This is a genomic window from Acinetobacter kyonggiensis (assembly GCF_900107285.1).
In the GTDB taxonomy this organism is placed as follows: domain Bacteria; phylum Pseudomonadota; class Gammaproteobacteria; order Pseudomonadales; family Moraxellaceae; genus Acinetobacter; species Acinetobacter kyonggiensis.
Window position 1 is genome coordinate 57,672 of sequence record NZ_FNPK01000008.1, and the last position, 57,671, is coordinate 115,342.

At 38.9% G+C, this 57,671-nt stretch carries 53 protein-coding genes (2 of these 53 cut by a window edge); 41 read left to right on the forward strand and 12 right to left on the reverse strand.

Annotated elements, in window-relative coordinates; genetic code table 11:
• From BLV99_RS08275 to BLV99_RS08395, 24 genes are all read left to right on the forward strand, one after another.
• Window positions 1-671: the 3' portion of a pilus assembly protein PilM gene (locus BLV99_RS08275; RefSeq protein WP_092689541.1), read on the forward strand. Its footprint begins 391 nt before the window's first position; the window shows 671 of its 1,062 coding nt (coding positions 392-1,062); the start codon falls outside the window, past its left edge; its stop codon occupies window positions 669-671.
• On the forward strand, window positions 671-1,312 hold the full coding sequence (locus BLV99_RS08280; RefSeq protein WP_092689544.1) for a PilN domain-containing protein: 642 nt from the start codon (window positions 671-673) through the stop codon (window positions 1,310-1,312). The genes BLV99_RS08275 and BLV99_RS08280 overlap by 1 nt, the downstream gene beginning before the upstream one ends.
• Window positions 1,309-2,064 carry a type IV pilus inner membrane component PilO gene (locus BLV99_RS08285; protein ID WP_092689546.1) on the forward strand — a complete coding sequence of 252 codons (756 nt, stop codon included), beginning with the start codon at window positions 1,309-1,311 and terminating at the stop codon, window positions 2,062-2,064. Before BLV99_RS08280 ends, BLV99_RS08285 begins: the two co-directional genes overlap by 4 nt.
• A complete protein-coding gene (locus BLV99_RS08290) occupies window positions 2,064-2,591 on the forward strand; it encodes a pilus assembly protein PilP (protein ID WP_092689549.1) in 528 nt (175 codons plus the stop codon). Before BLV99_RS08285 ends, BLV99_RS08290 begins: the two co-directional genes overlap by 1 nt.
• 61 nt (window positions 2,592-2,652) lie before the next feature.
• Window positions 2,653-4,770: a type IV pilus secretin PilQ gene (locus BLV99_RS08295; RefSeq protein ID WP_171259172.1), complete on the forward strand. Its 2,118-nt coding sequence runs from the start codon at window positions 2,653-2,655 to the stop codon at window positions 4,768-4,770.
• A gap of 36 nt (window positions 4,771-4,806) precedes the next feature.
• A complete protein-coding gene (gene aroK, locus BLV99_RS08300; protein WP_074944980.1) occupies window positions 4,807-5,355 on the forward strand; it encodes a shikimate kinase AroK in 549 nt (182 codons plus the stop codon).
• Window positions 5,356-5,372: 17 nt separating this feature from the next.
• Window positions 5,373-6,458 carry a 3-dehydroquinate synthase gene (gene aroB / locus BLV99_RS08305; RefSeq protein ID WP_092689555.1) on the forward strand — a complete coding sequence of 362 codons (1,086 nt, stop codon included), beginning with the start codon at window positions 5,373-5,375 and terminating at the stop codon, window positions 6,456-6,458.
• Between the two features lie 3 nt (window positions 6,459-6,461).
• Window positions 6,462-7,307, forward strand: coding sequence for a hypothetical protein (locus BLV99_RS08310; RefSeq protein WP_092689558.1), 846 nt, complete (start codon window positions 6,462-6,464; stop codon window positions 7,305-7,307).
• Window positions 7,308-7,470: 163 nt separating this feature from the next.
• Window positions 7,471-8,613 carry an RNA-guided endonuclease TnpB family protein gene (locus BLV99_RS08315; protein WP_092689560.1) on the forward strand — a complete coding sequence of 381 codons (1,143 nt, stop codon included), beginning with the start codon at window positions 7,471-7,473 and terminating at the stop codon, window positions 8,611-8,613.
• 583 nt (window positions 8,614-9,196) lie between these two features.
• Window positions 9,197-13,672 (forward strand): glutamate synthase large subunit, encoded by a 4,476-nt coding sequence (gltB, locus tag BLV99_RS08325; protein WP_092689565.1) that lies wholly within the window; start codon window positions 9,197-9,199, stop codon window positions 13,670-13,672.
• Window positions 13,673-13,745: 73 nt separating this feature from the next.
• Window positions 13,746-15,167 carry an FAD-dependent oxidoreductase gene (locus tag BLV99_RS08330; protein WP_086164713.1) on the forward strand — a complete coding sequence of 474 codons (1,422 nt, stop codon included), beginning with the start codon at window positions 13,746-13,748 and terminating at the stop codon, window positions 15,165-15,167.
• 224 nt (window positions 15,168-15,391) lie between these two features.
• Window positions 15,392-16,276, forward strand: a complete 885-nt coding sequence (locus BLV99_RS08335) for a metal-dependent hydrolase (RefSeq protein WP_092689568.1) — start codon at window positions 15,392-15,394, stop codon at window positions 16,274-16,276.
• Window positions 16,277-16,420: 144 nt separating this feature from the next.
• Window positions 16,421-17,011, forward strand: a complete 591-nt coding sequence (locus tag BLV99_RS08340; RefSeq protein WP_092689571.1) for a LemA family protein — start codon at window positions 16,421-16,423, stop codon at window positions 17,009-17,011.
• Between the two features lie 27 nt (window positions 17,012-17,038).
• A complete protein-coding gene (locus tag BLV99_RS08345) occupies window positions 17,039-18,112 on the forward strand; it encodes a TPM domain-containing protein (protein WP_171259169.1) in 1,074 nt (357 codons plus the stop codon).
• Entirely contained in the window at window positions 18,106-18,666 is a 561-nt protein-coding gene (locus tag BLV99_RS08350) for a TPM domain-containing protein (RefSeq protein ID WP_092689574.1), read from the forward strand. The genes BLV99_RS08345 and BLV99_RS08350 overlap by 7 nt, the downstream gene beginning before the upstream one ends.
• Before the next feature lie 205 nt (window positions 18,667-18,871).
• On the forward strand, window positions 18,872-19,294 hold the full coding sequence (locus tag BLV99_RS08355; RefSeq protein ID WP_092689576.1) for a pilin: 423 nt from the start codon (window positions 18,872-18,874) through the stop codon (window positions 19,292-19,294).
• 66 nt (window positions 19,295-19,360) lie between these two features.
• Window positions 19,361-21,274, forward strand: coding sequence for a tetratricopeptide repeat protein (locus BLV99_RS08360; RefSeq protein WP_092689578.1), 1,914 nt, complete (start codon window positions 19,361-19,363; stop codon window positions 21,272-21,274).
• A 5-nt stretch (window positions 21,275-21,279) separates the two neighbouring features.
• Complete coding sequence (locus BLV99_RS08365) at window positions 21,280-22,134, forward strand: glycosyltransferase family 2 protein (RefSeq protein WP_092689581.1); 855 nt, start codon at window positions 21,280-21,282, stop codon at window positions 22,132-22,134.
• Window positions 22,135-22,142: 8 nt separating this feature from the next.
• Complete coding sequence (locus tag BLV99_RS08370; RefSeq protein ID WP_092689583.1) at window positions 22,143-23,876, forward strand: ABC transporter ATP-binding protein; 1,734 nt, start codon at window positions 22,143-22,145, stop codon at window positions 23,874-23,876.
• A complete protein-coding gene (locus tag BLV99_RS08375; protein WP_092689585.1) occupies window positions 23,876-24,667 on the forward strand; it encodes a hypothetical protein in 792 nt (263 codons plus the stop codon). Before BLV99_RS08370 ends, BLV99_RS08375 begins: the two co-directional genes overlap by 1 nt.
• On the forward strand, window positions 24,660-25,523 hold the full coding sequence (locus tag BLV99_RS08380; RefSeq protein ID WP_092689588.1) for a hypothetical protein: 864 nt from the start codon (window positions 24,660-24,662) through the stop codon (window positions 25,521-25,523). Before BLV99_RS08375 ends, BLV99_RS08380 begins: the two co-directional genes overlap by 8 nt.
• On the forward strand, window positions 25,513-26,424 hold the full coding sequence (locus BLV99_RS08385; protein WP_092689591.1) for a glycosyltransferase family 2 protein: 912 nt from the start codon (window positions 25,513-25,515) through the stop codon (window positions 26,422-26,424). The genes BLV99_RS08380 and BLV99_RS08385 overlap by 11 nt, the downstream gene beginning before the upstream one ends.
• Window positions 26,425-26,428: 4 nt before the next feature.
• A complete protein-coding gene (glf, locus tag BLV99_RS08390) occupies window positions 26,429-27,523 on the forward strand; it encodes a UDP-galactopyranose mutase (RefSeq protein ID WP_092689728.1) in 1,095 nt (364 codons plus the stop codon).
• Window positions 27,524-27,556: 33 nt separating this feature from the next.
• The gene (locus tag BLV99_RS08395) at window positions 27,557-28,645 is read left to right on the forward strand and encodes a glycosyltransferase family 4 protein (RefSeq protein WP_244516295.1); all 1,089 of its coding nucleotides are present in this window, start codon (window positions 27,557-27,559) and stop codon (window positions 28,643-28,645) included.
• Here BLV99_RS08395 and BLV99_RS08400 read toward each other — a convergent pair.
• Window positions 28,642-29,856, reverse strand: coding sequence for a glycosyltransferase family 4 protein (locus BLV99_RS08400; protein ID WP_092689597.1), 1,215 nt, complete (start codon window positions 29,854-29,856; stop codon window positions 28,642-28,644). The two genes, BLV99_RS08395 and BLV99_RS08400, sit on opposite strands and share 4 nt — an antisense overlap.
• A 269-nt stretch (window positions 29,857-30,125) precedes the next feature.
• Here BLV99_RS08400 and BLV99_RS08405 point away from each other — a divergent pair, with 269 nt between their 5' ends.
• Together BLV99_RS08405 and BLV99_RS08410 are read left to right on the forward strand one after the other, a co-directional pair.
• Window positions 30,126-30,575, forward strand: coding sequence for a pilin (locus BLV99_RS08405; protein ID WP_092689600.1), 450 nt, complete (start codon window positions 30,126-30,128; stop codon window positions 30,573-30,575).
• 88 nt (window positions 30,576-30,663) lie between these two features.
• Window positions 30,664-32,301: an O-antigen ligase family protein gene (locus BLV99_RS08410; protein WP_092689602.1), complete on the forward strand. Its 1,638-nt coding sequence runs from the start codon at window positions 30,664-30,666 to the stop codon at window positions 32,299-32,301.
• 47 nt (window positions 32,302-32,348) lie between these two features.
• On the opposite strand, the gene bfr is transcribed toward BLV99_RS08410, so the two are convergent.
• The 6 genes from bfr to gmk all read right to left on the reverse strand — a co-directional run bounded on the left by bfr (window position 32,349) and on the right by gmk (window position 37,173).
• Window positions 32,349-32,813 (reverse strand): heteropolymeric bacterioferritin subunit Bfr, encoded by a 465-nt coding sequence (gene bfr / locus BLV99_RS08415; RefSeq protein ID WP_086184301.1) that lies wholly within the window; start codon window positions 32,811-32,813, stop codon window positions 32,349-32,351.
• Between the two features lie 240 nt (window positions 32,814-33,053).
• Complete coding sequence (locus tag BLV99_RS08420) at window positions 33,054-33,248, reverse strand: bacterioferritin-associated ferredoxin (protein ID WP_004650582.1); 195 nt, start codon at window positions 33,246-33,248, stop codon at window positions 33,054-33,056.
• A 165-nt stretch (window positions 33,249-33,413) separates the two neighbouring features.
• Window positions 33,414-33,797: a RidA family protein gene (locus tag BLV99_RS08425; RefSeq protein ID WP_004650581.1), complete on the reverse strand. Its 384-nt coding sequence runs from the start codon at window positions 33,795-33,797 to the stop codon at window positions 33,414-33,416.
• Window positions 33,798-33,864: 67 nt separating this feature from the next.
• Complete coding sequence (locus tag BLV99_RS08430; protein ID WP_092689605.1) at window positions 33,865-35,970, reverse strand: RelA/SpoT family protein; 2,106 nt, start codon at window positions 35,968-35,970, stop codon at window positions 33,865-33,867.
• Between the two features lie 221 nt (window positions 35,971-36,191).
• The gene (gene rpoZ, locus BLV99_RS08435) at window positions 36,192-36,473 is read right to left on the reverse strand and encodes a DNA-directed RNA polymerase subunit omega (RefSeq protein WP_004650579.1); all 282 of its coding nucleotides are present in this window, start codon (window positions 36,471-36,473) and stop codon (window positions 36,192-36,194) included.
• Window positions 36,474-36,549: 76 nt separating this feature from the next.
• Window positions 36,550-37,173, reverse strand: coding sequence for a guanylate kinase (gene gmk / locus BLV99_RS08440; protein WP_086164704.1), 624 nt, complete (start codon window positions 37,171-37,173; stop codon window positions 36,550-36,552).
• Between the two features lie 134 nt (window positions 37,174-37,307).
• Here gmk and ispH point away from each other — a divergent pair, with 134 nt between their 5' ends.
• From ispH to rplS, 12 genes are all read left to right on the forward strand, one after another.
• The gene (ispH, locus tag BLV99_RS08445; RefSeq protein WP_092689608.1) at window positions 37,308-38,258 is read left to right on the forward strand and encodes a 4-hydroxy-3-methylbut-2-enyl diphosphate reductase; all 951 of its coding nucleotides are present in this window, start codon (window positions 37,308-37,310) and stop codon (window positions 38,256-38,258) included.
• Between the two features lie 162 nt (window positions 38,259-38,420).
• Window positions 38,421-38,918 (forward strand): GspH/FimT family pseudopilin, encoded by a 498-nt coding sequence (locus BLV99_RS08450; RefSeq protein WP_092689611.1) that lies wholly within the window; start codon window positions 38,421-38,423, stop codon window positions 38,916-38,918.
• Complete coding sequence (pilV, locus tag BLV99_RS08455) at window positions 38,918-39,427, forward strand: type IV pilus modification protein PilV (RefSeq protein WP_171259170.1); 510 nt, start codon at window positions 38,918-38,920, stop codon at window positions 39,425-39,427. The genes BLV99_RS08450 and pilV overlap by 1 nt, the downstream gene beginning before the upstream one ends.
• Entirely contained in the window at window positions 39,427-40,416 is a 990-nt protein-coding gene (locus BLV99_RS08460) for a PilW family protein (protein ID WP_092689617.1), read from the forward strand. The genes pilV and BLV99_RS08460 overlap by 1 nt, the downstream gene beginning before the upstream one ends.
• Window positions 40,413-41,222 (forward strand): PilX N-terminal domain-containing pilus assembly protein, encoded by an 810-nt coding sequence (locus tag BLV99_RS08465; RefSeq protein WP_092689620.1) that lies wholly within the window; start codon window positions 40,413-40,415, stop codon window positions 41,220-41,222. Before BLV99_RS08460 ends, BLV99_RS08465 begins: the two co-directional genes overlap by 4 nt.
• 52 nt (window positions 41,223-41,274) lie before the next feature.
• Window positions 41,275-45,483, forward strand: a complete 4,209-nt coding sequence (locus BLV99_RS08470; RefSeq protein ID WP_244516296.1) for a pilus assembly protein — start codon at window positions 41,275-41,277, stop codon at window positions 45,481-45,483.
• Between the two features lie 11 nt (window positions 45,484-45,494).
• Window positions 45,495-45,998: a type IV pilin protein gene (locus tag BLV99_RS08475; protein ID WP_092689625.1), complete on the forward strand. Its 504-nt coding sequence runs from the start codon at window positions 45,495-45,497 to the stop codon at window positions 45,996-45,998.
• 2 nt (window positions 45,999-46,000) lie between these two features.
• Window positions 46,001-46,462, forward strand: a complete 462-nt coding sequence (locus BLV99_RS08480) for a type IV pilin protein (RefSeq protein WP_092689627.1) — start codon at window positions 46,001-46,003, stop codon at window positions 46,460-46,462.
• A 138-nt stretch (window positions 46,463-46,600) separates the two neighbouring features.
• Window positions 46,601-46,858 carry a 30S ribosomal protein S16 gene (gene rpsP / locus BLV99_RS08485; RefSeq protein ID WP_004650567.1) on the forward strand — a complete coding sequence of 86 codons (258 nt, stop codon included), beginning with the start codon at window positions 46,601-46,603 and terminating at the stop codon, window positions 46,856-46,858.
• Between the two features lie 26 nt (window positions 46,859-46,884).
• Window positions 46,885-47,433, forward strand: a complete 549-nt coding sequence (rimM, locus tag BLV99_RS08490; RefSeq protein WP_086184292.1) for a ribosome maturation factor RimM — start codon at window positions 46,885-46,887, stop codon at window positions 47,431-47,433.
• A gap of 42 nt (window positions 47,434-47,475) precedes the next feature.
• Window positions 47,476-48,216, forward strand: coding sequence for a tRNA (guanosine(37)-N1)-methyltransferase TrmD (trmD, locus tag BLV99_RS08495; RefSeq protein ID WP_086184291.1), 741 nt, complete (start codon window positions 47,476-47,478; stop codon window positions 48,214-48,216).
• Window positions 48,217-48,360: 144 nt separating this feature from the next.
• Entirely contained in the window at window positions 48,361-48,735 is a 375-nt protein-coding gene (gene rplS / locus BLV99_RS08500; protein WP_086184290.1) for a 50S ribosomal protein L19, read from the forward strand.
• 70 nt (window positions 48,736-48,805) lie between these two features.
• On the opposite strand, the gene BLV99_RS08505 is transcribed toward rplS, so the two are convergent.
• The 3 genes from BLV99_RS08505 to BLV99_RS08515 all read right to left on the reverse strand — a co-directional run bounded on the left by BLV99_RS08505 (window position 48,806) and on the right by BLV99_RS08515 (window position 52,158).
• Window positions 48,806-49,777 carry an esterase/lipase family protein gene (locus tag BLV99_RS08505; protein ID WP_092689631.1) on the reverse strand — a complete coding sequence of 324 codons (972 nt, stop codon included), beginning with the start codon at window positions 49,775-49,777 and terminating at the stop codon, window positions 48,806-48,808.
• A 179-nt stretch (window positions 49,778-49,956) separates the two neighbouring features.
• The gene (locus tag BLV99_RS08510; protein WP_092689633.1) at window positions 49,957-50,943 is read right to left on the reverse strand and encodes an esterase/lipase family protein; all 987 of its coding nucleotides are present in this window, start codon (window positions 50,941-50,943) and stop codon (window positions 49,957-49,959) included.
• A 186-nt stretch (window positions 50,944-51,129) separates the two neighbouring features.
• Window positions 51,130-52,158 carry a lipase secretion chaperone gene (locus BLV99_RS08515; protein ID WP_092689635.1) on the reverse strand — a complete coding sequence of 343 codons (1,029 nt, stop codon included), beginning with the start codon at window positions 52,156-52,158 and terminating at the stop codon, window positions 51,130-51,132.
• Between the two features lie 148 nt (window positions 52,159-52,306).
• On the opposite strand from BLV99_RS08515, the gene truB reads away from it, so the two are divergent.
• Together truB and BLV99_RS08525 are read left to right on the forward strand one after the other, a co-directional pair.
• Window positions 52,307-53,212: a tRNA pseudouridine(55) synthase TruB gene (gene truB, locus BLV99_RS08520; RefSeq protein ID WP_092689638.1), complete on the forward strand. Its 906-nt coding sequence runs from the start codon at window positions 52,307-52,309 to the stop codon at window positions 53,210-53,212.
• A gap of 39 nt (window positions 53,213-53,251) precedes the next feature.
• Window positions 53,252-54,022, forward strand: coding sequence for a sulfite exporter TauE/SafE family protein (locus tag BLV99_RS08525; protein WP_092689641.1), 771 nt, complete (start codon window positions 53,252-53,254; stop codon window positions 54,020-54,022).
• 117 nt (window positions 54,023-54,139) lie between these two features.
• On the opposite strand, the gene BLV99_RS08530 is transcribed toward BLV99_RS08525, so the two are convergent.
• Entirely contained in the window at window positions 54,140-55,027 is an 888-nt protein-coding gene (locus BLV99_RS08530; protein WP_092689643.1) for an EamA family transporter, read from the reverse strand.
• Between the two features lie 197 nt (window positions 55,028-55,224).
• Between BLV99_RS08530 and BLV99_RS08535 the strand changes: the two genes are divergently transcribed.
• Window positions 55,225-57,012 carry an astroprincin family protein gene (locus tag BLV99_RS08535; RefSeq protein ID WP_092689646.1) on the forward strand — a complete coding sequence of 596 codons (1,788 nt, stop codon included), beginning with the start codon at window positions 55,225-55,227 and terminating at the stop codon, window positions 57,010-57,012.
• A 31-nt stretch (window positions 57,013-57,043) separates the two neighbouring features.
• Here the strand turns inward: BLV99_RS08535 and BLV99_RS08540 are convergent, their stop codons facing one another.
• Window positions 57,044-57,671 carry the 3' portion of an EamA family transporter gene (locus tag BLV99_RS08540; protein WP_092689648.1) on the reverse strand. It continues 263 nt past the right edge of the window, so only the last 628 of its 891 coding nucleotides appear in the window; its start codon lies off the right edge, out of view — the gene reads right to left on this strand; the stop codon is at window positions 57,044-57,046.

Genomic DNA, 57,671 nt, shown 5'->3' on the forward strand with positions numbered 1-57,671 from the left:
CAGAGCGTTTAGCCAATCCAAATCGAGTAGATGTACTATTGGTCGCAACCCGTTTTGAAAATATAGAAGCACGTTCTGAAGTACTAGAGTTTGCGAACTTGACACCGAAAATTGCCGATGTTGAAAGTTTTGCGATAGAAAATGCCTATCAAGTGTTTTCAGATACTTTACCTATGGGCGTGAATACCGTGGGGATTTTAGATATTGGTCATACCATGACGACCTTATCTGTCATGCAAAAAAACAAAGTGATCTATACCCGAGAACAGGTGTTTGGCGGTAAACAACTGACTCAAGAAATTCAAAATCGTTATGGTTTGTCTTTTGAAGAGGCCGGTCGTGCGAAAAAAAGTCGTTCATTACCCGATGATTATGATGTTGAGGTTTTAGAGCCATACTTAGATGCTCTGGTACAACAGGCTGCACGATCATTGCAGTTTTTTTTCTCATCTTCACAGTTTAATGAAATTGATCATATTTTATTGGCGGGGGGTAATGCCAATATTCCGGGGCTCCCGAAGCTATTACAACAAAAACTTGGTTATCGTGTGACTATTGCCAACCCATTTTTACAAATGGGATTTTCTCCACAAATTGATATTAAAAAGATAGAGAACGATGCTTCCTCTCTCATGGTGGCATGTGGTTTGGCATTGAGGAGCTTTGATTAATGGCAAGAATTAACCTACTCCCTTGGCGTGATGAGCTAAGAGAGAAACGGAAAAAAGAATTTATTGCAATTTGTATTGGGGCGGCATTAATCGGGGTTTTAGCCGTTGCACTGGCATGGTTTTACTATAACCAGAAACTTGAAGACCAAGAACAAGCCAATCAACTGATTACCAGTACCAATCAAAATCTTGATGTGCAATTGAAGTCTTTAGAAGGCTTGGAAAAGCAGCGTGATGCGATTATTGAGCGTATGAAGCTCATTCAAGGTTTACAAGGACAAAGACCGATTGCTGTTCGTCTGATTGATGAAATGGTACGCGTGACACCAACTAATTTGTATATTACTAAATTTGCCCGTACAGGCGATAAGTTTACCATTGAAGGGAAAGCAGAAAGCCCAAATACGGTTGCGGAATTTTTACGTAATTTAGAAGCATCGCCTTGGTATCGTAATGCCTTTATGAATTCTTTCTTGGCTGTAGAAGAGAAAAAAGATCAGGCACCAAGCTCTGTGGTGCCACGTGTTGAAGAGAGTTATGGTTCATTTGTGGTGACTGCTGATTTAGATGAAATTGCAGCGCCAACAGAACCAGAAGTACCACCTAATACAGCTAATTCAACAGCGGGGGCAGCACAATGAGTCTCGATGAATTTGATGAGTTAAATCAAAAAGAAGCTGTTGTAACTAAAAAGAAGATGACGTTGGATAAGTTTCTTCAGCAGTTCAATACCTTAGATATGAATAACTATGGAAGCTGGCCATTATCAGTCAAAATCACTTGCTGGATTTTGATTATTATGATGATTGCTTTACTGGGTTATTTCCTATCGATTAAGGGCAAGTTGGATGATATTTCCAATGCCAGTGCACAAGAGCAAAATTTACTCAATGAATTTCGCGAAAAGGATTCCAAGCTGCGTAATTTGCAACAGTTACAAGCGCAGTTGCTGGAAATGGAAGCAAATTTTAATCAGCAACTCGAGCAATTGCCAAAAGAAACTGAAATTCCTGGATTGGTTGAAGATATTAACGTCAGTGGTGTGAATTCAGGTCTGAAATTTAAAAATATTCTTTTAGAAAATGAAGTGAAACAAGAGTTCTTTATTGAACAACCGATCTCGATTGAAGCGACGGGCGATTATCATGCCTTTGGTTCTTTTGTCAGTGGTATTGCTGCACTTCCGCGTATTGTAACTTTGCATGATTTTGATATTACAGCAACGGAAAATAAAGAGAAAAGAACCGATATTCCTCAAATTACTTATAGCGTGAAAGCCAAAACGTACCGTTACATCGGAAATACGGACAATAGCGCATCAACCGCTGGAACAGCTAATGCGACGGATAGTGCAACTGCTAGCTCACCTACTGCAGCAGGAGGGACACAGTGATGAAAATAGAAAAAATTACTTTAAGCCTGATGTTGGGATTGTTATTGGTTGGCTGTGATTCTCGTATTGATGCTGTGAATGAGCAAATGGCGAGTATTCGCAATCAACCCCCTTTACCGATTGAACCCGCACCCGTGTTTGCACCTGTGCCAACATTTGATTATTCAGCCCACCAGCTCAAAAGTCCTTTTTTACCGGGTTCTTTGGCTGCTGAATTACAAATTATGGCTGGGAAACGGGTCTATCCGAATTTGTCACGTCAACCGCAACCTTTAGAAAGTTATGCGATTGAGTCCTTAAATATGAAGGGCAGTATGCGTAGCCAAACTGGACAAGTTTTGGCATTGATTCAAACCCCAGATGGTGAAATTGAACGCATACAACTTGGCAGTTATATGGGTGTTAATCACGGTCGTGTGGTGAAAATTACGCCAACACAAATTGATCTCGTGGAAATTATTCCAGATGGGCGAGAAGGATACGTGGAGCGTCCAAGAAGTCTTATCTTAATTGGACCTGCGCCGTAAGTTTAAAGGAATAAAAATGAATAACAGTTTTAAAGATTTTATATTTGGGGATGGCAATACAATGAACCATTTGTTCCGTCAATTTTCTATGGGTGCTGTGGCGATTGCAGTCATGCAAGTTGCGAATGCACAAGTCAGTATTACCAATATTGTACCAATGCAAATTGCAGGTCAAGGTACAGAAATTCGGGTCATGTTTAATGGCCTACCACCGCAACCTCAAGCCTATCAATTAGAACAGCCATCACGTTTGGTTCTTGATTTTGATAAAGCCCAGCAGAATTTAAAACAAAATAGTATTGCAGTTGCCACTCAAGAAGCCAGCTCTATAGATGTCAGTTCTGATGCTCAGCGTTCGCGTTTAACGGTAAATTTAGCGGATGCGGGTGCCTTTACCACACGTGTTGAGGGTAATACCTTTATTTTAAAAATTAATGCGGCTGGTAATGCTGTTGCCACTGAAAATGTCACTGCTCAAAAATCTGCACAAGGAATTTCCAATATTGGTTTCCAGCGTGGTGGTCAAGGTGAAGGGCAAATTGTGATTGATTTATTGGGGACGAATACCCCAGTCGATGTACAACAACAAGGCAGTAAGGTTGTGGTCAGGACTTTAGGAAATAAAGTACCTACACATTTGGCTCGTCGCTTAAATGTCAATGATTTTGCAACACCTGTATCTACCATTGATGCACATAATGATGGTGGAAATGGTGTGGTGACCATTCAGACCGCTGGCAGCTATGAATATATGGCATACCAAGCGGATAATAAACTTACCATCAGTTTGAAGCGTCCAGAGGATAAAAGTCCACTGAAACCAAAAGCTACAAATAGCTATACAGGTAAAAAGATTTCACTTGATTTTCAGGATATAGAAGTACGTCGAGTTCTACAGTTATTGGCAGACTTTACTGAAATCAATATGGTTGCAGCCGATACCGTGCAAGGCAATATCACCTTACGTTTAAAAGATGTGCCATGGGATCAAGCACTGGATATTATTCTAAAAACAAAAAATTTAGATAAACGCCGTAATGGCAGTGTGATTTGGATTGCCCCTGTTGCTGAATTGATTAAATCAGAAGAAGATGAGGCAAAAGCAATTGCTCAAAGTATTAAACTCGCTCCGATTCAAACAGAATATATTAAATTAAGTTATACCAAAGCTGCAGATATTTTAAAGTTATTAGAAGAATCTCGTGATAGTAAAGGTGGTGCATCAAATCGTACTGCTAATTCAGACTCACTTGCACTGGAAAGCTTGTTGAGTTCACGTGGTAGTGCTGTTGCTGATGTACGGACCAATACGTTAATTATCAATGATACTGCACTGAATATTGATAAAGTTCGTAAAATGATTGACTTGCTGGATATTGCTGTTAAACAAGTCATGGTTGAGGCGCGTATTGTTCGTGCTTCAACCGATTTTACCAAAGAAATGGGCGTGAAATGGGGTATTTTATCTCAAGGCGTTAATAGTAATAGCAGTTTACTTGTTGGTGGTAGTGATACGACCCTATGGGATTTAAAAACACCTGATGATGAGGGTAAATATACCATTCAGCGTCCAGATAATCTCAATGTCGATTTAGGCGTAACAACTCCAGGAGCAAGTAGTATTGCTTTTGGTTTAATTAGTTTGTCTGATTTTATGCTGGATTTAGAACTTTCTGCATTACAAGCAGATGGTTATGGTGAGGTTATTTCAACACCAAAAGTCCTCACTGCAGATAAGCAACCCGCTCAAGTTGCATCAGGTACACAAATTCCCTATCAGTCTTCAGAGGGAGGCGGTGTAAATGCAGTGTCTAAAACAGAGTTTATTGATGCAACTTTAAGTTTGGATGTGACCCCAAGCATTACGCCTGACGGTAAAATCCAAATGATGTTGAAAATTAAAAATGACTCAGTGGGTACACCAACGCCGACAGGTCAATATACAATTAATAAGAATGAGATCAATACCAATGTATTGGTGGATAATGGTGAGACCGTTGTGCTTGGTGGTATCTTTGAGCAATTAACTTCCACGAGTCAAACTAAGGTGCCTTTCTTGGGAGATTTGCCTTATGTGGGGCGTTTATTCCGTAAAGATGCAAAAACGGATAAAAAGAGTGAGCTATTGATTTTTGTTACACCACGAATTGTTAATGACAGTGTTTCAAGAAATCATTAATATATTTTGAATTTAGCAAAATAAATAGGTGACTCCTTGCCAAGCAATGAGTTTGAAACCCTGCCAAATATTTATTTGGTAGGGCCAATGGGGGCTGGGAAGACAACGGTTGGTCGACATTTAGCAGAACTGCTAGGACGAGAGTTTCTTGACAGTGATCATGAAATTGAACGTAAGACAGGTGCAACCATTCCTTGGATTTTTGAAAAAGAAGGGGAAAATGGATTCCGTAACCGTGAAACCATGGTCATTAATGAACTTACTGCCCGCTCACAACTGGTTCTTGCAACGGGTGGTGGGGTCGTCACTCAAGCTGCGAATCGTGAATTTTTAAAACAACGTGGAATCGTTGTTTATCTCTATACTCCTGTCGAAATTCAATTGCAGCGTACTTATCGGGATAAAAACCGTCCTTTACTACAAGTTGAAAACCCTGAACAAAAGTTACGTGATTTATTGGCAATTCGTGATCCTTTATATCGAGAAATTGCACATTATATTATTGAAACAAATCAGGGTGCTGCCCGTGATTTAGCGCAAAAAATCTTACATATGATTGTTTCTCAAGAAGCAGATTTAGTCTAATTAATGGTTTAAATTTCATGCAAACTTTACATGTTGAACTCGGCGATCGTCGATATCCTATTTTTATTGGCAGTGATTTAAACCCACAATCTTTACTTGAGCCGTATATTCACGGAAAACAAGTCATGATTGTAACCAATACAACAGTTAAGCCTTTGTATTTAGATCATTATGTGAGTGCAATTGAGCGTTTAGGCAAAACAGTGGCAACATGTGTTTTGCCTGATGGTGAAAAATATAAAAATAGTGAACATTTAAATTTAATTTTTGATGCTTTGTTAGCAGCGGGTTTTAATCGTGATGCGACAGTTTTAGCCCTCGGTGGAGGGGTGATTGGAGATATGGCAGGTTTTGCATCAGCATGTTTCCAGCGCGGTGTTTATTTTATCCAAGTGCCAACCACGCTTTTATCTCAAGTGGATTCCAGTGTCGGCGGGAAAACAGGCATTAATCATCCTTTAGGTAAAAATATGATTGGTGCATTCCAACAGCCCCAAGTGGTGTTGGCAGATATGGAGCAATTAAACACTTTGCCAGATCGTGAACTGTCTGCGGGTTTGGCAGAAGTAATTAAGTATGCCTTATTGGGTGATCTTGATTTTCTAACTTGGCTCGAAGCGAATATGGATGGCTTGGTTGGGCGTGATTCTACATTACTGGCTGAAGCAGTTTATCGTTCATGTGCGCATAAGGCACGAATTGTCGCCAATGATGAAAAAGAGCAAGGTGAACGTGCTCTACTGAATTTAGGTCATACTTTTGGTCATGCCATTGAATCGTATTTAGGTTATGGAGTTTGGTTACATGGTGAAGCCATTGCAACTGGCATGGTGATGGCTGCGGATTTATCGCAGCGCATGGGCTGGATTTCGCTTGATGATGTCGAACGTACAAAAATAATCATTCAACGTGCCCATTTACCCGTAAAATGCCCAGCAATTCCACTGGATGAATTCCTTGGCTTTATGGCGCATGATAAAAAAGTGCTGAAGGGGCAATTACGTCTGGTACTGATGAAATCTTTAGGGCAGGCGATCATTAGCAATGAATTTGATGTGGAATTGATGAAGCAAGCGATTTTAACGAATCAAGAGAAGGCATAAGGCATGGCAACCATCCGTACACAATGGCAACGTATTCGAAACTATATCTGGCTCGTGTGTGGGATGGTGTGTTTGTTTGCGGCACTGGTTTTTTGGGCAATTACAGATAGTGATGCATTGGTAGAAGTGGAAAAATCTGCTGAAACTGAGTCTGAGTTACAAATTCAACCTGAAAAAGTGGCTGCAAGCAACCTTTTAGGTGCGCTGCAAGACGAAGTGCGTCCTTTAGCCATGACGACCCGTATAGTGACAACGGCAAGCTATGAATCAGAGTTTCGTGGCAGTAAATTTATTAATGACAATAAAAATGCAATCACGATAGAGCTATTTCGAGTGACTGAAGATGATGTTCTTCGAAGTTTTCTTAAAAAACAATCAGATCGTAGCAACTTTTTTTATATTCGTTTGAATGGTGAAAGTCAAATTGAACAATATGTGCTGCTTTACGGTTTATATAAGAATAATGCTGAAGCAAAACAAGCACTAGAACAATTGCCACTGAAATTTCCAAAGTCGACTCAACCTAAAGTACAAGATATCGAAAATTATGTAACATTGGTGAACGATATGGGGGCGGAAGAAATGGCGACGAATAATAAATTATATGCCATCAACTTAAAATCTGCACCTTTGCCTAAAGTCGATCAAACTTTATTGGCTTTACCTAAACTGAAACCAGCAGTTGCACCTGTTGATCCGAAAACAGCGACCACAACGACCAAGGTGACACGTCGTGATGAGCAAGGTAATGTTGTTGATATACAAGAATCTCATTCTACGGTTGACCCTGTTTCTAAACAAAGTGGCAGTAAAGCGGCAGAAAAAGAAATTAGTGATCCATTTAATTAAGTATCTGTAATTCTCTATCTCTAATCTGTTTGCAAAGCAGTTCTTCTCAACTGGAGATAGATAGTGCAGTTAGCGAATAGCTCTTTTATTTGTACGACACAATATGTCGTACTGGTGTATTGGTGATATGTATTTATTTCTTTACTGTTATTAAAATTGTTGAATGAATAAGCCATTTTTGAAAGCGTATAAATATCGCATTTATCCAAATCGAGAACAGCAAGTGTTGATTGAAAAACACTTTGGATGTGCTCGTTTTACTTTTAATTGGGCATTGGCTTTACAACAGAGCTATTACAAAGAGCATAAAAAAATTTTATCTCGAAAAGAAATTCAAGATCAGCTTGTATTACTTAAAAAAACTCCTGAATTTGAATGGCTAAATACGGTTAACAGTCAATCGTTGTTGAGTAGTTTATTGCATGTCTATACAGCATTTGGCAATTTTTTCAAATGTCGGGCAGAGTTTCCTAAATTCAAATCTAAAAAAATACAGCAACGCTCTTATCAGTGCCCTCAACACTGTACAGTGAATTTTGCTAGTGGGGTGTTGAATTTACCGAAGATTAAAGAAATTAAAACCATATTTAGTCGGCAATTTGATGGCAAAATCAAAACAGTGACCATCAGTAAATCAGCGACAGGTAAATACTATGCTTCAATCCTAGTTGAAACAGAGGTTAATCTACCTGTACCAAGCATCATTGAAGTAGACAAAACTATCGGGATTGATCTAGGTCTGACTCATATGTTGATTCAGTCAGATGGTGACAAAGTTGAAAATCCACGATATTTGAAAAAAGCTCAAAAACGATTGGCGATACAGCAAAAAATATTTTCTAGAAAAAAGAAAGAAGCCCAAAATTATCGACGACAAAAATTAAGGGTTGCGTGTATCCATGAAAAGGTACGAAATCAACGCTTAGACCTACATCATAAACTCACGCATAAATTGATCTGTGAAAACCAAGCGACTACGTATGCAGTAGAAGATTTAGGAGTTAAAAGCATGGTGAAGAACCGTAAACTTGCAAAATCCATTAGTGATATTGCATGGGGGCAGTTCCTCACACTCTTGAAATATAAGGCTGAATGGTACGGTAAGAACATACTTAGGATTGGTCGTTTTGTGCCTAGTTCAAAAACATGTTCCCAATGTGGCTACACAATGGAAAAGTTACCCTTGCATATTCGTTCATGGAGCTGTCCTGACTGTTTATCTGTCTTGGATCGCGACTTGAATGCGAGTATGAATATCCGCAATTTCGCTTTAGCTGATGTGCTAGGACAATTTAGTACTGTATAAAGAGTTCCTGTGCCACTATATCTGTCAGCGCAGATGTGGTATCGAAAGGTGTAAGTATTACTGCTTACATGGGTCGCAAAAATCCCCTATTATAGCTTTCAGCTTAGTGGTGGGAGTATGTCAATTAAAAATAGAGTTCTAAAATAGAGCAAATTAAGTTATAAAAATATTTATATGCACAAATATAGTGCGAAAAGTGTTTTTTAGAAAATAAGCTTGTGTTGTAGAAACTTTAATATTTCTATATTTAAAACATTTAGCATTGTATTTTCTGAATTGGCATAATTTTTGCTTTATTGGTGCATGAATTGAGTTATTGTCCCTATTTTGGCGCGAAAAGATTCAATGATTGTGCGAAGTTGTTGAATTTACCTGCTTTAAAAGAGTGCGTAAGATCAACAAAACATTTTTGTAATTGATTCATGTATGCAAGATGAAATACGATTATCTTAAGCATGTGAAGAAAATGATTTGGCTCAATCTTGATCTGCGTGTGAGTAAATTGGACTAAATCGCAAAGAAGATATTTGATTGTTAGACGCCCGCTATATGGGCCATGTTGAAAGAAGGGTACGCTATGCACATGCCATCGCCTAATACTGTAGCTCCCGCTCAAGGTTTATACCAACCGGATGAGTTTAAAGATAACTGTGGTTTCGGTTTAATTGCCCATATGCAGGGTGATGCGAGCCATGATTTGGTCAAGACCGCGATTCATAGTTTAAGTTGTATGACCCACCGTGGTGGTATTGCCGCAGATGGCAAAACAGGGGATGGTTGTGGTTTATTGCTGGCTATGCCCAAAGCGTTCTTCCGTGAAGAAGCCAAAAAACTCAGTGATATTACCCTAAGTGAAATTTTTGCGGTCGGTACTATTTTCTTAAATCTTGATCCCGCTATTGCTGCACATTCAAAACAAATTCTCACCAAAGAAATTGAATCTGAAGGTTTAAAAGTTTTGGCTTGGCGTTTGATTCCAACCAATGTTGAAGCTTTAGGTGAGATTGCATTGCAATCGATGCCAGCCTTTGAACAAATTATTGTCAATTGCCCTATGGGCGTGACTGAGGTTGAATTCAACCGTAAGTTATTCTTGGCACGTCGCCGTGCTGAACAGTTGTTAGTGAATGATTCATCATTCTATGTCACAACATTGTGTTCAACTGTGATTACCTATAAAGGTTTGATGATGCCTGCTGCGATTGCAGACTTCTATACAGACCTTGCGGATCCACGTTTAGAATCCCATATTGTGGTATTTCATCAGCGTTTTTCGACCAATACTTTACCGCGTTGGCCACTCGCGCAGCCTTTCCGTTACTTGGCGCACAATGGTGAAATTAATACCATTACTGCCAACCGTAATTGGGCAATGGCACGTGTGCCTAAATTGGAAAATCCATTATTGCCGGGTTTAACTGAATTAAATCCAATTGTAAACCGTACTGGTTCGGATTCTTCAAGCTTGGATAATATGCTTGAAATTCTGGTCGGTGGTGGTATGGATTTATTCCGTGCACTGCGTATGCTGGTTCCACCAGCATGGCAAAATGTTGAAACTCTAGATGCAGATTTACGTGCATTCTATGAGTTTAACTCTAAGCACATGGAAGCATGGGATGGTCCTGCAGGTCTAGTGATTCAAGATGGTCGTCATGCCATTTGTATGCTCGATCGTAATGGCTTACGTCCTGCACGTTGGGTGATTACCAAAAATGGTTACATCACTTTGGCATCTGAAATTGGGGTTTGGGGTTATCAGCCTGAAGATGTGATTTCTAAAGGTCGTGTTGGTCCAGGTCAAATTTTAGTGGTTGATACCTTCACAGGTAAAATGCTTGATACGCAAGATGTTAACAAGCATTTGAAAAATATGCGTCCTTACCGTCAATGGTTACGTGAAAATTCAGTTCGCGTTCAAGGCAGTCCAGAGCTTGAAGAATATTTATGTGATCAAGGCTTAAAAGGTGATGACCTAAAAGCAGCACAAAAAATGTTTATGGTGACCTTTGAAGAACGTGATCAATTGCTGCGTCCAATTGCAGAAAGCGGTCAGGAAGCCGTCGGTTCGATGGGTGATGATACGCCAATGGCGGTCTTGTCTCGCCAAGTACGTCATGTATCAGATTTCTTCCGTCAACAGTTTGCACAGGTGACTAATCCACCGATCGATCCATTACGTGAATCGATTGTGATGTCTTTAGAGACATGTTTGGGGCGTGAGCAAAATGTGTTTGAACAAAGCCCTGAACATGCAGATCGTTTGATTATTTCAAGTCCTGTACTTTCAAATTCTAAAATGCACCAAATGCGCACTTTAGGTCGTAAAGGCTATGAAATTGCCGACATCGACTTGAACTATGTGGCAACTGAAGGTTTAGAAGCTGCAATTGCACGTATTTGTATTGAAGCTGCTCAAGCAGTTCGTGATGGTAAAACCTTATTGGTGCTTTCCGATAAAAAAATTCGTGAAGGTTATTTACCAGCCAATGCATTGATGGCAACAGGTGCGATTCACCATCACTTGATTCAAGTGGGTTTACGTACCGATGCCAATATTATTGTCGAAACTGGTCTGGCACGTGATCCGCATCAATTTGCCGTGATCTTAGGTTTTGGTGCAACTGCGATTTATCCATACTTGGCTTATGATGTGATCAATGATTTGGTTGCTAAAGGTGAGTTACTGGGTGATCCAATTCACGCCCAAGCCAACTTCCGTAAAGGGATTGAGAAAGGCTTGCTGAAAGTACTTTCGAAAATGGGTATTTCAACGGTTGCCTCTTATCGTGGCGGTCAGTTATTCGAAGCTGTGGGTTTATCCAATGAAGTAGTGGATAAATGCTTCACTGGCGTACCAAGCCGTATTCAAGGGGCAACATTTGCTGACCTTGAAAATGATCTTAAAAAATTGGCGGAAAATGCGTGGAAAACACGTAAGCCAATCGATCAAGGTGGTTTGCTGAAATTTGTATTCGATAAGGAATACCACGCATTTAACCCAGACGTGATCAATGCTTTGCATAAATCGGTACGTTCAGGCAATTATGCCGATTTTAAAGAATATGCAGAATTAGTGAATAATCGTCCGATTGCCACCATTCGTGACCTCTTTAAACTCAAAACGGATAATTCAATTGCCCTTGAGCAAGTGGAATCAGTCGGAGAAATTTTACCGCGTTTTGACTCGGCAGGAATGTCTTTGGGTGCATTGTCTCCTGAAGCGCATGAAGCGATTGCGATTGCCATGAATACCATTGGTGGTCGTTCAAACTCGGGTGAGGGCGGTGAAGATCCTGCACGTTATGGCACCATTCGTAACTCGAAAATCAAGCAGATTGCTTCGGGTCGTTTTGGGGTAACACCTGCGTACTTAACTTCAGCAGAAGTGTTGCAGATTAAAGTGGCGCAAGGTGCGAAACCGGGTGAAGGTGGTCAGTTACCGGGCGGTAAAGTGAATGGCTTAATTGCACGTTTACGTTATTCAGTACCGGGTGTAACCCTGATTTCACCACCGCCACATCACGACATTTATTCGATTGAAGATTTATCGCAATTGATTTTTGACTTAAAACAAGTCAATCCTCAAGCGATGGTATCGGTGAAATTGGTGTCTGAACCGGGTGTAGGTACGATTGCCGCTGGTGTTGCGAAAGCCTATGCCGACTTCATTACCATTTCGGGTTATGACGGTGGTACAGCTGCTTCTCCATTGTCTTCAATTCACCATGCAGGTTCGCCTTGGGAATTGGGTCTAAGCGAGGCACATCAAGCACTTCGCGTAAATGACCTGCGTGGCAAAGTACGCGTCCAAACCGATGGTGGTTTGAAAACAGGTTTAGATGTGGTTAAAGCGGCTATTCTTGGTGCTGAAAGCTTCGGTTTTGGTTCAACCCCAATGATCGCATTGGGTTGTAAATACCTACGTATTTGCCACCTCAACAACTGTGCGACGGGTGTTGCAACGCAACAAGATCATTTACGTCAAGAGCATTATATTGGCGAGCCAGAAATGCTGATTAATTTCTTCCACTTTATTGCAGAAGAAACGCGTGAATGGTTGGCAGCATTAGGTGTTTCAAGCCTCAAAGATTTGATTGGTCGTACTGATTTACTCGAAGTATTACCGGGTGATACCGATAAGCATGCACACTTAGATTTAAGTGCCTTGTTAACCTCACATCCTTCTGCGGAAGGTAAGGCGCAATACTGTCAAGTTCAAGGCAATGCACCTTTTGACAAAGGCTTACTTGCAGAGAAAATGGTGGTCGAGATGCTTCCGACTATTGAAGCAGGCAAGATTGGTGAGTTTAACTACAATGTTGTCAACTGTGACCGTTCAATTGGTGCGCGTATTTCAGGTGAAATTGCGCGTCGTTATGGCAACTTAGGTATGGAAGCACATCCTGTTGTCATGAATTTGAAAGGGACGGCAGGTCAATCACTGGGTGTTTGGAATGCAGGTGGATTGCATATCAAGCTTGAAGGTGATGCCAACGATTACGTGGGTAAAGGTATGGCGGGTGGTCGTATTTCGATTTTCCCACCAAAAGGTTCACCGTTCCAAACTCAAAATACAGCCATTATTGGTAACACCTGCTTGTATGGTGCAACGGGCGGTAAAATCTTCGCTGCTGGTACTGCGGGCGAGCGTTTCGCAGTGCGTAACTCAGGTGCATTTGCGGTGATTGAAGGCGCTGGCGACCACTGTTGTGAATATATGACCGGTGGTATTGTGACTGTACTGGGTAAAGTTGGTCACAACTTCGGTGCGGGTATGACAGGTGGTTTCGCTTATGTGCTTGACCTTGATAATGATTTCGTTGACCACTATAACCATGAGTTAATTGAATTAAATCGTATCTCTACAGAAGCGATGGAAGAACATCAAGAATTCTTAAGCCGTATTTTAGATGAACACATTCAAGAGACAGGTAGTGCGTGGGCGTATAAGATCCGTAATGAGTTTGATTTTTACAGCCGTAAATTCTGGCTTGTAAAACCAAAAGCTGCTAATTTGCAAACGCTTTTGAAAACCACTAAAGCTGATCCACAATAATTCCACGACGAACAGATTGATAGGCAGGTGTAGTGGATAAATAAACCGACTGCACCTACCCACGGAGAGAGACATGGCAGAGCGCCTAAACAATGACTTTCAATTTCTGGATGTAGCACGCCAAGATCCAGAGAAAAAAGATCTCACTGTCCGCAAAGCAGAGTTTGTGGAAATTTATAAACCGTTTACAGCGGAAATTGCGGCCAATCAAACGCATCGCTGCCTCGGTTGTGGTAACCCGTATTGTGAATGGAAATGTCCAGTACATAACTACATTCCAAACTGGTTAAAACTGATTGCTGAAGGTCGTATTTTCCAAGCAGCAGAACTTTGCCATCAAACCAATACTTTGCCAGAAGTCTGTGGTCGTGTATGTCCACAAGACCGTTTATGTGAAGGTGCTTGCACCTTAAATGATGGTTTTGGTGCAGTGACCATTGGTAATGCAGAAAAATATATTAATGACACTGCTTTTGCTTTGGGCTGGCGTCCAGATATGTCTTCTGTAAAGTGGACAGATAAAAAAGTTGCGATTATTGGTGCAGGTCCTGCAGGTTTAGGCTGTGCGGATATTTTAGTACGTAACGGGGTTAAACCTATTGTATTTGATAAACGTCCTGAAATTGGTGGTTTGCTCACGTTTGGTATTCCAGAATTTAAAATGGAAAAAGACGTAATGAAACGTCGCCGTGAAATTTTCACGGGTATGGGCGTTGAATTTCGTTTAAATACTGAAATTGGTACAGATGTGACCATTGAGCAATTGCTTGCAGATTATGATGCTGTCTTTATGGGTATGGGAACATACACCTATATGAAGGGCGGTTTTGCAGGTGAAGAGCAAGATGGTGTGTATGATGCACTGGATTTCCTGATTGCCAATGTCAACCGTACGCAAGGTTGGGAAAAAGACCCAAGCGAGTACATCAGTGTTGAAGGCAAGAAAGTGATTGTGCTTGGTGGTGGTGACACTGCGATGGACTGTAACCGTACTTCAATTCGTCAAGGTGCTGAATCAGTTGTCTGTGCATATCGTCGTGATGAAGAAAATATGCCGGGTTCACGTCGTGAAGTAAAAAATGCACGTGAAGAAGGTGTGGACTTCCAATTTAATCGTCAACCTATTGAAATTGTGGGCGAAAATGGAAAAGTCACAGGCGTTAAAGTGGTCACAACACAATTGGGCGAAGCGGATAGTCGTGGTCGTCGTAGCCCTGAACCAGTTCCGGGTTCAGAAGAAATTTTGCCTGCGGATGCAGTACTTTTAGCTTTCGGTTTCCGTGCCAGTCCAGCAGATTGGTTTGCGGGTGCAAACATTGGTTTAGATGGTTCTGGTCGTGTAGTTGCAGCTGAGAAGCAACAATACAAATTCCAAACATCAAATCCGAAAATCTTTGCGGGTGGTGATATGGTTCGTGGCTCTGACTTGGTGGTGACGGCCATTTGGGAAGGTCGTGAAGCTGCTGAAGGTATTTTGGATTATTTAGATATCTGATCGGATATTGGATTAGCTTTTTAAGCTAAGCTGAAAATATCTTAAAAGTGAATCGCTTAAATCCCCCTTTGAAAAAAGGGGGATTTTTTATTTTGCAAAGGTTTTAGGCAAAACCACTGATCATGTTGTCTCTTTTGGCTAATTGAACAAGCGCTTTTGCCATATAACAGTTGTGATTTACTTCGCATACTAAAATCCATTGTCTATTTTGACTGGATTACTCTATGAGCACCGTGGCGGCAGAAAAATCATATCAAAATCGTCCCAAAGCCATTGGCATTACAGTACGACGTTTACAATTTAATCCTCAGGCCATTCGTCGACATTATTTTGCTAATTCTCCTGTCATGTCACATTTACTTACGGCACTTTCTTCGACTTTCCCGATCGGTGAACAATTTTTTGTGCATAGCGTAAGAAATGTACGCGATAAAGTGAAAGATGAAACTCTGCAAGCGCAAATAGCAGCATTTATTGGACAAGAAGCCATGCATTCCAAAGCACACGCTGAATTCAATGCGGCTTGGCGTAGTGAGGATTATAATTTAGATCGTTTTCAGGCGTGGTTGGCGCGTAAAGATGACTATGTCAAAAATTTACATCCTAAAATTCAACTCGCGATTACCTGTGCTTTTGAGCATTTTACTGCATTACTGGGCGGTTATATTCTTAGGCATCCAGAGGTTTTGGCGACCCTAGATGAGGATGCTGCAAAACTTTGGGTTTGGCATGCCATTGAAGAAATTGAACATCGGGCGGTGGCTTTTGATGTTTACCAAGCTGTATACGGTGATGATAAAATCCGGCGTATGATTATGCGTAGTGTAACAACGGGCTTTGCCAGCTTAACGCTCTATTCTGCCACACGGTTATTTCTCCAAGATAAGAAAAAAAGTTTGCCGAAAGTGGGCGGAAATATTTTTGGATTGTACTTGCTGGGAAAAATGTTTCTGCAACTTGCTCCAGAATATTTAGCTTATTTTAAACGTGATTTTCATCCTTCTGAAATTGACTATACAAAACTGATTAGTGACTGGAAACAGCGTTTAGCAGAAGACTATCAAGTAGAAAGTTTTCAACATGAATTAAAGCCAATTTTGCTGAATTAATGAATAAAATAAAAAAGGTGAATCATGATATTCACCTTTTTTATTGACCATGTGGAATACTGAAATTAAACAGAACTTTGTCTAAATGTGTTTACAATAAAAAATATCCAAACAAATACAAAGAAATATAGAGGATATAAATTGATGAATTTCATGAAGAAAAGTTTAGTCGCTATCGCACTGGTCAGTACCTTAACATTATCGGGTTGTGGCTATAATACCTTACAGGTGAAAGACGAAGCGGTCACGGCATCGTGGTCTGAAGTACAAAACCAATATCAACGCCGCGCCGATTTAGTTCCTAATTTGGTCAATGTGGTTAAAGGCTATGCCAAACATGAAGAACAAGTCTTGACTGAAGTAACGCAAGCACGTGCCAATGTTGCAGGCTTAAAAGTGGATAAAGAAGTGCTAGAAGATCCCGCTTTATTTGAAAAATATCAACAAGCGCAGGCACAGATGACCAGTGCATTATCACGTTTAATTGCAGTGTCTGAAAACTATCCAGACTTAAAAGCCAATGAACAATTCCGTGAGTTGCAAGTTCAACTAGAAGGCACTGAAAATCGTATTGCTGTGGCACGTAATCGTTATATTACTGCTGTTCAGGACTTCAATTCCTATTCACGTCAGTTCCCGCAAGTGATGACAGCCAAAGTAATTGGTATGGAGACTAAACCGAATTTTAGTGCTGAACAAGGCGCACAAAATGCCCCGAAAGTATCCTTCGATTAAGTCTGCATGATTGAATAAGGAATGCCGATGTCTGATTTTGATCAACAACACATTTCACCCATAAGCATACTGCAAACCTTGTTATTGTGTTGCAGCATACTGATGTGTTCAGTCGCGTGGAGCGAAGCCACGACTGCGACGGATGAGAGTGCTGAAGCGGTGGTGCTCGGTAAAATTGTCAAAGATCAACAGACAGCACAAAATCAAACATCAATTCAAAAAAATACCGATACAACGCTACAACAACCGAAAATTGCCAATGATCTGGCAGAGGGCGAATCTATTCGTGGATTGCCTACACTCAATGAGCCAGTCGTTGATCAGGCAAATTTACTTTCTGCTCCTGAAAAACAAGCTTTAAGCCAGCGGATTATTAAGTTACATCAACAAGGCAAAGCGCAAATCGGTGTGGTGATTGTTCCAACGACAGGGCAGGAAGATATTTTTGATTTTGCCATGCGCATTGCGGAAAAATGGCAATTGGGTTCAGCCAAACAAGACAATGGTTTGCTCATGGCCATTGCGGTGAATGATCGGCGGATTCAAATTCTAACCGGTTATGGTTTGGAAGGGGTGTTACCCGATATTGTGGCCAGCCGTATTATTCGTAATCAAATCACGCCTTATTTTAAACAAGCCCAATATGCGCAAGGGATTGATGCTGGTTTAGCTGAAATTGAACGTATTTTAACTATGGATCCTGAAGTGGCAGCACAAGCGGCAGAGGAATTAAAAGAACGTCAAGCACAAGCTTTACACGAGCAACAAGCCAAACAGAAAACCCTAAGTACGGCATTATTTATCCTCATTGCGGGGATTGTTGGTTCTTTTGTGGTGGGTAAACGCTTAAGTGCTTCAACTGCTGCGGTTGCAGGTACAGTCGCAGGCTTGGTCAATGGTGCAGGCTTATTGACCAGTTTGTTGATTGGTGGTGGGATTTTCTTTTTATTGATTACGGCTTTAGCACAAACCATTTTTCAGCTATTTCTAGCTTCCTCTGGTGGTGGACGTGGTGGCAGAGGCGGTGGTGGTTTTGGTGGCGGCGGATATAGCGGTGGTGGCGGTGGTTTTGGCGGGGGAGGAGCATCAGGCTCATGGTAACAACAACAGATACGACAGAAATTGTCACACAGCCGAAAATTGAAGAAATCGCTCAGCCCAGCTTTAAGCGTTGGCTTAAGCATTTCTTTTTTATGCCAGCAACCAAGCGTTATTTTTCCAAACAGGATCAATATGAAATTGCACAAGCTGTACAATATGCAGAGCAGGGTCATGTTGGAGAAATACAGGTGGTGATAGAGGGCTGTATTCCATCAAATCAAGCGTATCAGCAAACTGTTCATATGCGGGCAAGACAGCTTTTTGCTGAACTGGGTGTTTGGGATACCGAGTTAAATAGCGGTGTACTGCTCTATTTAAACTTATGTGAGCAAAAAGTTGAAATTGTGATTGACCGTGGAATTCAAAAAGCGACCGAACAAGTGGTTTGGGATCAAATTTGTCAAAATATAATTCAACAATTGGCAGCGCAGCACTATAAAGAAGCCGTTATAAAGGGGGTATTTAGCATTGGAGAGGTCTTAATTGAGTTTTATACACATGTCATAGCCGATCAGCAGAATGAATTGAGTAATGAACCTATAATATTGGGCTAGAAAACAGTGTTTAAGTGACAAAAAATGTCATTTTTTTACCAAAAAAAACATTAAAACCACACTGTAACAATTTTATTTTTTTAAAGTGCTGTTTTTTCTGTTAATTTTATTATAATCACTCTTGGCATATTTAGTGCTATACATAAAATAAGCTAAATAAGTTTATAAAGCTTATAAAAATTAACAAACATTTGTGGAGAATGTTATGAACGCACAAAAGGGTTTTACTCTTATTGAATTAATGATCGTTGTAGCGATTATCGGTATTTTGGCTGCAATCGCGATTCCTGCTTATCAAAGCTACACTAAACGTGCTCACGTTTCTGAAGGTTTGAGCTTGGCGGGCGGTGCTAAAGCTGCTGTAACGGAATATGCTTCATCTCAAAATGCTTGGCCTGCAAATAATACAGCTGCTGGTTTGGCTGCAGCTGCCTCTATTAAAGGTAATGCTGTGAACTCGGTTGATGTAAGTGGTGGTCTTATTACTGTTACTTATGGTGATAAAGTTGCAGCATCTGGTCAAACTGTGACTTTACTGCTTAGTCCGAAAACTTCTTCTGGCGGTGTTAGCTGGAAATGTAAAGGAGGTTCAATTGACCCTACTTTAATTCCAACTAACTGCCGTTAATTTATAGTTAGCATAAATAACGCCTATCTTCATGATAGGCGTTATTATTTTAATGGTTTTAAAACAATGATGAAAAAGTACCTACCAATTTTAAGCCTTTATTCTGTTCTTCTTCTTTGCTTTTTAATATATTTGGTAGGACTTAAAGGTGATTTTCTATTTGATGATTATCCTAATTTAGAGCCACTAGGTACTTATGGTACTATCGATAGTTGGGATAAAGTAAGGAACTTTATTCAAAGTGGCTTTGCGGGGCCTACAGGCCGTCCCATTTCATTGGCTAGTTTTTTAATTGATGCAAATACTTGGCCTGCTTTTCCTTATTCATTTAAATATACAAATTTAATGATTCATCTGCTTAACGGGGTAATGCTTTGTTGGGCGAGCTTACTATTGTTAAGAAATTATAATTATAAAGAACAAGAAGCTATTTGGATCTCACTTGTAGCAACTGCCATTTGGTTATTGCATCCATACTTTGTTTCCACCACCTTATATGTGGTGCAGCGTATGGCACAGTTGGCAACATTATTTAGCTTGATTGGCATTATTGGTTATTTAAAAGCACGACTATTTTTATCTTATAAACCGCTAACAGCCTATTTTTATATGGCAGTGTCTATTGGTCTGTGTACAATTTTGGCAACCTATAGTAAGGAAAATGGCGCTTTGTTGCCTTTGCTTATTTTGGCTATTGAATTTTGTAATCCTAATAAAATTAATAAACCAATTTGGCAATGTAGAGCATTATTTTTATGGTTACCATCATGTGCTGTACTTTATATTATTTTTAGAGAACTAAATTTTTCAGATAACCTTTGGCCGAATCGAAATTTTAATCAGGTAGAGCGTTTATATAGCGAAGCTAAAATTGTAACTGAGTATATTTTCCATTTATTAATTCCACAAATAGAAGGAAGAGGATTATATCAGGATGGATATCTTATTTCTAAATCTATACTACAACCGATTACAACTTTATATTCAATTTTATTTTTGATTGTACTAACTTTTTCAGCATTTTTATGCAAAAAAAGATATCCATTATTTACTTTAGCAATTTTTTTCTTTTTTGCCGCACATCTAATGGAGTCAACAGTATTAGGTTTGGAATTGTATTTTGAACATCGTAACTATTTAGCTGCTATTTTTTTATTTTTACCTATAGCTAGCGCACTGTACCTTTTAAAAAATAAAATTGATATAAAACTAGTTTATATCATTGTCATTGCAATATTAAGTATTTTAAGTTTCTTTACTTATCAGCGAGCTAAGTTATGGGGAGATACTGAGCAATTGCTATTGTATTGGGCAAAAAATACACCTAACTCACCACGAGCACAAAGTACAATTGCTCGACAATTAGTAGAGCAGGGGAAAGTTTCAGAATCCAATAATTATTTGGAACAAATGCTTAAGTATATGCCTGATAGTTCCTTGTTGAATATGCAATTATTATTGCAAAAGGTTTCCTATCGTTTGGCAATAGAACAAGACTTTGAAAATACGATGCATAGACTGGCTGTACAGCCTTTCGATGCGCAAGCATTACAAGGGCTTCGTATTTTAGCTGAAGGTGTTATAGATAATGAGCAGCAATGCATTGCCTATTGTCAATTAACTTTGAATTTAATTGAGAGATTAGATATAGATACGCGCTATAATCAGATATCTGTATTTTGGCGTTTATCCCCTTATCTCAAAGCAAGAATATATTTGGCAATGCATAATGACACACAGGCATTAGTGTACTATCAAGAGGCTATTAAACGATATAATGACGCGGAAGCAGGTTTGATGATGGTTGCAGAGGTAGGAACATATGGTTCTTCATCTGACGCACTTATATTGCTTAATCAAGTTGAGCAAACTTATAGACAGCAAGATGTCTCAAAATTAAGACGCAGTAAGGTAGAATACGACATGGAAATCCCTAGATTAAAAAAAATATTCGAAGATAGAATAAAAAAAGGAATTTAAGGGATATGAGCTTGAATATCAGTGTTGTATTACCTGCCAAAAATGAATCAGGTGCAATCGGTCAAACCATTGCACAAATTCAACAACTGCAACTGGCTCATGAAATTATTGTTGTGAATGATGGCTCAACTGATAATACCAAACAAGTTGCAGAAGCAGCAGGTGCTAAAGTAGTTACTCACCCCTACTCTAAAGGGAATGGTGCAGCGATTAAAACTGGGGCCCGTTCAGCAACAGGCGATGTCATTATTTTTATGGATGCCGATGGGCAGCATGACCCGCAGGATATTCCTCGTTTGTTGGAAAAAATCGAGCAAGGTTATGATTTGGTTGTGGGTGCAAGACAGAAAGGTTCTCAAGCCAGTATTGGGCGTGGGGTTGCCAATGCACTCTATAACAACCTCGCCACCTACATGACTGAGCAAAAAGTCGAAGACTTAACTTCAGGCTTTCGTGCGGTACGTGCCGATAAATTTCGGGAATTTCTATATTTATTGCCGAATGGGTTTTCCTACCCAACCACAAGTACTATGGCATTTTTTCGGGCAGGTTATTCAGTGACTTATATTCCAATACATGCAGCAAAGCGCATAGGAAAGAGTCATATTCAACCCATTAAAGATGGGGTGCGATTTTTCTTGATTATTTTTAAAATTGCCACCTTATTTTCACCGTTGAAAATGTTTTTACCTATTGCCGTTGTACTGTTTTTAATGGCAACGGGTTGGTACGGCTATACCCTTTATGAATTTCATCGTTTTACCAATATGAGTGCTTTACTCTATACGGGAAGTGTTATGATTTTTTTAATGGGTTTAATTTCAGAGCAAATTACTGCTCTTATGTATAAAGAAAAGTAGATTACAACGTGTTAAATAGTTTGAAACAGCTTTGGCAAATTTTGTCACCACTCGACAAACGTAAGGTCATTTATGTCCTTATTTTAGTGATGGGCATGGCGCTTATAGAGTCTGCGGGTGTGATTTCGATTATGCCTTTTCTGGCTGTTTTATCAAATCCAGAAGTTGTCGAGTCAAATCATTCTTTAAAATTAATTTATGACTTTACAGGCGCGATAAGCAAACAAAATTTTATTGTTTATTTGGGTTTCTTATCTTTAGGCATTGTTATATTTTCAACCATTTTTAAAATAATTACGCAATATGCAGTGAATAGATTTGCCAGTTTACAGCGACATTACTTTGCTACTCGCTTACTTAAAATTTATTTACAGCAGAACTATGAATTTTTTATTCAGCGAAACAGTGCAACTTTGGTCAAAAATATTTTATCAGAAGTTGATCAACTGATTTGGACCATGATATTACCCGCTTTGACACTTATGTCCTACGGAGTCGTATTGTTGTCAATGGTTGGTATTTTACTGTTGTATGATCCATTGATGGCAATAGCTACAGCAGCTGTACTCGGAATATTTTACTGCGTGATTTATATGTTGGTACGGAAAAAACTGACAGAGATTGGGCAGGAATTTACTCAAGCCAATAAAGAACGTTATCAAACATGTCAGGAAGCCTTGGCAGGTATAAAAGATGTGATGATTAATAATGCTAAACACGGCTATATTGAACAGTTTGAACAATCTTCACGAGTTTTTGCCAGACATATCGCAACACGTGATACTTTGGGGCAAGTTCCACTCAATATTATTGAAACCGTAGGTTATGGCTGCTTAATTGGTTTAGCCATGATTTTAGTCGTTTCAGGTAAAGAGGTATCACATATTTTACCTGTGCTTGGTTTATATGGCTTTGCAGCGTATCGAATGCTGCCTGCTGCGCAAAATATGTATCGCTCTATTTCTCAAATTAAGTTTTCAGAGCAGGTTTTATCTATACTTAAACCAGAGTTTGCCTTAGAAAATACTGAGCATATAGACAGTTTGAAGTCAGATATTCAAAAACTGAAATTTGAGAATTCTATACGATTAGAAAATATTTTCTTCGCTTATCCAAATAGGCTTGAGCAACCCATCCTTAATGACTTTAGCCTTGAAATTAAAAAAAATTCTAGCTTAGGAGTTATAGGAAAAAGTGGTAGTGGAAAGAGTACCCTCATGGATATTATGCTGGGTTTACTTACACCACAACGAGGTGAAATTTATATAGATGATGTCGCACTAACACAGCACAATATAAATACATGGCGAGATTTGGTTGGATATGTTCCTCAATTTATTTATTTGGCAGATAAAAGTATTGCTGAAAATATTGCTTTTGGCATTCCTTCAACACAGATTGATTTCAAACAAGTGGAACGTGTAGCCAAACTAGCTCAAATAGATGATTTTATTCAACATCAATTACCTTTAGGCTATCATACGATTGTTGGTGAACGTGGCGTGATGCTCTCTGGTGGACAACGGCAGCGTATTGGGATTGCTCGGGCATTATATAAAAATCCGCAGGTTTTATTTATGGACGAAGCCACCAGTGCTTTGGATACTGAAACTGAATGTGCGGTAAATAAGGTTATTCATGAGTTGAAATATATGTTAACAGTTATCACTATTTCTCATAATGAGTCGTTGATTAAAAATTATGATGCTATGTTGAATATTAGAGCAGGTTTTAATAGTTAATGAATAAAGTTACTCGAAATTTTAAAAATAAATTCAAATATGAATTCTATACCCTTGTGACTGATTTTAATGAATATAAAGAAATGGTAAACAGTGCTAAAATTTTTGGTTTTGATAATGATGTAAATTTCAATTATTTTGATAATACAGTATTAAATGAATTTGATGGTTTTGATGCAATAAATTATTCTATTAAAAATAGCCAATCAAAATATATTGTTGTTTGTCATCAAGATATAGTCTTTAAATTTGATGATAGAGAAAAATTAGATTTTGTATTGGAAAACTTGGATATTGTAGATCCTAATTGGGGTGTGGCTGGTAATGCAGGTTTAAATGAATTCGGTGAATTAGGGATTTGTATTACAGATCCAAATGGTTATGTAAGACAAGTAAAAAAAGAGTTCCCTTTTTTAGTCGGTTACTTAGATGAAAATTTTATTATCATAAATAATTCTAAAAATTTAGCTTGTAGCATTGACCTTGGTGGATTTCATTTTTATGGTTTAGATTTATGTCAAAATGCAAATTCACTTGGATTGAAATGCTATGTTATTGATTTTCATATTTTCCATAAAAGTATTGGGAATGTAAATAAAGCATACATAGATCTGAAGAAAAAATTCATAAATAAAATACAAAATAATAAAAAATCTAAGTTCTATTATACAACTACAACTAAATTTTTTGTATCTAGCTTCAAGATTTTAAATTTATTGATGAATTTCAAAAATATAATAATTAACTATAGTGTTTTTTTATTAAAATTAATAAGAGATATGCGTGGATAAAAAAGTGTGTTTTTTAGTTGTTATATATGGGAAGGATTTTTGGGATTCTAGTACTTTTTTATCTTTAGAAAAATATTCAAAATATAAAGAGATTGAAGTTTATATTCATAACAATGGTCCAAACTCTTTGATTAATTCATTTAATTCAAATTCTGAACGATTTTATAATTTTAAAAAAATATCTTTTTTTGAAAATCTAAATAATCAATCATTAAGTTCGATTTATAATTTTTTTATAGATAAAACGATGTTGTATGACCGAAGAGTTATTCTAGATGATGATACTGTTTTAAATGATTCTTTTATTAGTAAAATTTTTGATCTTGCTTATTATGATTTAGAGCTTCCTAAAATTTTTGAGATTACAAATAATAAGCAGTACTTCCCATTATTGAGTAATGAAATATTGTTGTATGAGCGTGATATTTCAGATATTGGTGGAGGAGTTATTTTAAGTGCGGGTTCAGGTCTTGTTATTTCTAAGAAGATAGTGGATATATTTGTGCAGGAAAAGTTGAGTTTATTTGATCAAAATTTTTTTTTATATGGTGTTGATTATAGTTTTTTTTTAAGGCTGTATAAAATACAAAAGAAGAAAAAATATAAATTAATTATTCATTCTGAATCTACTATATTACATAATATGTCTCAAAATCAAAAAATAGAGTCATGGCGACAATTTGAGTTACATATAAATGATATATTGCTATTTAGGCACTACCCTAGTTTTTTAACTTTTGTTAAATTTGTTAAATTGATTTTTGTAAAAATACAAAAAATACAAATTTTTTCTTTATTAAATTTAATTTTAATTCTAGTAATAGGGAGACATCCAAAAGTTAATCATGAAAATTAATATTGTTGTAGTAACATTTAATAGGAAGAATTTGTTAGAAAAGTGCATAACTGGCCTTTTAAATCAAATATATGAGTTTGAAAATATTATAGTGATTAATAACGCTTCTACCGATGGGACAGAGGAGTATATTAGGCATGAAGGTTTACTAATCAATGAAAAAATAATCTGGTTAAACTTACCTGAAAATATTGGTGGTGCTGGTGGTTTTTCCGCAGGAATGCAATGTGCTTTTGAACATGGTGCAGATTATGTCTGGATGATGGATGATGATGCGATGCCTCATCCAACTGCGCTTGAGGAGTTGATGAAATATGCCACACCACAACATATTTATGCTTCTTTAGCAATACAAGACCAGCAAACTTCTTGGGAGATGACGGTCAAACAAGGGGATATTTGGTTGTCAACACATAACCCAAACGATATTTTAGAAAAAATGGAAGTTCGTTCTTTACCATTCTTAGGCTTTCTAATTCATCGAAATTTAGTGGAAAAAATTGGTTTACCTGAAGCAAACTTCTTTATTGCTGCTGATGATACTGAATATTGTTTAAGAGCAAAGCAGGCTGGCAGTAAACTATATTTAGCTGGTAAAAGTAGAATCGAACATCCTAAAGCCGTTCACAAAGAATATAAGATTTTAGGAAAAAAAATTAACTATGTGTCTTTACCTCCGTGGAAACGGTATTACGATACACGTAATCGAATTTTTATTGCCAAAAAATACTTTGGTTTTAAGCTTTATTCACAAACGCTACCAAGTATTTTATTTCGATTTTTTATTTCATTAGTCACTGAACAAAAGAAATATCAACAACTTAAAGCCTATTTTTTTGGGGTGTATGATGGCTTTTCATCTAAAGGTGGCAAACGTCATGAGCAAAGAGGGATCTTTTAAAAAAATGCAAGTTTTAATAATTGGCGCTGGCTTCGCAGGTTCAGTGGTTGCTCGTGAGCTAGCAGAAGCTGAGCATCAAATTCTGGTTGTGGATAGACGTAATCATATTGCTGGCAATGCTTGCGATGTCAAAGATTCTCATGACATTCTGATTCATCAATATGGCCCGCATATCTTCCATACCAATAGTGAACGAATCTTTAACTATTTATCCCAGTTTACCGAATGGCGACCTTATGAACATCGGGTGCGTGGCGTGGTCGATGGCAAAGAATATCCATTTCCCATCAATCGAGATACCCTCAATCAACTCTATGATTTAGACCTTGATGAACAAGGTGCAGCAGATTTTTTTGAAAAAGTCCGAGAGCCTAAAGCGCAAGTCAAAAGCAGTGAAGATGTGGTGTTAAATAGCGTTGGGCGTGATTTATACGAAAAATTCTTTTTAAATTATACAAAAAAACAATGGGGCTTAGACCCATCCGAGCTTAAAGCAGGCGTAGCAGCAAGGATTCCCACCCGTACAAATAGCGACGACCGTTATTTTACTGATACTTATCAAGCGATGCCGTCAGATGGCTATACTGCGATGTTTGAGAATATCCTCAAGCATCCTAATATTCAGGTACAATTGGCTACAGACTATAAAGATTGGCTCAAACAAGACAGGCAATATGACCACGTCGTCTATACAGGGTGTATTGATGAATTTTACGATTGCAGATTCGGTAAATTGCCCTATCGTTCCTTACGCTTTGAGCATCAACACCTTGCAGATACAGAACACTATCAAAGCGTTGGTACGGTAAACTACCCGAATGACTTTGATTTTACCCGTATTACCGAGTTTAAGCATTTAACAGGACAGCAACACCCTGTCACCTCTATTGTTCGAGAATATCCAACCGCAGAAGGTGAGCCCTACTATCCAATCCCTCGCGATGAAAACGAAGTGTTGTTTAAAAAATACAAGGCATTGGCTGATGAGGAAAAAAATGTAACTTTTGTCGGTCGCTTGGCAGAATATCGCTACTATAATATGGATCAAGTGGTGGGCGCAGCGTTAAATGCAGTCGATAAAATCTTGGAGAAAAAATAATTGAAAATCGCATTCTTGTGTAAACGACAATATATGTCTAAAGATGTTATTTTGGATAAATATGCTCGTTTATATGAGATTCCGAATCAACTTGCTTTATTAGGACATCAAGTTGAATGCTTTTGTTTAAGTTATCAATCTCATGATGAAGGGGCTTGGGATGAATCGGATGAGCATAAACAGTTCATTTGGCATTCCAAAAGCTATCAAGGAATAAAAAAAGCAGGTGTATTGAGCTACCCATTTCTGCTGCTACAACAATTAAAACAGTTTCAGCCTGACATTATTATCGCAGCATCGGATATTCCACATATCGTATGGGGAATATGGTGTGCTAGAAAGCTAAATAAGCCTTTTGTGGCAGATTTATATGATAACTTTGAAGGTTTTGGGCAAGCCAAGATTCCTTTTTTTAAATCTTTACTCCGTTATGCAGTACGCCAAGCACAATTGGTAATGACCACCAGCCAGCCTTTGGCGGATTTGGTATGCCAAGATTATCGGGCACAAGGTCAGGTGCTTTCGCTGCCAAGCACCGTAGATCTGCAAACCTTTGGTCATAGAAATAAATCAGATGCTCAGAAGCAACTTGGCTTACTGCCCAATATACAATATATCGGCACTGCTGGCGGTTTGTATAAAGACAAAGGTGTAGAGGTGATTTATAACGCTTGGGAACAGATAAAGAATGAGATGCCCAATGTGCATTTAGTCCTTGCAGGTCCATTTCAACAAGACTACCCACCTCCTGCGGGAGAACGAGTTCATTATTTAGGTGTTTTACCGCATCATGAAATTGCCACGTTGTTCCAAGCCTTAGATGTAGGCATTATTTCTATCTTGGATACACCGTTTGGTCGGTATTGCTTTCCACAAAAAGCCTATGAAATGTTGGCGTGTCATCTACCTGTTGTGGTGGCGAATATTGGTGAAATGAATTATTTGTTCTCCAATACGCCACAGGCTTTATTCGAAGCAGGCAACGCACAAGATTTAGCGGCAAAATTACAACAGCAACTCAATCACCCAGCCCATGCTCAAGTTGCAATCAAAGACTGGGAAACGATTATCAAAGGGATTGAACCTGTGATTGCCTCACTAAAAGTTCACATTAAGAGTTAAGCTTGAGTGGATGGTTTTGTACTTTTAGCTAAAATATTAGCATAGGCATTCGCCACACTCTCCCAATCAATGTGTCCAAGGGCATTTTGTCGAATACGCATAGCGCGTTTGGCTGCAATCATGGGTTCATCCAACGCTTTTAGAATAGCATTGACTAGCTCTTGGGGGTGATGTGGATTTACTGCAACTGCTGTTATATCCTCACCCAACAAATCTTCAATTCCAGCCACATGACCGACCACAGCAGGACAACCACAACCAATTGCTTCCATAAGCGCAACGGGTAATCCCTCCTGATCACCATTATCTGCCCGTACAAATGGCGCAACAAACAATGTCGCTTGATGATACATTTCAGGTAGCTTATCTTGTGATAGAGCACCTAAAAAATTGACATTTTTTTCAAGATTTAGCTGAGTGACTTGTTTTTTTAAAGCGGATTCTTCTGGTCCAAATCCTACAATGCTTAAACGCAATTCAGGTCGTTCTCTCACTAAAATGGCTAAGGCATCTAACAAATAATTTAACCCTTTTTTAGGCACGAGTCGCCCCACAAAAAGTAGTTCATTTTGATGGCGTTGCATATCAGAATTAGGCGTGAAGCGATGTTGTAAATCTACTCCCATTGGAATCACTTCAAGAATTTTGGGTTGTATCGACATTTGCTCTAAATAGTCTTTCATTGCCTGACTAACCACAGTCATTGTCGTGGCGTTTTCAGCGACGTGCTTTTTAATTTTTGTTAAGGCATGACCTTGTAGCCCAAATAAATCACCACCATGAGAAGTCACCACATAGGGGATTTTGAATTGTTTACAAAAAGTATGTGCAATCCAACCTTGTGGGATAAGCCAGTGCGCATGAATGGCATCAACTTTTTGTGTACTCAGAATTTTTTTTACTGCAAAATATTGGCACATCAGAAAACTGGGGACGAGTAGCCATTTCCACCAAAATGTTTTTAAGTTATTAACAATTCCCCCATTATTAACCAAAGATTGCAGCTTCTTAGGCGCATATTGATAGCGAATAACATTGACCTCATCAAGTGTCCCATTGGGTTCTGCATCTACAGAATCTGGTACAAGTGCGATAACATTAAATTGTAAGGTTAGTCTTTTACATAGTTCATGTATAAATCCTGGTTCGTGATCTCCTGCCCAACGTGGATAAGTTGATGCTAAAACTAATATTGTTTTTTTTTGAGTCATAGTGAAAAGCCTAAAAGAGCAAATAAAAGTATTGTGTTTCCGAAAATGATCTTTTACGAGTTTTATTTTCTCGTATTTGTGTTTAACCATATGGATTCAGTATCATTGTAGTAGAACGAAAAAAACATGGAAGTACTGTAGTTTGACAAATAGTGACATAATTTAATAGATTTTTCACTTTGTCTTTTAGGCAAGTTATTGATTTTTTTATTTTAAATTTTTGGCATGATTTTTGACTATATTTAAACTATTAGGTTGAGAAAAAGAAAATGCAAAAAGGCTTTACATTAATTGAACTGATGATAGTAGTTGCGATTATTGGAATTCTAGCTGCTATAGCAATCCCAGCATATCAAAACTATATGACTCGTACACAAGTGTCTGAAGCGCTTAATATGGCAAGTGCTTATAAAGGTGAGTTAATTGCTAAATATGGTGAAAGTGGTACTTGTCCAACAGTCGTGACAGACTTAGGAGTGGATTCATTTGGCGCGATTAATTCAAAATATGTGCATAGCATCGGTTTAAATTCAACATATTCTGGAGCTGTTTGTGCTTTTGAATTTACATTTAATACCGTAGGTATGAGTAGTGGTGTCGCAGGGAAAAAACTAATTTTTGCTATGATGCACTATACTGGTAATGGCTCTGCACGCTGGGAGTGTACTTCAACTGAAATTAGACAACTTTATTTGCCATCTGTGTGTAGAGGTATTTAGCTTATCTACTTGTATTAAGCTGATACTAATCACATTAGGTTATGATTTTTTATTATCATAGGCCCATTCTATTTTCACTGATTTAATCATGAAATTCTTTTTATTACTTTTAGCCAGTGTATTCATTGCCCTTGCGTGGCTTTTGCCTATCCATTACCGCCCTTGGGTAACGTATACAGGTGAGCTGTTTGCCTTTTTATCGCTGTTTGCTCTTGCTGCCATTTATTTAAAAGACAAAATTAAATTACCTGTAATCAGTCTGCCTTTATTGTTTTTGGCTGGCGTGCCTTTATTGCAATATTTCTGTGGTGAACTCTTCTTTTTTGACAAAGCCTTACTCTGTTCTCTCTTTGTTTTAGGATTTTGGCTTTGCAGCGTGTTGGGATATAACCTGACCCAAAACCAACTCGATAGAGAAGAGATTTTTATTGGCTTTAGCACAGTTGTACTCTTGTCAGGAACATTGACAGGCATCATTGCGATTTGCCAGTGGTTAACCCTAGATGCCCATATTCCGGGCATGGTGAATATGCAGAATGCTGTTCGCCCCTACGCAAACTTTGCTCAACCGAATAACATGGCGACATTTTTGATCATGTCATTACTCGGTTGCATATATTTATATGAAAAACAGAAAATAAAAACGTGGGTTCTTAGTCTTTGTACCTTTATTTTGATTTTTGCGGTGGCGCTGAGTCAGTCGCGGACTTCTTGGGTCGCGTGCTTATGTATTCTTGTTTACGGCGCTTATCAGCAGTATAAGGGGCTGATCACACTTAAGTGGTATTACACGCTTGCATGGCTTGCACTCTTTATTGGTTTAATTGCATTATTACCGATTGCTACGCAATGGATTGGACAAGTCACAGATTTGGATATCGCTCAAACCAAAACGGTTGCTGAGCGCGCAACAGGGGATATGTCGAGATTAGCCATTTGGCAGCAAATGCTGCATGCTATTTTAGATCGCCCTTGGTGGGGCTATGGTTGGAATCAAACCAGTGTTGCTTATACTTTGGTGAGTGATCATTTCCAGGGACCCGTCTGGATTCGTAGCGCACATAATTTTATTCTTGATTTTGTGCTGTGGAATGGTTTGCTAATAGGGATTCCATTTTTGGCATACTTTGGCTACTGGGGTTATTTGCTAAATAAGCATGTCAATTCAGTGGAATCCGTGATTGGTCTTTTAATGATTGGCGCGGTGCTGGTGCATGCCATGCTCGAATTCCCGCAATATTATGCTTATTTCTTGCTTCCTGTGGGTTTTATTCTAGGGCTAGTGCAATCACAACAATCCAATATCAAGACCATTACGCTTTCACCGAATTATATGCGAGTGCTTTATGTTGTGTCGCTGTTGTTATTGGGATTGATTATTCGAGATTATTCGGTTGCTGCTGCAAAGCTAAATCAATCGATACGTTATGAAAAAACACCGGAAAAAATAACCAATCAAAAACCCATTTATTTACTTGAAGAGTTTGACCGACGGATTGAATGGATTCGTATGAGTCCATATACCAAACGCAATGAGCAAGAGTTGCACGAAATTCGAGAAATGGTTTTAAACTATCCGACCAAATACGATCTGATTAAATATGCCAAAGTACTGGCTTTTAATGGTCATGAAAAAGAAGCCAAACATCAGCTTTGGTTACTGAAAAAATTAGGAAAAATGGATCTAGATTATGCTTCACTAGCACAGCCCATTTCTAAAAAGTAAAACACCAATTGTAAAACAGCCAGTCAATTGACTGGCTGTTTTTTGGGTTAAATTTGGCTTTGAATATAATTTTCAATGCCTACTTTTTCAGCTAAATCGAGCTGAGTTGTGGTCCAGTCCCAGTAAGCTTCTTCTTTTTCTAAAATTTCTTGTACAAGGTCACGGGTCACATAATCCATTTCCTGCTCAGCTAAGCTGACAGCTTTTTGTAGCGCTTCAATATTTTCTTTGACCTTACGCACATCACAATTGAGCACTTCAATGGTGTGTTGGCCAATATACAACTTACCTAAATGTTGTAAATTTGGTAAGCCTTCTAAAAATAAAATACGTTCAATAATTTTATCCGCATGTTTCATTTGCTGAATCGATTCTTTGTATTCCGCAGAACCCAGTTGTTCAATTCCCCAGTCATTAAACATACGTGAATGGAGAAAATATTGGTTAATAGCGGTTAAATGGTGGAACAGCACCTGATTTAACTGATTAATTACATCGCGATTGCCTTTCATGGGAAATACTCCATCAACAATTTCTGCCTTAACCATTTGTCAGGCAATCAAAAATTATTATTGTAATTATTTTAAACAAGAACAGAAAAAATGGCGAGTAATTTATAGAACGGCAAATGAAAATCGCAATCAAGAGCAATTGATGCTTAAGTTTTGATGAGAAAAAACCCGCTTAGAGTCATAAGCGGGGGAGGAGTGATCTTTCGATCATCAAAACAGTATAATTATAAGAATAGAGATTTAAGCCGCATAAGACAGGCGGGCAGCCAGATCTGATAGTTCATCACTAATGATTGCGCGAGCTTCTGGCGCGCAGCGACCACAGCATGTTCCTAGATCAAGTAAATCACGAATTTCACGATAGCTTTCAGCACCATTTGCTACGGCATCTTTAATATCTTGATCTGTAATACCACGACATAAACAAACGTACATTTGAGACTGGCCATAAGAGTGAAATGGGATAAGTGATATTATTGATAATTGTTATCGTTTGTCAATGTATTTCATTTGAAATGACATTCATTTTAATTGGATTTTTGAATGAAAAAACACCACTTTATTGGTGGTGTTTGATAAAAATATTTAACTATTTGATTTTTAGTTATTAATAATAACAATACCATCCATTTCGACTAAAGCACCTTTGGGTAAGCTTGCAACGCCTAATGCTGCACGTGCAGGGTAAGGTTGTGCAAAGTATTCACCCATAATCTGATTCACTAGCTGGAAGTGTGAAAGATCAGTCATGAAAATGTTGAGTTTGGCGATATCTGCTAGCGAACCGCCTGCTGCTTCACAGACTGCTTTTAAATTATCAAATACGCGACGAATTTGTGCCTCAATTCCTTCAACCAATTCCATACTGTAAGGGTCTAAACCAATTTGACCTGAAAGGTACAGCGTATTTCCCACTAAAATTGCTTGAGAATAAGTACCAATTGCTGCAGGTGCATTTTCAGTATGAATGACTTGGCGGGACATTGATTTCTCCTTATATTGTCTAAAAACATCATAGCGCATATCCATGAATTAGGGGGATATGATTGAATTAACTTGCTTTTGATGCTTCTGAAATATTAATCGGTTGGGCTAAGCGGGTAATACGTGGAAAGCCAAAATGCATGCGTAAATCACGAATGATTTGTGCAATTTGCTTACGATTGTGTACCACAATGTTGACGTAAGTTTTGTCTTCGTGGCTGTGTACCATTTCTACACCAGTTTTTTCTTTACGGCATTGATAGATGAGGTCAGAGATTTGTTCATCATTCATGACCATATCAATACTTAAGTAGGCTGTAAAACTAATATCATTGGCGTCATCTGACGTCCAATGTAAAGGCATGATGTTTTCTGGATGCAAATGTTGTTCGTGCAAAAGATTATGACAACGTGCACGATGTACAATTAAGCCACGACGGGATAAATGCCCTTGAATCGGGTCGCCGAGTACAGGATTACAGCAATGTGCATATTTAACATCCACGCCTTCCGTGCCCTGAATTAGACGAGTGGACGCTTGAGAATCGATGTTTTGACCTTGTGCAAAGAGATGATTTGCAACCAATTGAGGCAGTAAGTCACCCACGGCAATTTGTTCAAAGAGTTGCTCTTGAGATTCAATATGCCGCCATTGCAGGATATCCAACCAATCAGCATCGGTTAAATCTGTGATTGAGCGATTAAAGAGCTTTAGGGCACGGTTTAATGCCTGTTGACCAACCAATTGCTGCTCTTCAATATCTTGATCACGCAAAATATTTTGAATCGCACGTCGTGCTTTTTGGGTGTTAATAAAGCTGAGCCAATCTGGATTGGGTGTTGCTAAAACATCAGTAATAATTTCAATTACTTGTCCACTAACCAAAGGTGTGGAAAGTGGCTTGATTTCGCCATTTATTTTTGCGCCCACAGCATGGTTGCCTAAAAATAGACTGGCTGAATAAGCAAAATCAACGATTGTGGCACCTTGCGGAAGTTCGTGTAAATGACCGTGTGGGGTATAGACCCAAATTTTTTCTTGATGTAAATAATCTAAAAGATCGCTAAAGGTGGTTTTTGCGCAAGCGCCATCAATCAGGACATTGAGGTTTTGCATCGAGGCTTGAATGGCTGAACGACACGCTTGAGGTGCATTTTCGCCTAAAATCACACCGAAACGGGCTGCTTTACGCATCAGTTCAGTTTGAATGGTCAGTGATAAAGTGGTTTTTTCACCTTTTAAACGCATCAGTAACGATTGATTGCCACCAGGCAGTGGGCGACGAATATGATCTTCATAATGTAAAATTTGGAAATTTTCACGCAAAATTTCTGCTAAACGGTCACAGTCAGCAATGCTCTGTAAAATGATTTCAAACGCATGACTATGTGTAAGTTCCTGTAAATCAATATCATTTTTGACAAAGTGACGCAGTAATTCAATATTGTTATTTTTCTTTTTAATACGACCAGAGATTTGATGTTGTTGTAGCAATTCAGTCAGATTTTTTTCCCAAAGACTTTGATATTCACAGCGTTTAGGTTTGGTTTGTAATAATGCTTCTTGCACATTATTGAACATATCTAAATCAAGATTTTGATAGCACAGATGTTCTAAGTTATCCGCCATTTCATTCATGCCGACGATACGTGCCATCGGAACAAAAATATCAGAGGTTTCTTGTGCGATACGCATACGTTTATCTGGACGTAATGAGCCCAAAGTGGTCATGTTGTGATAACGGTCTGCAAGCTTAATAATAATGACACGAGGGTCTTGTAGCGTTGCTTGCAGGATTTTACGGAACGAGGCGGCCTTATTGTATTCTTTATCGCTGGAATGGCTAAGTTTAGTCACACCATCGACCAATTCGGCCACGGTGCGACCAAATTTTTCAGCAATATCATCTTTGTTGAATTCAGTATCTTCGATCACATCATGTAACAGTGCAGCCATGAGGGTTTCGGCATCTAAGCGCATATGCGAAAGAATACTACTGACTGCAATCGGGTGTAAAATATAAGGTTCACCACTCTTACGCGTCACGCCATCATGTGCAAGATCTGCATAATCGCAGGCCGCAAGCACGCGCTCGACATCGCTTGCATCTAGGTAAGCGTCGATAATGATTTTGAGCTGTTGTCTGGCTTGGCTGACCTGTGGGCCTGGCATATAACACCTTTACTACTTAAGTTTCTACAATTTAAATCGCTAGACCTTTAATGAAAAACATATTGCATGACTTGTCAAATTTTTCATTCAAAAAAAAGCAAAAAGATACCTTTGAAATAACGTATCTTTATACTTATGTTATAACGGTTATTGAGCAAATATAAAAGTTATCCAATAAAAAAAGCCTAGTTAAAAACTAGGCTTTTTCAAGATTTTTTTTCTTATTGGAAAGAAAAGCCATCTAAATTCAGATTGTTTGCAGAAAGTGCAAGGTCAAGACTCGAAGTTTGATAGTCTTGATCACGTTGTTTCAAAATATCTTTCGACACATGACCAGCAGCAATTTCACGTAAAGCAACTACAGTCGGTTTGTCGTTATCCCACTCTACAGTTGGTTCGATACCTTGACGTGCCAATTGACGCGCGCGCTTGCTTGCCACTAGTACAAGCTCAAAGCGGTTGTCTACATGGTCTAAACAATCTTCAACGGTTACGCGTGCCATAAGAATTCTCGTTTGAATATTAAATTTGAACAGACTGAGCAGTATAAAAGGCTTTGACTGTAGACTCAAGTTTTAATCACGATTCAATCGGCGTTATTAATTTTTGAATCAATTCTTGATGACGATTGGCTTGTTGTGACAAACGCAAACGATTGGCAATAATCACCGATTCTAAGTCGTGTAATGCCTTATTAAAGTCATCATTAATAATCAGATAGTCAAAGTTGAGATATTGTTGCATATCTTCAACCGCGCAGCTTAAACGGTGTTCAATTACTTCGACAGAGTCGGTGCCCCGATTAGACAAGCGTTGACGCAAATCAAATTGGCTTGGTGGTAAAATGAAAATTTGTTGAGATTCAGGGAAAAGTTTACGAACTTGTTCTGCACCTTGCCAATCAATTTCAAGTAACACATCATGACCTTTAGCCAATTGTTGTTTTACCGTGGCTTGAGCTGTACCGTAATAGTTACCAAATACTTCAGCATATTCAATAAAACCGCCTTGCTGAACTAAAGCAAGGAAATCTTCTTTTTGAGAAAAATGATAATGCACACCGTCGAGTTCACCCGGGCGTTGACCACGAGTTGTGTGTGAGACAGAAACGTGTAAATTGTTCACACGCTCAAGTAGGGCTTTAACCAGAGATGTTTTGCCTGTTCCAGATGCAGCAGAAACGACAAACAAGAGACCCGACATGATATTTTTCCTGATATGATAAAATATCTTCTCTATTTTAGAGCAGACTATCGTCAAACTAAAGAGCTGATCGTAGTTTGTTTGCATTTATTTCAAATTATTCAGTTTAAATTCGAGTGAGCATTGAGGGTCTTATGGAAATTGTATTGGCCAATCCACGTGGTTTTTGTGCAGGTGTCGACCGTGCAATTGCGATCGTTAATCGTGCACTTGAGTGTTTTAATCCGCCCATTTATGTGCGCCATGAAGTCGTACACAATAAATTTGTGGTGGATGATTTACGTCAGCGTGGGGCGATTTTTGTTGATGAGCTGGATGAAGTTCCAGATGACAATATTGTGATTTTTAGTGCACACGGTGTGTCTAAAGCTGTGCAAATTGAGGCTGAACGTCGCGGTTTAAAAGTATTTGATGCAACTTGTCCCTTAGTGACCAAAGTACATATTGAAGTGACGAAATATGCCCGTGAAGGGACAGAAGCGATTCTAATTGGTCATGAAGGTCACCCAGAAGTTGAAGGCACCATGGGGCAATATGACAAAAAAAATGGTGGGGAAATTTATTTGGTCGAAGATGAAGCGGATGTCGCTGCATTAACCGTTAAAGATCCAGAGAAAGTGGCTTTTGTAACCCAAACCACCTTGTCCATTGATGATACAGCCAAAGTGATTGATGCTTTACGGACTAAATTTCCACATATTCAAGGGCCACGTAAAGATGATATTTGCTATGCCACGCAAAACCGCCAAGATGCTGTGCGTGATTTAGCCAATCAATGTGATGTGGTTTTAGTGGTGGGTTCGCCAAACTCATCAAATTCAAATCGCTTACGTGAATTGGCTGAACGTATGGGCAAGCAGGCTTATTTGGTCGATAATGCGGATCAACTGGATCAATCATGGTTTAATGAAACGACTAAAATTGGGGTCACTGCTGGCGCATCTGCCCCAGAAATTTTAATCAAACAAGTCATACAACGTTTACAAGATTGGGGTGCTAAAGCACCAGAAGAACTAGCAGGGCGTGAAGAAAATATTACCTTTAGTTTGCCGAAAGAGTTACGTATCTCTGTAATTCAGGCATAACTGTTAAAGAAGTAACATTCTCTTTAAATTCTTAATTTGACAGGTAATTGTATTTTGGCAATTATCTGTTTTTTTATGCCTTTTATCCTTTATGTGTTTAGTTTGTAATTAAGTTAGGTATTATTTTTAATAGGGTAAAATTTTGTTATCTGGGGGGGGAGTATGCAGCAAACAAAAAAAAATCAAGGGTTCACCTTAATTGAGTTGATGGTGACCGTTGCAATAATGGCGATTATTGCAACGATGGCTGCACCTTCTTTTGGGGATATGCTGACTAAGCAAAATCTTAAAACAACGACTTACAATATGAGAGATACATTAAAAGAAGCGAGAAGCCGAGCAATGTTGAATCGAAATGAAACAATAGTTTGTACTTCAATGAATAAGTCAGCTGTTGTGGTAACAGAAGCGGGATGCGGTGCGGTATTAACGAATTATTCAACAACGATGAAAGAGTCACTTAAAAAAGATAGTGTTTTTATTGTAAATGTTGATAAAAAAGTAAATTTAAAAACTACCTCCGATGATAGTTTTGTTTTTTCTCCTAGAGGAAATTTAGATAGTTCCAAGGAAATTACTTTTTGTTCTTCTGCGGGGTCTTATATTTTAACCGTAGGTATCTCAGGAACTGTGGAAATTTCACAAGGAGCTGCATGCTGATGATAAGTATTTCTCGCCAAAAAGGTGTAGGGCTTATGGAAGTCTTGGTTGCCATGTTTATTTTGGCAATTGCAATTTTGGGTTACGCAGCTTTACAAGTTAAAGCAACTGCCGCCACTGATGAAGCGATGAAAAGATCAGATGCTTTAATCATATTAAATGGGTTGGCAGAGAAAATAAGATTGAATCCTACAGGTGAGTATAAGGCAACAATACCCACTATTTTACCTAATTGCAGTAGTGGCTGTAATGCAAATAATCAGGCTTTATATGATCTAAAACAATATAGTGCTGTGGCTGAAACCAAGGGAATTACTTTAGGGATAATTGATTGTTTAAATACTTCGGCAAGTCAAAAAAGATTGTGTTTAATTGCTGCATGGAATGACACTGAAGCAATTAGCAATGCTAAAGCAAGCTCTGAAGCTGAAGAACCCAAAAATGCATGTATAAAAACTGATGGGAAGTATGTGGGTGACTCAAATTGTTTGGTGTTGGAGGCCTATTAATGAAAACGATCAATCAATCCGGTTTTACGCTGATAGAGTTAATGATTGCTCTCACTCTAGGTTTGATTCTAGTTGCTGTAGCCATGCAGTTGCTTATTAGTGGTCAGATTAATTATAGAATTCAAACTTCGGCTTCTTCATTACAAGACAGTGGGGTTTTTGGAGTTAATTACGTTACTAAAAATATTAGATTAGCAAATCATGGTAATGCTGGCGCAATGAATGATGAGTCGCTTTATGGAGGAATTGTTCTAAGTAATCAAACCTGCGGCTCTGCAACTCCTGCGGCTGATGGTAATTTAAAAGGCTTAAAAGTGGGTGCAGCTGTGCTTACTGGTGCTAATTTAATTTCAGCGAATCAAAATAATAATAGTGCATTTAGTGCGTACCAAAAAAGTGATCAGCTGGTAATTATGTACCAAGCACCTATGAATACATTTACATGTGATGGAAAGAAAGTAAAGGGTCCTGAAAAAACCAATACCAGCTATGCTAAAGGTTGGTATGTGATTGAAAGATATTATATTAACAAGGATTCTGCTAAAAACGAAGCAAATTTAAACTGTTCGTCTGCCATGTTTGTTGCCACAGGTGAAACTGTTCCTCAAGCGAATGCAACAACGACAATATCAGCTGTAAATACGCTTACTTCAGATTATGCGTCAAATGCGGGCGAAATGATTGCTAAAAATGTGGAATATATGCGAGTACAGTTAATTATTCGTAACAGTGATGGCTCAACGCGTACCTTAGGAATCAATGAGTACAACGATATAGCTATTACAGCGACTGTTAAGCATCGCCCTGCGGTAATAGGGGTGAATTTGGGATGGTTGGTGCGGTCTACTGAAAAAGTGGCTATGGCTGAAAAAACAAGTTTTGCTGTTTTGGACCAAACAATAACAGCAACAAATGACGGTTATATGCGCCAAATTTATACTACAACAATCGCGCTACGTAATGGCGGATTAGGAGATATTATTCAATGATAAATCGTTCTAATCACCAGGCTGGTGCAACACTGATCACTGTATTGATATTGTTGGTCTTAATGACAATTATTGGGCTTTATGCGATACGCAACAGTATTTTTAACTTAAAAATTGCCACTAATGCTCAAGTGCAAACATTGTTGATGCAAACTTCTGATGTAGCACTAGATCATCTGGAAAAAAACTTTAATACCAATGAGGCAACCAATTTGGCAGGTACGCCTGTTGGGCAGGTTTTGTTAGATGGTAATCAAGGTAAGGAATTACAATTTTGTTTTAAACCGACAGAAGTAGAAAGTAATGCAGCAAAAAATAATATTTTCTTTAATTTGGGAGACTTCCGAATTATTGAACGTTCATCTACTTCAAGTGCCACAGGGGTAAGTTCTGCTCTTTCAGGTGATATCAGTGCAGTATGTAATCCGGCCACAATGTTTTCGATCAGCCGTAAAGCCATTGTGACTCAAATTGCAGTGGTAAATCCGGATGACCCAGCTGTGGAAATGCGTAAATTTGAATTAACCAACAAAAATACAGATTTAAAGGCAGATGTAGATACTAAACGTGTTCGAGTTGTTGCGACTTCTTTTGCACCTGCTATGGCACCATCTGTAACTCTTGCAGATATGAATACATGTTTAGGTGAACGAGTGATGGATGAGTTGTTATTAAAAAATAGAGCAGAGAGTACAAGTGGGCAAGTAAAAGTTGAAACTTTACATGAATGTCTAAGTAAACTTGGTGTGCCACTTAATACGCAAGTTGCAGAATACGTTGTTCGTTTAACAGAAACTAAAAGTTAAGCACTGGAAGGTTGGGAGAAGAAAGATGAAATTAAAACCTCTTGTAAGTATGATGGCTTTACTTCCAGTGATGGTATTGCCTACAACTACTGCGGTTTTTGCAAGCGATTTAAGTCTATATAGAGGTAACTCTACAGGTAAAACGTCAATCCTTTTGATGTTAGATACATCAGGAAGCATGGGGATTAGTTCTTTAGTGTTGCCGAAGGATAATTCGTATGGTAGTCCTGGTGATATTACTGGTACTTCTCTGTGTAACCGTGTTTCTATTGTTGAGTCAGGTTCTCCAGGGTCAAGCTATTATAGTTGGGCATATAACTTAAGTGGCTTTAATGTAAACGGTCTTCCAATAAAAACAACTAGTAACTCAACGAATAGCACAGCGATTGAAAAAAGTGTTTCGATTGATGGAACGACTATCACGTATCATTTAAGAGGTTGTACCAATGGGGCGACTTGGCAATATGATAGATTGTCTCGCTTAAAGGACGCAATTATTCCATTATTGGCTGGAACTAAGCTAAAAGACTCCACTAAAATTGGATTAGGACAGTTTTCATCTAAAACTGGTCTTAATATTTCTGGTTCTCAGATTAAATTAATTGATAGCCATTCTGGTGCTATTTTAGTTGAAAATGCGGTGCTAAATTCGGCACAACGAATTAAATTAGCTCAAAAAATCGCATCTTTTCAGTCTCTAGATAATATTACCTATGGTAACGGTAAACAAAATGTAGCGATTGCTTCAAATAATCGTGAATATGCTACGGGTACAACGCTTGGGCAAAGTAGTGTTAAAAAATCAAGTACAACTTATCCCCTAGGTACTGAACAATATAAGACTGCTGGTGGTACGCCGACTGTTCAAGCCTATGCTGAAGCTGGGGCATATATGATGGGGACGAATACTGGGATTGATAATAGTACGGCAACTAAAATTGACTGGATCTATGATGGATCTATGACAATGCAAAAAATTAATGCAGATGAACAAGTTCATTTTATCTGTGTTGAATTAGGCACGAATGCTTTAACGAATTCAGACTTCATGCCAAGCGGCGTTTCAAGAGATGTAAAGCAATGCGTAAATAACTGGCCAAGTTTTGGCGGAAAATCTGTTTCTGATGGAACAATTTCTGCAGGTGTATATAAGCCTAATGGTGTGGATGCTACAACAGGTAAAACGATTTGGTATAAATTTCCAAATAGAACAGAATTAGAAAAAGAAATGCCTGTTATGGCAAATGGCTGGGACACGCTTTCAAAGTTGCCGGCAGGTTGGCGTTATGGCGGATGGATGAAAGTAGCACAGGAGCCATTGGATATTGAGCCAATTGTTGGGAAAAGCTGGGGGCCTTATGCAAATAGTAGCGCATACGGGATTGTAGCCTACCGTACTAACCCATTTGCTTTGGTTGAGAAAGCTACAACGAATGCTTCGGATTCATATACAGATAATTTAGTTGGCGGCTTTAAATATTCAGTTGGCACAAGTAAAAATGATGCTAAAACAAATTACAATCCGGGAGGCAGTACTAGTTCTTGTGATGGTAATGGTGTTTATATGCTCACTGACGGCGCACCTAACTCAACAAATGATAATATTGCCCGATCTGTATTGAACTACAGTTTGAGTCAGTCAGCATATCAGTTTTCGGCTAAACCGTCTGTAACAGGGGTGTTAGTTTCACCGCTTTTAAAATCTAATTTATTTGTTGGAGAAACCGGCGGGTGGGAATATATTGGTGAATATGCTAAGAAGTTAGCAGATTCAACTAAAAACCCAGCAGGTATGAAAATTAGAACGGCGGTAGTTGGGTTTGGGGCATCGTTTGAAGGCTTAACTAAAAAATCAGATGGTACATATGATTGTGACTCGACCACTAATTTAGATATTAAAAATGCCTGTAAGTGGGGTAGCAATGCATATGGTGATGGCGGTTTTTATCAGGCATCTAACTCAGATGATATCGCGAATAGCATTATTGATTTCGTAAACAAAGTGGATGTGACGTTTACCCCCTCAAGCCTTGGTTCAATTTCAGTGCCTCGTGATCCTTTAGATCAAACCAAATATATGACTCAAGGTTTTTTCCCTATGGTCATGCCAATGGAGGATACTAGTTTTAGAACGTGGGCAGGTAATTTAAAAAAATATAATATTGTGGGTGGAACACTAAAAGACAGTAGTGGTAATGCTATTTATAAGCTTGAAAATAATCAACAAGTGATCAATTCAAGTGCAAAAGACTTATGGTCTAATGCTACGTCAGGTAGTGACCATTCATTAATTAATAGTGGTGGTGCATGGAATAAAATTCCAGTTCCTTCTACTGCGCAAGAGTCAGTTGATGCAATTAGTAATATTAATAGTGAACGCAAAGTCTATACCGTAGATGGTTCATCATTAAAAAAAGTGACTAAAGAAAATCTTGCTACTGACTTTACTGGTACTGGTGCATTAACAGGTATATATAATGTCAATCAGCGTTTAGCTTTATTAAATTATTTAGGTTATAAAACAACTTTCCCTACGACGCAAATTGCGCTTACTGCAAGTAATATTACAACTTTAGCGGTTAATCCGGCATCGCCATATCGTTATTTGGGAGGAGTGGTTCACTCTACTCCTTTAATGGTAACAAAAGAATCGACGGTGTCGGCTTTAAATACAGTTGGGACTCGTAAAGAATATACGGTGTATGGTTCTATGGATGGTGGGTTGCATATTGTTGATGCTTCTACAGGAAAAGAACAATCCGTCTTTGTTCCAAAAGAAATTTTAGATAATCAGTATGATACTTTAGCTAGTTCTACTTCAAAAGGTGTGAGTGGTTTAACTGGTTTAGCTTATGGAGTGGATGCACCTTGGGTAGCAGATAATACATTTAAAGTACAGACTACAACATCTAATGGTGCTGCAGCCACAAAGTATATCGCCAATAAAATGAATATTTATGGTGGTTTACGGATGGGAGGGAAAGCGATTTACGGTTTAGATATTTTAAATCCAGCTTCTCCAGAACTTTTATTTAATATTACACCGACGACAACTGGATTTAGCCGTTTAGCACAAATTTGGTCTAAACCTACTGTTGCTGAAATTCGTGTGAAAGGTGAGCGAAAGAAAGTTCTTATTTTTGGTGGTGGTTATGATGCAGATGTATATGAAAAACCAGCTGCTAGTTTTACTGAACCTTCATCCACTTATGGAAACGCATTGTATGTAGTAGATGCTACAACTGGTGCTTTAATTTGGATGAGTAGTTCAGATACTTCAGGGGTAGCTGATGCCCATAAAAAAACAATTCAATCTGATTTGAAATATAGTGTTGTTGGACAACCTGTAGTACGTGATTACGATGCAGATGGTCTTACAGACATGATTTATTTTGCAGACTTGGGTGGGCAGATTTTTCGTGTTGATTTAAATAACAATAACCAAATGTCGAAGACGACAGACACCAAAATAGCCATTCGTGTACAACCGCTTGCTCAATTAAGAACAACGGGTGCGACCCCATTTGTTCCGCGTTTTTATGATCGTTTGTCAACAGCCGTATTTGATGATGGGCAAAACCGTTTTGTACTGGTAACGGCAGGGTCGGGTAATCGCAGTTTTCCTCTCGAAGCAGAAAATGGCGGGAAAAATAAAATTTATGGTCTAATAGATCGAGATGCAGCAGCAGATGGTTTAGAAAAATCTGCTTTTACACCTGCTCCTGTGATTACTCCAGATTTACTATCAAATACTGGTATTTTGGGTAAAACTGTCACTAAGCAAATTACAGATACTGAAATTGCAAAAATGAAATTAATTACTGGAAGTACCATGCTGCGAGGATGGAGCTTTGAATTGCGTTCTGTAGATACTGGTAATTATGCTCGATCATTTGAAGAATCTCAGTTAATTACTGGTGATTTGTATGTCAGCCTTTATGATCCTAAAGCAACCTTAACAGGTACAGTGAACGGATGTGGAGGAGGGGTGACAGGGATTTCTACAACTCATCGTATTTGTATGCCTTATGGTGATTGTGCTGCATACATAAAAACCAGTTATCAAGGTATTAATGGTCCTGCTTTTGGTGTAGTCAATGCTTCTGATCCTCGTAAGACTTCTTTAGTTGGACCAATAGCAGAAACTAAAGAAGTATGTATTGGTAAATGTCCTGCTGAAAAAACAGCGTTAACTGAGCAGAATCTTCCTACTTATAGTCAAGTGCGTAAAATTAAACCTGTACGCTGGTTTGAATGGTGAGGAAGGTATATATGACAGCTCCTCAAACTAAAAGTACAGGTTTTACTCTAATTGAATTGATGGTTGTAGTGGTGATTGTTGCAATTTTTGCAGCAATCGCTATTCCAAGTTATGAAACTTATATCGCAAGAGCAAATAAATCAAAGGCACAATCAGAAATGCTTAAAATTGCTGAGCGTTTAGAAAATTACAAAGGAAAGCAATTAAGTTATGCAGGCTATATTCCAGAGCATCAGACATCAACAAAAGGTGAGATCAATATTCCATATGATTCTGCAACCAATTATGACTATCAAATCAAAATTGTAGATATTAATGATTCAACCAAGGCCTTAGAAGATTCAACTATCGGACAAGGTTGGAAAATGATTGCTACTCCTAATCAAAGTAAAGGGAATGCGCTTAGAAAATCTGAATATTTATTATTAGATTCTAGAGGATTAAAGTGCATGACTACGGATACATTAACTGTTTCTAGTGCGAGTTGTGGTGCCAATACCAAGGAGTGGAAGTAATAATGAAGGATATTAAAGGTTTTACTCTTATTGAACTGATGATTGTACTTGCAATTGTTGCGGTAATTGCTGCGATTGCATATCCATCTTATCAAAACTATATAAAAAGAACATATCGTGCTGAAACACAAAGTACAATGATGGAAATAGCACAAAAATTGCAATCATATAAGTTAGTAAATGGAGATTATGGAAAAAATAACTCAACCTCTAGTTATGCCACTAATCCGCTAATCAATCCTAATATTTATGGTAAAACAGTATCCCCACAAAGTGGATCTGCTCGCTATAACTTAATAATAACAAGTGCTCCAAGTTCATCATGGATATTAACAGCCACCCCGATTTCAACGAGCGGCCAAAACGGTGACGGTGTATTAACGATCACAGATACTGGTACTCAATGTTGGTATAAAGGTAAAGATGATGCAACAGGGACTTGTTTGAGTTGGATTGATAAATAAATTCAAACTGTGGATAAATAAATTTTGATCTTCCTTTCATGGAAAATATAACGTAAAATATTGCCCTCTATGAAAGGGGTTTGAAGTGTTCCGGTGGTCGGTGCAGGGATAATCCGTAAAAATTATAAGGTTTTTATCATGGTTGTAATTCGTCTAGCACGCGGTGGTGCTAAAAAACGTCCGTTCTATCAAATTATTGTAACTGATAGCCGTAATGCACGTGACGGTCGTTTCATCGAACGTATCGGTTTCTTTAACCCTACAGCTCAAGGTCAAGCAGAAAAACTTCGTTTAGATGCTGATCGTTTTGCTCATTGGGTTTCTCAAGGCGCTCAACCGTCTGAACGTGTTGCTTCTTTAGCTGCTCAAGCTAAGAAAGCTGCAGCTGCTGCATAATTCTAAATTAAGTAGTAGGAAAGCCCATGACACCAACACAGAATGTTCCCGAAGATCGTATTCAGATTGGACAGTTACGTTCAGCATATGGATTAAATGGGTGGCTCTGGGTCTATTCCAATACAGAACCTATGAGCAACATCTTTGACTATCTTCCTTGGTACATTGAAACCAAAGCGGGTTGGCAAACAGTAGATGTAAAACGTTGGAAGCCGCATGGCAAAGGCTTGGTTGTTTCGCTAAAAGATGTGAGCGATCGCACTGCAGCGGATGGCTTGGTTGGCGTAAATGTTTGGATTTCAAAATCGCAACTTCCGAAAGCAGGAATGGATGAGTTTTACTGGACAGATTTGAAAGGCTTAACAGTGTTAGGTTTGGATGATACTGAACAAGAAGTGAACCTCGGTAAAATCTATGAAATGTTCGAGACCGGTGCCAATGATGTGATGGTGGTTCACGCAACACCAGACAGCATTGATGCTGAAGAGCGTATGATTCCATGGCATAAAGATGTGGTACAGCGAGTTGATCTAGAAGCTGGTCGTATCTACGTAAATTGGGGCGTAGATTATTAATCCTTTAAGGATGAACGCAGCAGGAAAATAGAGGAGTCTGCGATGTTTTTTGCAGTCATTACGCTTTTTCCTGAAATGTTTGAAGCGATTACAGATTTTGGTATTAGCGGGCGTGCAGCAAAACGTGAAATAGTACAAGTCACTTGTATTAATCCACGTGAATTTGCGACGGGCAACTATAAAAGAGTGGATGAACGTCCATTTGGTGGTGGTCCGGGTATGGTGATGATGGCAGAACCTCTGTCAAAAGCGATTCATCATGCTAAAGAGCTTGCTTTGCAAGCAGGATGTGTTCAGGTTCCTGTGGTCTATATGTCTCCACAAGGAAAAACCTTAAATGAAGCAGCGGTACAGCAATTTGTTGAATATGACGGATTAATTGTATTGTGTGGACGTTATGAAGGTGTCGATGAGCGTTTGATCCAGCAATATGTTGATCAGGAATGGTCAATTGGTGATTATGTTTTATCGGGTGGTGAACTGCCTGCGATGGTTTTATTGGACAGTATTATTCGGAGACTTCCGGGTGCAATGTCTGATGAACAGTCCGCGATACAAGACTCATTTGTGGATGGTCTTTTAGATTGCCCACAATACACCAAGCCAGATCATTTTGAAGGATTGGATGTGCCTGAAGTATTAAAATCAGGACATCATGCCAATATTGAAAAATGGCGGTTTTTGCAGCGTTATCAGCGTACACTTGAACGCCGCCCAGAGTTGGTGGAAAAAGTGGAACTGACAAAGCAGCAAAAAAAATGGCTTAAAGATTTAAATACTTAAATTCGATTTAAGTATTCTTTAATAGGCTCTTTATTGGTTGAGATGGTCAGCAATAAAGAGAAAGATAATTGGGTCTATGCGCTTTAGCCTCTATACCCCGCGATGATCAGACCTCTTCTGACTCGCACATATCGGAGATACCCCATGAGCGGTAAGCATCCTTTAGTTCAAGTTATTGAAAATGCACAGTTAAGAACAGATTTACCAGCTTTTGCACCTGGTGACACTGTAATCGTTTCTGTAAAAGTAAAAGAGGGTGATCGTGAGCGTCTTCAGGCTTTTGAAGGTGTTGTGATTGCTAAGAAAAACCGTGGCTTGAACTCTGCGTTCACAGTTCGCAAAATTTCTAGCGGTATTGGTGTTGAGCGCGTATTCCAGACTCATTCTCCAATCGTAGCTAAAGTTGAAGTGAAACGTCGTGGTGACGTTCGCCGTGCTAAACTGTATTACCTACGCGAATTGTCTGGTAAAGCTGCACGTATCCGCGAAAAATTACCAGCTCGTAAAGTTAAAGCTTAATTTTAAGTTTTATACGAGTCAAAAAATGCGCCTTATGGCGCATTTTTTATGTCTTAAATATAGACGAATTTTATAAACCTTGCAGTTTTAAACGGTTGGCATGTTGTCGGTAGACGTCTACTGGATCGGGTGCGAATAGAGCACGTAATCCTAATACTTGATTAACTTCGTCTAAGTGGTTCCAGTTATAGTTATCGCGAATAGTTTTGCCAAATTTGGCACTACAACGTGAAACCAGACCATCATTATCTTTACCCTGATTAATCAGTAAACTTGTCACCTTTAATGCCGAATCTGGATCAAGTAAATTGGTGACGGTGCCGACTCCAGCAAATGAGTAAAAGTACATTCCATTTTTCTGAGCAGCACCTTCGCTACATGCAGTCATTGGCATGCCTAATGGAAATTGAGTATTAAATTTGGCAGAGCCTGCAAGAGTCAAGCTGTTACCGCCAGCCAAAGCATCATGTGGGAAGCTATTTGGGTCTAAACCTTGTGCCCAAGTAATGGCCTTAGAGACCAAATTCACCGCCCCGACTAAGGGTGCTTCAACTACCGTACCTTCTGCTTTTAAGATTAGATCAGCCACAGGAGAACCAGTATTGGGTGAACCGATAGCTGTTAATGAGGCCACTTTATTGGGAATGACCCCTGCGACATAACGGATGGTTGGACCACCATGGGAGTGTCCGACCAAATTGACTTTAGCTGCACCGCTAATGGCCAAAATTTCTTCAACCTGTTGAACCAGTTGTTCACCACGAACTTCAGATGAGTTAAAAGGTGAAACACGTGTTGCCCAAACATTCCCGCCATTACGCGCTAAATCTGGCAAAATTTGATACCAATAATCAAGTCCAAACTGATCTGTACCCACAGTAATAAAGCCCCCCATACCATGATTAAAGACAATCGGATATTTGGTTTTGGCATAATTTGAGATTGGTGATTTGGCTTCAACTTGCTGAGCTTGAGTGGAAGCATGTGTGGTAGAAAATGTTGCAGCCATCATGGCACAGGCAAACAATGGTCCATATTTCATAGTAGGTTCTCTATTTTTATTTTATAACTGATTTTTATGACAATATGTATTGTCAGTGCTAAGTATAAAGTCTAAGACATTAAAAATAAGCAGAAGGCGATAGAAGGGTTTTATAAATGTTACTAATTAATTCGAGAGTAGGTTCCCATATGCGTAAATCACACTTATGGGAATTGGTCTTATAAGCCTTGTAATTTTAAACGATTGGCATGTTGACGATACAGTGCAACTGGATCAGGTGCAAAAAGGCCTTTTAGACCAAATAGCATATTTGCAAGATCAGTATGGTTTAAATTGTAGTTGTCACGAATGACCTGACCTATATGAGTACTACAGCGTGCCACCATACCATCATTGTCTTTGTTGCCATAAGACAGCGGACCTAACTGCATTAGGATGGTATCAATATCGAGTAGGTTGGTTGTTTGTGCTGTGCCACCCCACGAGTAGTAATAAATACCATTCGTAACTTTATCTCCACTTTTGTTACAGTCAGTAGCTAAAGCTGTTGTTGGAAAGCGTTTATTGAAGTCTGCAGAACCTGCCTCAGACAATGAGGCCATTGACGCATCAAAGTTGTAAGGCATCTCTGGGTTTCCTTCCGCCCAAGAGATTAACGGTGCAACAATATAGTCACCTAGAATATTAAAGAATGTGCGACTGCCTTGATTGCCTTGGATGTCATCTGCAACTTTTGAACCACGGAAAGTACCGCCTACACCCGTTACAGATGCTACATATTGAGGTTTTACTGCGGCAACATAACGGACTGTAGGACCACCGTGTGAGTGACCAATGAGATTGACTTTATCTTTGCCAGTTAGTGCGCGTATTTCTTCAACCTGTGCAATTAGTTGTTCACCACGGAACTCTGTTGTGTGGGCAGGGGAAAGTTGTGCAGCAAAGACGTTCGCACCATTACGTGCCATATCTGGCAGAATTTGATACCAATAGTCAATATTAAAACTATCATTTCCAATACGTGACCAACCTAACCAACCGTGAGTCATCACAATGGGGTATTTGGTCTTGGCATAGTCAGATTTTACCGTTTCTTTGACTTGTAAAATACCTTCTGCAGCTTGAGTTTCAGCAGTCAGTCCCATAGAAAGGGTTGCCATCACGGCAAAGGTCACTGCTTTGGTTTTTGTCGTTAAAATTTTCATAACCGATCCTTTGTTAAATTTTTTTAATATTTTTTTGTATAGCGAAAGAAAAAATAAGCCTCCTATATTGATCCATTGTGTTTTTGCACTTTCTTAAAGTTCTTAAAGCCTTTTTCTCATATCCTTATTTTTTGTTATTCAGCAGTTTATTTTCATCCTGAAAATATCGCTTTAATACATTCGTTCTTATTCAGAAAAAGGCAGTTTTCCACCTTGATCATGGATGGACTCAAAGGTACTGACCCGAAGTTGTTCTTCTGATTGGTTAAAATGCTGTTGACGTAATTGTTGCACCGCTTTTTGTTTCGCATCCTCACTCATGCCACTTTTCATCACGCTGTCACGCTCATTCAGATAACCATTGACTTTATTTTTCCAGTCACTGCGTTCGGTATCTAAAGTTTCTAAACGCTGTGTGACTTCAGGTCCGACCAAATTGGTTCGCATTTGATGAATTTCTTCAGCAGAACCGCCACGTGCTTTAATATCTGTAGTGAGCTTTCTTAAATCTTCCAGTTTATTGAGTTGTTGTAAGTTTTCTTTCCAGTCTTCAGGTAGTTGATTGAATAGGTTTTTTAATTTTTCTGCCTTTTGTGCTTCAGTTAAATTTTTGTCATCCAGAACGGCCATGCGATTTAAAGTGTATTCATGGTAAGTATCTTCCGTACCAAATAAACCTTCAATTTCGTAGTTAGAAAACAGCTGTTTGCGTAAATTTTTCATATCGGCAAATATGCTTTGATAATATTTGGCATCATCTTTATCAATATTGGGCGTTTGTAGATGACCGAGTTTTTCACGGTAATCCATATAGCGATTCCATAAATCTAAAATTTGCGCTCGGGCAGGCTCTTGATAGCTTTGCTCAATATAAGTCTTAAAGTCCGTTTTAATTTGCTTGAGGTCTTTTTCACCATATTGAGTAATAAAGTATTCAAAACAGTTACGTGTTTGTTCATTCACAATTAAACGATTGGTCTGATCTAAGCGTAACTGACAGTTAATTTCAGTGTCTTGCTGGCTTTTACCCATAAAAGCCTTAGCCTGAACTGATTTCATGGAATTGTTTGCTGTTAAAAAATTATCTTGTATAGCAATGCTTTGTGCTGAACTTGTTGGGTCTGCACTGGATTGAGATGGTGCTAACCAAAATAATACTGCACCGATACACAATACAATAAGAGCCAAAATGACCCAGAGCTTATATTTCTGCATGTCCTATGCAACCTTTTATTGCTGTTTTTATTAAGTCCAAAATAGAACTCAATTTGCCATTAAATGTGCAAATACATGGTAGAAAAGTTGTAAATCCTGATAAGCGGTTGTTAACATGTCATTCGTTTGAACTTGCTTGATTTTCGCTATGAAAAAGACTTCACCTAAAATTCAACGCCGACATCTGAGCGGTGTTTTTTTACTTAATAAGCCTTTGGGTATTAGTTCTAATGCTGCATTGCAACGAGTTCGTTGGTTATATCGCGCTCAAAAAGCTGGACATACTGGTGCTTTAGATCCTTTAGCTTCAGGTTTGTTACCGATTTGTCTGGGTGAAGCGACTAAATTTTCCCATTATTTATTGGATTCAACCAAGCGCTACCAAACCACCATTCATTTAGGTCATAGCACCACCACGGGTGATGTGGAGGGGAGTGTCTTGTTCGAGCAAGCCGTTCCTGAGTTGACTCAAGCAAAAATTGAACAGGTTTTGGCCACCTTTGTGGGGGATATTCAGCAAGTTCCACCGATGTATTCTGCCTTAAAAAAAGAAGGCCGTCCGTTGTATGAACTGGCGCGTAAGGGGATTGAAATTGAACGTGAAGCACGTCCTATTACCATTGAGGCACTTGAGTTATTGTCTTTTACTGAAAATAGTCTGACCTTAGATGTGACTTGTTCGAAGGGGACGTATATTCGTGTGTTGGGTGAAGATATTGCCAAAGCCTTAAACACTTTTGGGCATTTAACTTATTTGCACCGAATTAAAACAGGGCAATTTGATTTAATCCCAAGCTATACCATTGAATATTTAGAAAGCTTAACTGAATTTGAACGTGATGCTTTGTTGTTGCCTGTTTTTGCGCCAGTCGATCATTTTATCCAAGTACAAGTTCCTGAAGGTCGTGCCGAATATTTTAGTCGTGGTATGGAAAGTAATATTGAGCATGCAGCAGAAAATGAGGTTTTGGTTTTTGATGGCGAGAAATGTTTAGGTCTGGCGGAAATTACCGATAAAAAGCGTTTAGTCCCGAAACGTGTTTTAAATCTCTAATTATTTTGTAATCATTTTTTAGCAAAGCGATAAAATCATATGGACATCGAGATTATCATCAGCCTGATTTTTTTCGCATTCTGTGCAGGTGCAATAGATGCAGCGGTAGGTGGTGGCGGTTTAATTCAAATTCCTGCACTTATGGGGGCATTGCCAAACTATGCAACGGCAACGGTTTTTGGTACCAATAAACTGGCTTCTATTTGTGGCACAGCTTCAGCGGCATTTTCCTATTTACGTCAAGTTAAGCTGCAATGGAAGTTATTGGCTGTAATTGCTGTCACCGCATTTATCAGTTCCTTTGGCGGAGCAGCCTGTGTTTCGATGATTCCACAGGCGGTTTTAAAACCTTTTGTGTTGTTTATGCTGATCGTGATTGCCATTTATACTTTTATGAAGAAGCAATTTGGTCAAGTCCATTTTCAGCAAAGTGTCACCACTAAAACATTAGTTTTGGCGGCTGTGGGCGGTTTATTGATTGGTTTCTATGACGGCATTTTTGGCCCAGGTACAGGCAGCTTCTTTATTTTTTATTTTATTCGTTATTTAAAAGTCGACTTTTTACATGCCTCGGCATTGTCTAAAATTGGCAATTTTATGACCAATTTTGCCGCTCTAAGTTTCTTTATTCCAACCGGTCATGTGCTGTTTAGTTTAGGTCTGATCATGGCTGTAGCCAATGTTGCAGGTTCAGTGATTGGGGTGAAAATGGCATTAAAATACGGTAGTGGCTTTATTCGTATTTTATTTTTAATTTTGGTTTCAGTGTTGATTCTGCGTTTAAGCTATCAAATGCTTTTCACAAGTTAATCATAAAATGCATAGAAACGAACAGTGTCATTGAATCTTGCTGCTTAAAAATGAGTCCTATATAGGGCTCATTTTGATATGCGGGGTCGATGCAATAAAGATGGCTGTGAACCAGCTTTATTTGACTTTTTCATGGTTAGGCAAATCAGTTTTTTGACCTGATCGAAAGGTTACACCCACCGAGGCGATCATAATACACAGCAAAGCAACACTTTGTAGCAGGGTAATTTGTTCTTTTAATAACAACCAACCTGCCAAAGCACCCAATGCAGGCGATAAACTGGAAAGAGTACCATAGCTTAGTTTAGTTAAGCGTTTGAGTGCCATCAGATCCAGTGCATAAGGAATCGCTGTGGCCAAGAGGGCAATCATTAAAGCCTGTGGCCAATATTGAAATTGCACCAATGCAGTTGGGTTATGTACGAGACTTATTGGGAGCATCAGCATCGCGGATAAAACAATGGCGATGCTGAGTGCATGCATACCAATATTCTGTCGTACCACACGTTGGCCAAAATAAATATAGATGGCCCAACAGACACCTGCACCTAATGCAAAAGCAGCCCCTAAATAGGAAAAATTATGTTGATTGGCATCTTGCCAAGGAACCATCAGTGCCACACCTAAAATGGCTAAGCCAACCCAGATATAATCACTTTTTCGCTTAATGGAGAGTAAGGCCAAAGTCAGCGGCCCTAAGAATTCTAGACCGACAGCAATGCCTTGCGGTAATTTGCCCAAAGAAGCATAGAACAGCACGTTCATCAAACAGACTGAACCACTATAAAATAACAAGTCCTTCCATTTTAGATAGGGTAAGCGTTTGATGATTTTCCAAGAACGGAACATCACTACAATCAAAATAGAAGCAAAACAAAGGCGAAGGGTCACCACGGTGAGTGGGTCGAGGACTTCAATCAGTTGTTTGGCAAATGAGGCACTGATCTGATACGCCACCATGGATAAGACCATGTATAACACAGCAGTAAGTTGGGTATTGGACATATGCTCCGCGCTACAACCAGTCAAGGTAGATCAGTTTGAGAAAGTGTTCATATTATAGCAATGATAGAAAAAAGCAGGGGTCACATCTTGTGATGAAAATGATCATTATTAAATGAATGTTACTCTGAATTTGTTATTCAAAATCAAAAATATAATAATAGCGAGTATTTTTTGTTGTACTTAACTTTGGAATAATAATGATTACATCATCCATAAAATTAAAAAACATTGCCTTCGCTTGTCTTTTGGGAATGTCATTGGCAGGGTGTGGTTCTGATAGTGACTCGGAAACAAAACCTGCAAATGAAGAGGCGATGCTGCAAAAAAATGTATCGGCTTTAGTTCTTTCATCCACTGGTAATGCGCTTGCCGCTGCTGAAATTGTGATTGCAGGTCAAACGTTTAAGGCGGATGATTTGGGTAAAGCTGCTTTTACGGTACAGATTCCAAAATCAGCAACGCATGTTGTGGTGGTTTTTAAAAAAGAGGGTTTTATCAGTCAGTCTTTACGGATTGACGTTGGACAACTTGGACAGCTTTCAGCCAATTTACTGCATGTTAAACAGACTGTTTCGATTGCCAAGATTGAAGAAGCGCAGGTCATTCAGTCGGTATATCAAAATGCACAGATTACGATTCCTGAAAATGCCTTTGTATTGCCAAATGGTCAGCCCGCTACAGGTGCGGTCACGGTTACATTTACACCTTGGAATATTGCAGGATCGGATTTAAATGCGATGCCAGCCAATGGTGTCGCACAAGATGCACAGGGCAATATTGTCAATTTAATCAGTGCTGGAATGATCACTGCCACATTTACCAATGCAGCAGGTCAAAAATTACAATTGGCTGCGGGTAAAACAGCGGATATCCAAATGGATTTACCGCTAGAGAGTATTAATAATCAGAAGTTGCTGGTTGGATCAAGTATTCCAATGTGGCATTTTGATGAAGCCAAAGGACTTTGGGCAGAAGAGGGTGTAGGGCAGGTGGTAAAAGCGGTGACATCTGCAACAGGTCTGGCTGTACATGCGACGGTTTCACATTTTTCTACATGGAATTGGGATTTTAAATTTGTAAATGCAGGTTCAGTCTTTGTCCAGTGTAAGTCAGCTTCAGTTGCGGTTCCTTGTCATATTACTGCAAAAGTGAAATTGAAAGATGGCTCTGGTCTTACTAAGGTCAATTCTATTTCAGCAGAAGGCATCAGCATTATTAATATGCCATCTGAAGGTTCCATTGAGTGGACTGCAAAAGATATAACAGGGACTTTAATTGGTGAAAAGACCTCTGCAACATCGGGCAATGTCATTATTGACTTAGGTGCTCCGACCACCAAGAATTTTGTCAAATGTGAGTTGGCAAATGGTACTGCTGTGGCTTGTTCAGGCAAGCTGAACGGAGGTATTGATTTTTCGCTTCCTAAAGAAGGCGGCAATGTTCTGACAGGGCTTCAAAATGTAACTCAGCTGAATTGGGAAGCAACGTCTGCACCTTATGAAACGGTATCCTCTGTGTATCAATATAAAGGTAATCAAGTTTCAGGGCTAACAGGTGACGTTAAAATCATTCTTTCAACCTCTGAAAAGTTATTTGATAAAACCGTTTATGAGCTTCTGTGTAAATCACCAGACCCTGTGTTTTTCTGTCAGGTTCGATTGGACGGATCTTTTTATTCTGAGGTTAAAAACCTGAGTGGTAGTTTCTTAAAGAGTTTTACCATTCCATTGGATAAAAAGGTCAAAGTGTACTTGCCAATACCACCCGCAGAATCCGTTGATAGTGTGTGGATTAATGCAGAAGCATATATCTATCGCAATGGACTTGAAAATCGTAAAGTAGTTGAGGTTGGCATGAATTCAACCCTGATTCAGTTTGATTTTAATGCGACTGACTGGTGTGAACCTTGGAAAGGAGATACTACTTATCCTGAACCTTCAGAGCAAAATATGAATAAATACTGTTGGTATGAGATGCCTCAGTAAGGCTGATAAAACCACACTTCGGTGTGGTTTTTTATTGCTTTAACTTGGCTTCTATTTTTTGCTTGGCTTGATGCGTGGTATAGGTACAACCCACGGAGGCGGCAATGATGACCATCAGTGCTAGCCACTGTGTCCAGAGCAATTGTTCATGTAAAACGATAAAACCTGAAAGTGCTGCAATGGCAGGCTCTAAACTGGTCAATGTACCAAAAATAAAAGGGCTTAAACGTCGCAGCGCTATCATCTCCAAAGAAAATGGCAATGCGCTCGCCAGTATGGCCAAGGCAATAAAATAGATGAAATTTGAAGGTTCAAAAACGCTGCTTGGAATCCCTGAATAGAGTGCAACGGGCATTAAGCACAGCATGCCAATGAACATGCCTAAGCACACAGTATGATTACCTGAAATGCCTGAAGGTTTCTGCCCAAAGATAATATACATTGCCCAACATGCACCGGCAGCTAAGGCAAAGGCAATACCAATAGGATCTAATGCTTGAGCCGTTTGATCGAATGGAAAGAGTAAAATTAAGCCTAAAATGGCCAGTCCAACCCAAATGAAATCGTATCTTTGCCGCGCATAATAAAGCGCCACGCCGAGTGGGCCAATAAACTCAAAAGAGACCGCAATGCCGAGGGGGAGACGCTCAATAGACAAA

Excerpts from the sequence above, each read along its gene's own strand:
- BLV99_RS08465 (WP_092689620.1), top strand. The coding sequence starts at position 40,413 with ATGATAAATCGTTCTAATCACCAGGCTGGTGCAACACTGATCACTGTA.
- BLV99_RS08475 (WP_092689625.1), top strand. The coding sequence starts at position 45,495 with ATGACAGCTCCTCAAACTAAAAGTACAGGTTTTACTCTAATTGAATTG.
- BLV99_RS08285 (WP_092689546.1), top strand. The coding sequence starts at position 1,309 with ATGAGTCTCGATGAATTTGATGAGTTAAATCAAAAAGAAGCTGTTGTA.
- BLV99_RS08525 (WP_092689641.1), top strand. The coding sequence starts at position 53,252 with ATGGACATCGAGATTATCATCAGCCTGATTTTTTTCGCATTCTGTGCA.
- BLV99_RS08470 (WP_244516296.1), top strand. The coding sequence starts at position 41,275 with ATGGCTTTACTTCCAGTGATGGTATTGCCTACAACTACTGCGGTTTTT.
- BLV99_RS08505 (WP_092689631.1), bottom strand. The coding sequence starts at position 49,777 with ATGAAATATGGACCATTGTTTGCCTGTGCCATGATGGCTGCAACATTT.
- truB (WP_092689638.1), top strand. The coding sequence starts at position 52,307 with ATGAAAAAGACTTCACCTAAAATTCAACGCCGACATCTGAGCGGTGTT.
- BLV99_RS08480 (WP_092689627.1), top strand. The coding sequence starts at position 46,001 with ATGAAGGATATTAAAGGTTTTACTCTTATTGAACTGATGATTGTACTT.
- BLV99_RS08315 (WP_092689560.1), top strand. The coding sequence starts at position 7,471 with ATGAATAAGCCATTTTTGAAAGCGTATAAATATCGCATTTATCCAAAT.
- BLV99_RS08340 (WP_092689571.1), top strand. The coding sequence starts at position 16,421 with ATGAATTTCATGAAGAAAAGTTTAGTCGCTATCGCACTGGTCAGTACC.
- rplS (WP_086184290.1), top strand. The coding sequence starts at position 48,361 with ATGAGCGGTAAGCATCCTTTAGTTCAAGTTATTGAAAATGCACAGTTA.
- BLV99_RS08420 (WP_004650582.1), bottom strand. The coding sequence starts at position 33,248 with ATGTACGTTTGTTTATGTCGTGGTATTACAGATCAAGATATTAAAGAT.
- BLV99_RS08530 (WP_092689643.1), bottom strand. The coding sequence starts at position 55,027 with ATGTCCAATACCCAACTTACTGCTGTGTTATACATGGTCTTATCCATG.
- gmk (WP_086164704.1), bottom strand. The coding sequence starts at position 37,173 with ATGTCGGGTCTCTTGTTTGTCGTTTCTGCTGCATCTGGAACAGGCAAA.
- BLV99_RS08510 (WP_092689633.1), bottom strand. The coding sequence starts at position 50,943 with ATGAAAATTTTAACGACAAAAACCAAAGCAGTGACCTTTGCCGTGATG.
- BLV99_RS08385 (WP_092689591.1), top strand. The coding sequence starts at position 25,513 with ATGAAAATTAATATTGTTGTAGTAACATTTAATAGGAAGAATTTGTTA.
- BLV99_RS08290 (WP_092689549.1), top strand. The coding sequence starts at position 2,064 with ATGAAAATAGAAAAAATTACTTTAAGCCTGATGTTGGGATTGTTATTG.
- BLV99_RS08280 (WP_092689544.1), top strand. The coding sequence starts at position 671 with ATGGCAAGAATTAACCTACTCCCTTGGCGTGATGAGCTAAGAGAGAAA.
- ispH (WP_092689608.1), top strand. The coding sequence starts at position 37,308 with ATGGAAATTGTATTGGCCAATCCACGTGGTTTTTGTGCAGGTGTCGAC.
- BLV99_RS08360 (WP_092689578.1), top strand. The coding sequence starts at position 19,361 with ATGATGAAAAAGTACCTACCAATTTTAAGCCTTTATTCTGTTCTTCTT.
- BLV99_RS08400 (WP_092689597.1), bottom strand. The coding sequence starts at position 29,856 with ATGACTCAAAAAAAAACAATATTAGTTTTAGCATCAACTTATCCACGT.
- rimM (WP_086184292.1), top strand. The coding sequence starts at position 46,885 with ATGACACCAACACAGAATGTTCCCGAAGATCGTATTCAGATTGGACAG.
- BLV99_RS08535 (WP_092689646.1), top strand. The coding sequence starts at position 55,225 with ATGATTACATCATCCATAAAATTAAAAAACATTGCCTTCGCTTGTCTT.
- trmD (WP_086184291.1), top strand. The coding sequence starts at position 47,476 with ATGTTTTTTGCAGTCATTACGCTTTTTCCTGAAATGTTTGAAGCGATT.
- BLV99_RS08365 (WP_092689581.1), top strand. The coding sequence starts at position 21,280 with ATGAGCTTGAATATCAGTGTTGTATTACCTGCCAAAAATGAATCAGGT.
- BLV99_RS08410 (WP_092689602.1), top strand. The coding sequence starts at position 30,664 with ATGAAATTCTTTTTATTACTTTTAGCCAGTGTATTCATTGCCCTTGCG.
- gltB (WP_092689565.1), top strand. The coding sequence starts at position 9,197 with ATGCCATCGCCTAATACTGTAGCTCCCGCTCAAGGTTTATACCAACCG.
- BLV99_RS08295 (WP_171259172.1), top strand. The coding sequence starts at position 2,653 with ATGAACCATTTGTTCCGTCAATTTTCTATGGGTGCTGTGGCGATTGCA.
- rpsP (WP_004650567.1), top strand. The coding sequence starts at position 46,601 with ATGGTTGTAATTCGTCTAGCACGCGGTGGTGCTAAAAAACGTCCGTTC.
- BLV99_RS08515 (WP_092689635.1), bottom strand. The coding sequence starts at position 52,158 with ATGCAGAAATATAAGCTCTGGGTCATTTTGGCTCTTATTGTATTGTGT.
- BLV99_RS08460 (WP_092689617.1), top strand. The coding sequence starts at position 39,427 with ATGAAAACGATCAATCAATCCGGTTTTACGCTGATAGAGTTAATGATT.
- rpoZ (WP_004650579.1), bottom strand. The coding sequence starts at position 36,473 with ATGGCACGCGTAACCGTTGAAGATTGTTTAGACCATGTAGACAACCGC.
- BLV99_RS08350 (WP_092689574.1), top strand. The coding sequence starts at position 18,106 with ATGGTAACAACAACAGATACGACAGAAATTGTCACACAGCCGAAAATT.
- bfr (WP_086184301.1), bottom strand. The coding sequence starts at position 32,813 with ATGAAAGGCAATCGCGATGTAATTAATCAGTTAAATCAGGTGCTGTTC.
- BLV99_RS08450 (WP_092689611.1), top strand. The coding sequence starts at position 38,421 with ATGCAGCAAACAAAAAAAAATCAAGGGTTCACCTTAATTGAGTTGATG.
- BLV99_RS08355 (WP_092689576.1), top strand. The coding sequence starts at position 18,872 with ATGAACGCACAAAAGGGTTTTACTCTTATTGAATTAATGATCGTTGTA.
- BLV99_RS08335 (WP_092689568.1), top strand. The coding sequence starts at position 15,392 with ATGAGCACCGTGGCGGCAGAAAAATCATATCAAAATCGTCCCAAAGCC.
- BLV99_RS08310 (WP_092689558.1), top strand. The coding sequence starts at position 6,462 with ATGGCAACCATCCGTACACAATGGCAACGTATTCGAAACTATATCTGG.
- BLV99_RS08430 (WP_092689605.1), bottom strand. The coding sequence starts at position 35,970 with ATGCCAGGCCCACAGGTCAGCCAAGCCAGACAACAGCTCAAAATCATT.
- BLV99_RS08395 (WP_244516295.1), top strand. The coding sequence starts at position 27,557 with ATGTCTAAAGATGTTATTTTGGATAAATATGCTCGTTTATATGAGATT.
- BLV99_RS08330 (WP_086164713.1), top strand. The coding sequence starts at position 13,746 with ATGGCAGAGCGCCTAAACAATGACTTTCAATTTCTGGATGTAGCACGC.
- pilV (WP_171259170.1), top strand. The coding sequence starts at position 38,918 with ATGATAAGTATTTCTCGCCAAAAAGGTGTAGGGCTTATGGAAGTCTTG.
- BLV99_RS08375 (WP_092689585.1), top strand. The coding sequence starts at position 23,876 with ATGAATAAAGTTACTCGAAATTTTAAAAATAAATTCAAATATGAATTC.
- BLV99_RS08425 (WP_004650581.1), bottom strand. The coding sequence starts at position 33,797 with ATGTCCCGCCAAGTCATTCATACTGAAAATGCACCTGCAGCAATTGGT.
- aroB (WP_092689555.1), top strand. The coding sequence starts at position 5,373 with ATGCAAACTTTACATGTTGAACTCGGCGATCGTCGATATCCTATTTTT.
- BLV99_RS08405 (WP_092689600.1), top strand. The coding sequence starts at position 30,126 with ATGCAAAAAGGCTTTACATTAATTGAACTGATGATAGTAGTTGCGATT.
- BLV99_RS08345 (WP_171259169.1), top strand. The coding sequence starts at position 17,039 with ATGTCTGATTTTGATCAACAACACATTTCACCCATAAGCATACTGCAA.
- glf (WP_092689728.1), top strand. The coding sequence starts at position 26,429 with ATGCAAGTTTTAATAATTGGCGCTGGCTTCGCAGGTTCAGTGGTTGCT.